Origin of the sequence: Sphingomonas sp. PAMC 26605 (assembly GCF_000241485.1) — a bacterium.
Taxonomy (GTDB): Bacteria; Pseudomonadota; Alphaproteobacteria; order Sphingomonadales; family Sphingomonadaceae; genus Sphingomonas.
Genome location: NZ_JH584241.1, coordinates 1,601,110 through 1,658,780 on the forward strand (window position 1 = coordinate 1,601,110; position 57,671 = coordinate 1,658,780).

A 57,671-nucleotide genomic window follows, 5' to 3' on the forward strand; every position below is an offset into this window, starting at 1 on the left:
AAGCAGCTCGTCGCGCAGCGAGCCGTTGAAGCTCTCGTTATAGCCGTTCTCCCATGGCGAGCCCGGCGCGATGTACAGCGTCTTCACGCCGACCTGACCGAGCCATTTTTGGACCGCGGTAGCGATGAACTCGCTGCCATTGTCCGACCTTATATGTGCGGGCGGGCCCCGGGCGATAAACAGCTCAGCAAGCGCCGCCAGCACGTCTTCGTGTTTCAACTGACGTGCGACGATTAGCGCGAGGCACTCGCGGCTGGCCTCGTCGATGATCGTGAGGATCCGGAACTTGCGCCCGTCGTGCGTTCGCGCTTCGACAAAGTCGTACGCCCAGACATGCCCCGGATACTCCGGCCGCAGCCGGATGCACGAGCCATCGTTCAACCACAGCCGGCCACGCTTGGGTTGCTTCTGTGGCACCTTCAGCCCCTCACGCCGCCAGATGCGCTCGACACGCTTGTGATTCACTGACCACCCAGCGGCATGTAACAGCGCAGTCACCCGACGATAGCCGTAGCGCCCATATTGCCCGGCCAGCACGATGATGTCCTCGGTCAGAGCCTGTTCGTCGTCTGCCCCGCACGGCACTTTACGCTGCGTCGATCGGTGCTGCCCGAGCACGCGGCACACCCGCCGCTCGGATACATCCAGCACATCCTTTACCTGGTCGATGCAGCGCCGGCGCCGCGCGGGGCTCAGAAGTTTCCCCGTGCCGCCTCCTGTAGGATCAGTTTGTCCAGTGTCAGGTCGGAGATCGCACGCCGAAGCCGCAGGTTCTCCTTCTCCAGATCCTTCATGCGCCGAGCCTGATCTGTCTTCAGCCCACCATATTCCTTGCGCCAGCGGTAATAGGTCTGCTCGCTGACCGCGATCCGCCGACATGCCTCGGCGGTCGTCCCGCCCTGGCCCAGCACGATTTCAACTTCACGCAGCTTCCCGATGATTTCCTCGGGCTTGTGCTTCTTGGCAGGCATTCGTCGTCCCTTCCTTGATCCAGACTCTCATAGTCGATGGACCACTCAGAAGGGGGCAGCTCAATCACGCGCGGCGAATATCTGAACTTCTTGAATCGGGAGGCGCTAGAGGATGGCAACATCAATCCGGTGCTTCTTGATCGGGTCACGAAACGCGAAGTCGCAGCGGGCCGAATGGACCCCGACGACGAACACGCCAGCTTCGCAGCGGCGGGCGCGGCGGTGCTAGGCGATAGCGCCGAACTGACTGCCCACGCTTGCAGGAACGGCAACTACTTCTTCTATGGCATGGGCGCGGCGGGCATCCTCGCGTTCGTGATGGCGCGGATGAACGTTTCGCCACTTTGGTTGATCGCGATCGGCCTTCTAATCGGTTGGTATTTTAACGAACGCGAGCGGAAGCGGATCAAAGCCGAAGTCGCCGCGCGACGGGCATAGGAACGAAGTATGTTCGGACGCACGAAGCCAAAGCTAGTTGAAGAAACGCCGTTCGCCGGCTGGCGCGAAAAGGACGTTCGCTATCTTGCCGACAGCTTTGCGAATGAACACGCGCGTCTATCTTTCGAGATAAGTGGAATTCGTCATTCGACACGGTTCAAGGGTGACGACTTCGCATCTCTCATTCGCATCTCGCGCTCCGAACACGACTTGTATAATAAGCACGCATTGGCGTTCGAAGATCGCCCCGCCAACGAAGACAGCCATTCGTTAGCAGTTCACGAATATGAACTTGTCGGCTTCACGCCGTATCCGCGCGCTAGAATGCGCTGCCAATTCGGCGTTGGAAAGCTTGACGAAATCAAAGACGGCAACTTAGGCTCGCTATCGGTAACGGGCGAAAAAATCGGGACAGAAACCGACGCATACCAACCGATCATCGAAGCGCATTTCAACGTTCAAACTGTAGAACAGGAAATCGACCTTCGTCGCACCATGCAAGCCGCGCTCGCGAGCCGTGGGAGCGCATTCATCAACTTCATGCTCTATCCGATCGACAACGCGGACGAATGGGCAATGCGCATGATGACGGATGCTTATTCGCCAAGCGTCAAAATCAAAGGTGCTTACGTGACGACAAACGTCGGGCGCGACCCGTTCGAATAAGCGAAGTTCGTGCCGGGCAGTTAGCGGCAAACATTCGGCGGATCGGGGGCACGTCGAACGCGAACATGTTGGGACGATCGGATATGAAGGGTTTGAGCAGCACGCTTTCGGACCGCCAGGCGCTGTGGGCCTTCTTGCTCGGCTGCCTGGCCGTCACCGCGGGTGTGTGTGCCCATTTGCCGATGTTCGCGATGGCGCGGGCGATGCACTACCGTCTGGCCGGTATGCCGATGGACACGCCGATGCTGCTCGGCATGGCGCTGATCGTCGCTGGAACGCTGCTTGCCGGCTATGGCCTGTTGCCCCGCAATCTGGCAGCGCAGCGCGCTTCCGCGGCCGATATCGTCGTCGCTGCGCCGGAGGACGCCCCGCTGGGGCTAGCGCATTGGGGCCTGATGGCGGTGCTGGTCGTGGCGCTGGTGATCGACGTGATGAAGCCGGCCTCGCTCGGCTTCACCGTGCCCGGCATGATCAGCGAATATGGCGTGCCCAAGCAAACCGTTTCGCTGGTGCCCTTCTTCGCGCTGGCGGGCACCGTGACGGGATCAGTGCTTTGGGGCTGGATCGCGGATGTGTACGGGCGCAAGGCGTCGATACTGCTGTCTGCCGTGATGTTCGTCGGGACCTCGATCTGTGGCGCCATGCCCTCGCTCGCCTGGAACATCGCGATGTGTTTCATGATGGGCGCTGCGGCGGGGGGCATGCTGCCGGTAACGTACGCGCTGCTCGCCGAGATGATGCCGAGCCGCCACCGCGGCTGGAGCTTGGTACTCGTCGGCGGACTGGGCGCGGTCGGCGGCTATTTCGCGGCCACCGGCCTGTCGGCGGTCCTGCAACCGATATTCGGTTGGCGGATCCTATGGTTAGCGAATTTGCCATCGGGGCTGCTGCTCGTCGCGCTCGGCGCACTAATCCCGGAGTCGGCCAAGTTCCTGCTCGCGCGCGGCCGGGTCGAGGAAGCGGAGCGGGTCATGCGCCGTTTCGGAGCAACGGCGCATCGTGCAAGCGGGGCGGGGATCGCGCAGCAGCGCGGCTCGCAAGCGCTGAGTGGGCTCCACTTGTACGGCAAACTGGCCGCCCTCAGTATCTGCGCGCTGTCCTGGGGCCTGATAAACTTCGGTCTGCTCCTGTGGTTGCCGGCCGATCTCGTGGCCAAGGGCTATTCGGTCGGCCTGTCCAGCCGGCTTCTTGCCGAAAGCGCATTGATCGCTTTCCCGACGGTGTTCGTCGCGGCGCTGCTGTACAGTCGATGGAGCACCAAATGGTCGCTGGCCGCGATGATTGCCGTTACGCTAGCTGGTCTGCTCTTGGTCCTGCGGCTCGAAGTCGCCGGCACGGGCAGTCCGGTCCTTCCGGTCGCGTTGCTGATCGTCGGCACGAACGGCATCATCGCGACTGTGCTGCCCTATACCGCCGAAAGCTTCCCGCTGGCGGTGCGCGGCCGGGCAACGGGCTGGGTTGCCGCCTGCACCAAGGGCGGCGGGCTGCTGGCCCAGGGCCTGACCATCTCTGGGATAACGCTCTCGATGGGCGTGTCGGCTCTGCTGGTGATGATCCCGACCGCAATCTCGTTCGGCCTGGTGGCCTGGTTCGGTCGCGAAACGCGAGGGCGCGACCTGCGCGATCTCGACGTCGATTCCGCCCAGCCCGAACAAGCGGCAGCATAGGCACTGTCCGCAAGCTGTGCAGCATGGGAGCGGCGTTCAATCGCGTAAATGCACCTCGTTGGTACAAATTGGCTGCGATGAACGAATGACCGGTTGTGGCAAACGGCACGACGCTTCTGAAGGTCCGCAATAGGGTCCTCGAAGACTTGGCCGCGGAATTGACGAGCGACCCGTCAGCGCGGACGTCCATTCGAGCGTTGCACCTCGTGGAGAGATAGCAGTGACTGCATCAATTCGTCGTCGGCGCTCGACATCACCCCCAGCACTTCCGCCTCGTCGCAGCCCTCGGCGGCAAGATACGCATGGCCCATGCTCGAATCGATATAGATCGACTGACCCACTTCGAGCGTGACCGGATCGTAGAATTCGGTCGTCACGATCACGCGCCCGCTCAGGACATAGATATATTCCTCGCCGGCGTGATGAACGAGCGCACCGAACTGCTGCTCGGTCTTGGCGCGGATCTTGGTGATGACAGGAATCATCCGCTTCCGCCGCAGCTCGGTGCAGAGATAGTAATAATCGTAGTTCGGCGTCTCGACGCGCACCGCATTTTCCAGACTCCCAAGGCTGCGGCGCGCGGTCACCGGCGCGGGGGCCTCCTCGCCCTGCTCGGCGAACAGTTCGGACATGCGCAGGCCGAGCCGCTGGCTCAGTTGGTAGAGCTTGTCATAGGTCAGCGTCAGCCGGTCATGCTCGACCTTGGACAGCGTCGACACGGGGATCCCGCTCTTCGCGCTCATCTCCTTTAGCGTCCAGCCTTCGCGGCTGCGCAGATTGCGCAGCAAGGCGCCGAGCGTCGGGGCGGCGGCGGATGACATAATGAGACCTCTCAGCTTGACGAATTTTCCGATTGGGATAGCATGATCCTAATCGGAGCGACTGATACAAGTGTATTGGTTCGGTTTGGCGGGAGCAATCCCGTGCGCTCGGTCCCGCAGAGGAGCACGTGATGAGGTTCTGGAACACTCGCCTGATCGGGGGCTTGCTGCTGCTCGCGGGCGCAACGGTTGCGCAAGGCGCGCCGAAACCTGCAACGCCGGCCACCAGCCTTGCGCCCGCGGTCGGTCCCGCGCGTGCGCCCGTCGCGCCCGCTCCGGTGCCGAATGGCGTGATCGGCGCGCACGACCTTACCAAGGCCGATCTCGACACATGGCTCGACGGCTATCTCCCCTACGCCCTGCGCGCGGCGGATATTCCGGGCGCGGTCGTCACCGTCGTCAAGGACGGCAAGATCCTGACGGCGCGCGGCTTCGGCTATGCCGACGTCGCCAAGCGCACGCCGGTCGATCCGCAACATACGCTGTTCCGCATCGGCTCGGTTTCCAAGCTCTTCACCTGGACCGCGACGATGCAGTTGGTCGAGCAGCACAAGCTCGATCTCGATGCCGACGTGAACAGCTATCTCGATTTCAAGATCCCGCCGCGCGACGGCAAGCCCGTCACGCTGCGCCAGTTGATGACGCATACCGGCGGGTTCGAGGAAGTGGCCAAGGGCGTCATCACCTACGATGCCAAGCGCTACATGCCGCTCGAGCAATATCTCAAGCGCTGGACGCCGCACCGCATCTTTGCGGCGGGCACGACGCCGGCCTATTCGAACTGGGGCACGACACTCGCCGCCTACATCGTGCAGCGCGTCTCGCATGAAGAGTTCAACGCCTATCTCGAGCGCCACATCTTCGCGCCGCTCGCGATGCACGATGCGAGCTTCCGCCAGCCGCTGCCGGCGCATTTCGCCGCGAACCTTGCGACGGGCTATTTCCCGGCGGGAACGCGCAAGGGGTTCGAATATGTCACGCCGGCGCCCGCCGGTGCCGGCTCGGTCAGCGGTGTAGACATGGCGCGCTTCATGCTCGCGCATCTCCAGCACGGCACGCTCGACGGACAGCGCATCCTGTCGCCACAGACGGCCGACCTGATGCACGACAGCCCGCTCGACAAGGTCGATCCGCGCTCGCTGATCCCGCCGCTCGACCGGATGGAGCTCGGCTTCTTCGAGACCAACATCAACGGGCGCGAAGTGATCGGCCATCTCGGCGATATCGAGGCGTTCCACACCTCGCTGCATCTGTTCATGAAAGAAGGCGTCGGCTTCTACGTCTCTTTCAACAGCCCGGGCAAGGACGGCGCGGTGCAGGATCTGCGCATGAGCATGTTCCAGGATTTCGCCGACCGCTATTTCCCCAATATCGCACCGGCCGACGGGCGCGTCGACGCCAAGACGGCGGCGGAGCACGCACGGATGATGACCGGCAGCTGGATCGCCAGCCGGCGCGCAAACTCGTCGTTCCTCGGGGCGCTGTACTGGATGTCCGGGCAGACGCAGATCTCGGTCGGCCCGCAGGGGGAACTGATCGTGCCGAACATCGTCAATGGCGGCGGGCGACCGCGCGAATGGGTCGAGATCGCGCCCTTCGTGTGGCGCGATGCATACGGCCATGACCGGCTCGGCGCGCAGGTCGTCGACGGCAAGGTCGTGCGCTGGAGCTACGAATTCGCGTCGCCGTTCGAGATGTTCGACCGCGTGCCGACCGCCTATCTCAGCAGCTGGCTGTTGCCGGCGCTGGGTGTGAGCCTTGCGATCCTGTTGCTGACGTTCCTGCAATGGCCGGCCGCGGCGCTGGTCCGTCGGACCTATCAGGCGCGCCATCCGCTCGAGGGCGCCGCGCTGCGCGCGAGCCGCGCGGTGCGGTTGATGGCAGGGCTTGCAGCGGCGCTGTTGATCGCCTGGGCGGTCACGATGATCAGCGCGCTGAGCTCGCCCGACTCGCTGGCCGGAGGGCTCGACGGCGTCTTCTGGTTCTTCCAGATCGCCGGGGTGGTCGTGCTGTTCGGCCTGCCTGTCATCGCTGGCTGGAACCTGTGGATGACGTGGCGCGATGGCCGGAGCTGGACGCGCAGGGTCTGGGCGCTGCTGATCCTGCTGGCGGCGCTGCTGATCCTGTACTTCGCGCTGACCTTCAATCTGCTCGCGCTGACGGTCAATTTCTGATGGCCAGGATGACGCTCGAGGTCTCGACGCAGACGCTGCAGCTGGCCGAGCCGTTCCGCATCTCGGGCTATGTGTTCGAGACATGGGACGTGGTGTCGGTCACGCTGCGCAACGGCGCTGATGTCGGGCGCGGCGAAGGCGGCGGCGCCTATTATCTCGGCGACGACGTGCCGCACATGCTCGCCGCGATCGAGGCGGCACGCCCCGCGATCGAGCGCGGCATATCACGCGAGGCGTTGCGCGCGCTGATGCCGGCGGGCGGCGGGCGCAACGCGGTCGATTGCGCGCTGTGGGAGCTGGAGGCGATGCGCGCCGGGGTGGCGGTCTGGCAATTGGCCGGGCTTGCCGAACCCAGGCCAGTGCGCACCACCTTCACGCTCGGCGCCGACACGCCCGAAGCGATGGCGGACAAGGCGCGCAGCTATCGCCAAGCGCGCTCGATCAAGATGAAGCTGACCGGCGATCTCGCGCTCGACCTTGCGCGGGTCGCGGCGGTGCGGGCGGCGCGGGGTGCCGTATGGCTCGGGGTCGATGGCAATCAGGGCTTCGCACTGGCCGATCTCGACCGGCTGATCGCCGGGCTGGTGGCGCATGACGTCTCGCTGCTGGAACAGCCGCTGCCGCGCGGACGCGAGGCCGATCTCGACCAGGTCAAATCTCCGATCCCGATTGCCGGCGACGAGAGCCTGTTGACGCTCGCCGACATTGCCGGCGCGGTCGGGCGTTTCGACGTGGTCAACATCAAGCTCGACAAGAGCGGCGGGCTGACCGAGGGGCTGGCGATGGCGGCAGAGGCGCGTCGGCTCGGGCTCGGCGTGATGGTTGGCTGCATGGTCGGCACCAGTCTCGCGATGGCGCCGGCGTTCCTGCTGGGCCAGGTCTGCGATCTGGTCGATCTCGACGGGGCGACCTTCCTCGCCGAGGATGTTGCGCCAGGCGTCACCTATGACAATGGCGACATCTGGGCCGGGCCCGAGCTGTGGGGGTCGCGCGCAGCCGTGCCCGCGTGACCGCATTGGCCGGCGAGCGGACCTGGTTCGGCCAGCCACGTGGGCTGACCGTGTTGTTCCTCACCAATATGTGGGAGCAATTCTCCTATTACGGCATGCGCGCGCTGTTGGTCTATTACATGACCAAGCAGCTGCTGCTCCCGCAGGGCAATGCGTCCTTCATCTACGGCGCCTATACGTCGTGCGCCTATTTCACCCCGATTATCGGCGGCGTGATCGCCGATCGCCTGCTCGGCAAGAAGCGCGCGATCATCATCGGCGCGAGCACGATGGCGGCGGGCCATTTCATGATGGCGTTCGACGGGCTGTTCTACGTCGCGCTGGCGACGATCGCGCTCGGCAACGGGCTGTTCCTGCCGAGCCTGCCGAGCCAGGTCGGCGATCTCTACCGCCCCGATGATCCGCGGCGCGGCTGGGCGTACAATGTCTATTATGTCGGCATCAATATCGGCGGTTTCCTGGCACCCCTGATCTGCGGAACGGTGGGGGAAGTGTACGGCTGGCATTACGGCTTCGGCCTTGCCGGATTCGGCATGCTCGCCGGGCTGCTCATCTATCTGTCGGGCCAGCGCCATCTGCCGCCGGAACGGCCGATCGAGCGCGCAGTTCAGCGTCCCGGCGCGCGCCGCTTCGACCGGCGGACGGTAGTGCTGCTGATCGCGATCGGCGTGGCGGTGACGCTGTTCCGCGCCGCCTATGAGCAGGTCGGCAACACCGTCGCGCTTTGGGCGGACAGCGGCGTGGATCGCGCGGCGCTGGGTCGGGTCATTCCGATGACCTGGTTCCAGTCGCTCAACCCGCTGTTCGTGATGCTGATGACGCCGCCGCTGCTCGCCTATTGGCGGCGGCGCGCGGCGGCGGGGCATGACCAGCCGGCGGCGCGGCGGATGGCGCTCGGCGCGACGATCGTCGCGCTCGCCTATCTCCTGCTCGCCGGCATCGCCTGGGCTGGGGCGGGGCAGCAGTCGAGCTGGGTGTGGCTGGCACTGTTCTTCGGGATCTTCACCTTCGGCGAACTGTTCATCCTGCCGACTGGCCTCGGCCTGTTCGCGCGGCTCGCACCGCCCAACCTCGGCGCGACGACGGTGGCGGCCTGGTTCCTCATCACCTTTACCGGCAGCCTCAGCGCCGGGCTGGTCGGGATCCTGTGGAGCCGAGTCGATCATCCCGTCTTCTTCGGCTTGCTGGCAGTCCTGGCGGGAGCGGCGGCGGGGCTGCTGCGGCTGTTGGACGCGCCGACCAGGCAGGTCGAAGCGGCGCAAGAACGTTCATCCGAATTGGGTTGACAATTCTCCGATCAGGACATTAGCTTCCTGTTACGAGAGCGTGACACCGCGTCAGCGTCACGACCATCGCGGGACCGAGCCCGTCCAAAGGGGGGCGGCGCCATCTGGAGATCACCGATGACCATCCGCACCGCTTTCCTGCTGTCCTCCGCGCTGGCGGGGCTGGTCGCCGCCGTGCCGGCCACCGCGCAAAGCGCCCCCGAAAACGCCCCTGCCTCGTCCCAGGCGGTTACCCCCGGCGCGAGCAACTCGGACAGCGACATCATCGTCACCGCGCAGAAGCGCACCCAGACGCTGATCGACGTGCCGCAGTCGATTACCGTCGTCTCGGGCGCGGCGCTCGAGCGGCAGCAGGCGACCAGCTTCCAGGACTATCTCAACCTCGTCCCCGGCCTGCAGCTCGACCAGAGCACGCCGGGGGCCGGCCGCCTGATCCTGCGCGGCCTCAACACCGGCGGCGTCGCCTCGACCGTCGCGGTCTATGTCGACGAGACGCCGTTCGGATCGTCGAGCGCGCTGGTCAACGGCGGCGTGCTCGCGGGCGATTTCGACACGTTCGACATCGCGCGGGTCGAGGTGCTGCGCGGCCCGCAGGGGACGCTGTACGGCGCGAGTTCGCTCGGCGGCCTGCTCAAGTTCGTCAGCAATACGCCCGACACGACCAAGGTCGAAGGACGCGTTCGTGCCGGGATCGAGACGACCGACGGCGGCGATCTGTCCTATCATGGCAATGCGCTGATCAACCTGCCGCTCGGCGATACGCTCGCGCTGCGCGCGTCGGGCTTCTACAACAAGGTCGGCGGCTGGATCGATTCGATCGGCACCTCGGCGGTCGACGGGGTCGGATCGACCCAGACGGCCGATGTCGCCAAGAACATCAACGGCTCGAAATCCTATGGCGGGCGCGCCTCGCTGCTGTTCAAGCCGAGCGACACCTTCGATCTGCGCCTCACCGCGCACATCCAGAACATTCGCGCGGACGCGCCGTCGATCGTCGAGAGCGATCCCGACACGCTGCAGACGCTGTACGGCCGCGAGACGCAGTCGCAATTCGCCAATCAGTTCACCAACATCGATTACCGGCTGTATAACGGGCTGCTCAATTACGATTTCGGCTTTGCCAAGCTAACTGCGTCGAGCAGCTATTCGACGCAGAACCAGACGTTCCGGCAGGACGCGACCTTCAACCTCAGCGGCCTCGTCACTGCAGCGCTCGGCGCGCCGGCCAACGATTTCGTGCTCGACCAGCAGACCAACGACCGCCGCTTTACCGAGGAGGTACGGCTCGCCTCGGGCAAGAGCGATCTGCTCGAATGGCTCGTCGGCGGCTACTACACCAACGAGAAAGGCCTGGTCTCGCAGAACTTCGCTGCGTTCACGCCGAACACCACGACGCCGATCGCCTTCCCGTTCGTCCTCGGCCAGGTGACGATCCGGTCGAAATATGAGGAATATGCGGGCTTTGCCAATGCGACGCTGCATCTCGGCCGGCGCTTCGATTTGGATTTCGGCGGTCGCTACAGCCACAACGATCAGACCGCCAGCCAGGGCGCCGACGGCGTTTTGGCGGGCAACGTGCCCGTCAACAGCAACCTCCGGTCCTCCGATAATGTCTTCACCTATTCGATCGCGCCGAAGTTCAAGATCAGCGACCGCGCCTCGATCTATGCGCGGGTCGCGCGCGGCTATCGCCCTGGCGGCCCCAACGTCATCTCGCCGACCGCGCCCGCCGATACGCCGACGTCGTTCGCTCCCGACACCGTCACCAGCTACGAAGTCGGCTTCAAGGGCGAGACCGCCGATCACAGCTTCGCGCTCGATATCGCCGGCTATCATATCGACTGGAACAACATCCAGCTGCTGACGGTCGTCAACGGCTTCGGCATCAACATCAACGGCAGCAGCGCGGTCAGCGACGGCGGGGAAGTCACCGCGACGTTCCGGCCCACGCGCGGCTTCGTCACCTCGATCAACGGTGCCTATACCCGCGCGCGGCTGACCGGGGACGCGCCACCGCTGACCGGCGGATTGAAGGGCGACCGGTTGCCGTTCACGCCGCCCTACAGCGTTTCGGTCAATTCAGACTATAATTGGGATGCCGGTAGCGCGAAGCCGTATGTCGGTGGGTCGCTGCGCTTCCTGTCGAAGCAGAACGGCAATTTCGATGCGGATTATCGCGCGGCCACCGGGCGCCAGCGCACGGTCCCCTCTTATGTCGTGGTCGATCTGCGCGCGGGCGTGGATTTCGGCCGCTTCGGGCTCGAGCTGTTCGCGCGCAACCTGACCAATGACGAGGGCAAGACTTCGACCGGACCGACCACCGCCAACGGCCTGCCGCTCAACCCCAACGGGGCGATCGCTACGGGCGTCATCCGGCCGCGCACCGTCGGCGCAGCGATCACGGCGTCGTTCTGAGCGATATGCCGCTGTCCACCGCTGATACGCTCGACCGCGCGGCACCCGCCGCGCCGTCCGCCGCCGCTTTACCTGGACCCTATCTGCTGTTTCTCGGCGATACGATCGAACCGGGCTATGCCAAGACTGCCTTCGGGCTGCGCGACTGGGCGCGCGAGCGGTGCATCGGTGAGCTGACGCTCCCCGGCGCCGCGGTGACGACCGGCCTGCCCGCCCTCGCGCCGGCCGCGGCGCATGCGCAGGGCGCCCGCGCACTGCTGATCGGCGTCGCCACGCCGGGGGGGAGCATCCCGGCGAACTGGATCCCGACGCTGCTCGCCGCGCTCGAGGCGGGGCTCGACCTCGTTTCGGGCATGCATGCCCGGCTTACCGACATCCCATCGCTGCGTAGCGCCGCCGAACGGCTGGGCCGGCGGCTGGTCGATGTCCGCACGCCGCCGGCAAACATCGGCGTTGCCACGGGAAAGCCGAGATCCGGCCGGCGCGTGCTGACGGTCGGCACCGACTGCGCGCTCGGCAAGAAATATACCGCGCTCGCGATCGCGCGCGGGCTCACCGCGCGCGGGCGCGACGCGACCTTCCGCGCGACGGGCCAGACCGGCATCATGATCGCCGGGAGCGGTATTCCGATCGATGCGGTGGTCGCCGATTTCGTCGCGGGCGCGGCCGAGATGCTGAGTCCGGCGGCAGCGGCGGGGCATATCGACGTGATCGAGGGCCAGGGCTCGCTATTCCATCCGGCCTATGCGCCGGTGTCGCTCGGCCTGCTCCACGGCAGCCAGCCCGATCTGTTCGTCGTGTGCCACGAGCCCGGGCGGACGCGCGTGCTCGGCAGTCCCGATTTCGCGCTGCCGTCGATCGACGCGGTGATCGCGCAGACGGTCGCGCTGGGGCGGCTTACCAATCCTGCTATTGCCTGTGCCGGGGTCAGCCTCAATACCGCGCGCATGACCCAGCACGACGCCGACCATCTGATCGCCGAGACCGCGCAGCAGCTCGGCCTGCCGGTCGCCGATCCGATGCGCGGCGGCGCGGCGTTCGAGCGGTTGCTGGACGCCTGCGCGGCATGACCGCCCCGGCGGCCGCGCAGCACACGCCGCCGAGCCGGTTCAAGCGCCTGATCCTGCCCGGCCTCGCCTTCAAGGCCGTGGTGATCGGCGGCGGCTATGCCACCGGCCGCGAGATCGCCGAGTTCTTCCTGCCCGCCGGGCCATGGGGCGGGCTGGCGGCGATGGCGCTGGCGACGCTCATCTGGAGCACGGTGTGCATCGCGACCTTCCTGTTCGCCCGGGCGACCGGCGCGCAGGAGTATCGCAGCTTCTTCAAGGCGCTGCTCGGGCGCGGCTGGATCGCGTTCGAGGTCGCCTATGCACTGTTCGTCGTGCTGATCCTCGCGGTGTTCGGCGCCGCCGCCGGGGCGATCGGGACGGCGACGCTCGGCACGCCGCCGATCCTCGGCACGCTCGCGCTGATGGTCGGAATCGCCGGGTTCGCGGCGTTCGGCAATGCCGCGGTGGAGCGGCTGTTCGCCTATGTCTCGATCCTGCTCTACGGCGTCTATGCGCTGTTCCTCGTCTTCGCGCTGACCAGCTTTGGCGATCGCATCGCCGCCGCCTTTGCCGTTTCGCCGGCACCCGCGGGCGGCTGGGCGCTCGGCGGCATCACCTATGCCGGCTACAATATCGTCGGTGCCGTCATCATCCTGCCCGTCACGCGGCATCTGACGAGCAACCGCGACGCGGTCGTCGCGGGCGCGATCGCCGGGCCGCTCGCGATGCTGCCTGCGGTGCTGTTCTTCACCTGCATGACCGCGTTCATGCCGGCGATCGCGGGCGCGATCCTCCCCTCTGATTACATGTTGGTGCGGCTCGGCCAGCCGGCCTTTCACCTGCTGTTCCAGGGGATGATCTTCGCCGCCTTGCTCGAAAGCGGCACCGGCGCGGTCCATGCGATCAACCAGCGCATCGCCAGCGTCTGGGAGCGCCGCCACGGGGTGGCGCCGGGCCGCCTGATGCGCGGTGCGACCGCGCTTGCGCTGCTGCTCGTCTGCATGCTGCTCGCCGAGCGCGTCGGGCTCGTCGCGCTGATCGCGAGCGGCTACCGCCTGCTGGCTTATGTGCTGATCGCGATCTACGTCGTGCCGCTGCTGAGCTATGGGCTATGGCGTCCGAGACACCTGGTCCTGGCGCACGGAGACTTTGCATGAAGCGCCTCTGGATGCTCGCCGCGCTCGTCACCACAGGCCCGGCGCTGGCCGCGCCGCCCGAGGGGCTCGATGCCCGGATCGAGGCGATCCGGCGCGAGTCGGGCTCGCCCGGCATGGCGGTCGCGATCGTCGAGAACGGCAAGGTCGTGCTCGCGCGAGGGTATGGCGTGCGCAAGCTCGGCGCGCCCGAGAAGGTCGATGCCGGCACCACCTTCATGATCGGCTCGACCACCAAGGCGATGACCGTCGCGGCGCTCGCCACGCTGGTCGATGCCGGCAAGCTCGATTGGGACGACAAGGTGATCGACCGGCTGCCGGGCTTCCAGATGTACGACCCCTGGGTCACACGCGAGATGACGGTCAAGGATCTGTTGGCCCATCGCAGCGGACTTGGGCTCGGCGCGGGCGACCTGCTCTACATCCCGCGCGGCAGCTATTCGCGCGCCGAGGTCGTCCGCCGGCTGCGCTACATCAAGCCGACGACGAGCTTCCGCTCGGGCTATGCCTATGACAATGTGCTCTACATCGTCGCGGGTCAGCTGATCGAGGCGGTGAGCGGGCAAAGCTGGGAGGAGTATATGCGTGAGCATGTCTTTTGCCCGGCCGGCATGACCGACGCCGCGACCGACGACGCGCACCGCTTCGCACGTATCAATCGCGCGTATCCGCATGCGCGGGTCGGCGGAGCGGTGCGTGGTGTCGGCGCGCAGCGTCTGCTCGACGAACACGACCAGCTCGGCCGCGCGTCCGCCCCCGCGGGGCTCGTCGCGCTCAGCGCCAACGACATGGCGCGCTGGCTGCAGATCCAGCTCGCCCACGGCGCGGTCCCCGGCGGGGCGCGGCTGTTCAGCGAAGCCTCGTCCAAGACGATGTGGACCCCGGTCACGCCCGAGCCGATCGAGCCCGTACCCGCGATCCTGGCCGGGACCGAGGAGACGTTCTCCAATTATGCGCTCGGCTGGGAGGTGCGCGACTATCATGGCGCCAAGATCATCTGGCATTCGGGCGCACTGTTCGGCTTCACCTCGATCGTCGCTTTGATCCCCGAAAAGAACGTCGGCTTCGCGATCGAGCTCAACAGCGAGGAGATCGCGCCACGCTTCGGGCTGATGTACGAGCTGCTCGATCATTATCTCGGCCTGCCCGCGGAGGATTGGCCGAAGCGGTTCGACACCTATCGGCGCGACCGCATCGCCGCGGCGCAATCCGTCGTGCAGCAAAAGGCCGCGACGCCCGCCAAGGTCGGCCCGTCGCTGCCGCTCGACGGCTTCGCCGGCACCTATCGCGACAGCTGGTATGGCGACGTGACGATCGCGCGCGGTGCGAGCGGTCTGACGGTCGACTTCCGCCCGACGCCGGGAATGACGGGGCATCTCGAACACTATCAATACGACACCTTTATCGCGCACTTCGACGACAAGGGAATCGAGCCGGCTTACATGACCTTCGGTCTCGATGCGCAGGGGCATGTCGAGCGGATCACGCTGAAGCCGGTGTCGCCGATCGCGGACTTCAGTTTCGACTATCAGGATCTGCTGTTCGCGCCGGTCGCGGCGGTCAAATGAGGAAGGGTGTCGGGACGATGCGTACGGGCAGAACGGCAGCAGCTGCGATCGGGGCAGCCATGCTGGCGCTGGCCGCCCCCGCTTCCGCGCAGGATTACACCGCGCGCGTCACCCGCGTGCTGAAGGCGACGCCGTTGATCGACGGGCATAACGACTGGGCCGAGGCGTTGCGCGAACGCGAGGGCGATGCGCGCTGGACACTCGATCTGACGCATGGGCTCGACGCCAAGCCGGTGCCGTACAACACCGACATCGCGCGGCTGCGCAAGGGGATGGTCGGCGGACAATTCTGGTCGGTCTGGGTCGATGCCGATTTGCCGGGCCCCGAGCAGGTCAAGCAGACGCTCGAACAGATCGACCTCGTCCACCAGATTGTCGCGCGCTATCCCACGACCTTCGCGCTCGCCCGCACCGCCGCCGACGTGCGCCGCATCCACAAGGCCGGGCGGATCGCCTCGCTGATCGGCGTCGAGGGCGGCGGGCAGATCGACGGCAGTCTGGCGGTGCTGCGGACCTATCACGATCTCGGCGCGGGATATCTCACGCTGACGCACGTCAAGACGATCGCCTGGGCGGACTCGGCGACCGACAACCCGCGGCACGATGGGCTGACGCCGTTCGGCGAAAGCGTCGTGCGCGAACTCAACCGGCTCGGCATGCTGGTCGATCTGTCGCACGTCAGCGAAGCGACGATGGTGGACGCGATCCGCGTGTCGAAAGCGCCGGTGATCTTCTCGCATTCGAGCGCGCGCGCGCTCGACGATCATCCGCGCGACGTGTCGGACGCCGTGCTCAAGCTGCTGCCCGCCAATGGCGGCGTGGTGATGGTCAATTTCGCGCCGATCTACATCTCCGACGCCTATCGCCGCTGGTCGGCCGAGCAGGATGCCGAACGGACGCGCCTCAACGCGCCGCCCTATGGCGGGCTGTATGTCGGCCAGCCAGACAAGGCTGCGGCAGCGCTGGCGCAGTGGCAGAAGGCGCACCCCAAGCCGCGCGTGACGCTGTCGGACGTCGCCGATCACATCGAGCACATCGCCATGACCGCGGGAATCGATCACGTCGGGATCGGTTCCGATTTCGACGGCGTCGACAACAGCCTGCCCGAAGGGCTCGGCAATGTCGGCGCCTATCCCAGCCTGCTTGCTGAGTTGATGCGGCGCGGCTGGAGCGATGCCGACATCGCCAAGCTGGCGGGTGGCAACATCCTGCGCGTCATGGCAGCGGCCGAGCAGGTAGCAGCCACACCCGCTCAGGCGCCGACCAAGACGCGCTAGCTGCGCTGGCAGGATGCCACAGTGCTGGTGGCCAAGCTCAACCGGGCACAGCGCGGATGGGCCAACTCCTTCTCGGTTGGAATCACGAGCAAGGCGTACCACGAGATCGACAGCTGCACAGCGGTGCGGCTGCGTCTGTGCTTCGACGCAAGCACGGAAAAGCCGGATGGAGGGCGGGAGCCTGTCTACCCCAGCACCTCTACGAGCAATCCGCGCGGCGCGGACTGCGTCGATCAGGTTACCCATCGTGAGGTTGACGTCGATGCGGTGCAGCCCCCAGCCGGGAAGGCGTCGTCCGTTGATCACTACGCAGGGTCGGTGACCGACGCGCCGGCGCCGATCGCCACGCCGCCCTCGGCAACGATCTCGGCGGCGACGGTGTCGGCTGCGTCGGCCGACACGTCGTTGACGACGACGTGTGCGCCATGCCGCGCGAGATAGCCCGCGGGTTTGCGTCCGAGCCCGCCGCCTGCACCCGTGACGATCGCGACCCGGTTCTGCAACGCGATCAATTCTCTCCTCGATTTTCCTCTGATTAAACGCAGATCAATTCCCTCTCAAGAGAGCTAATGAAATGGGCGGGTGCGCAGGGTGGTCTGCGGTGTCAGGTGCAGATTGCGAGGAAACCGCCGGCCATGAACTTGGCCATATGCTCCTTGATCGCGAGGAAATCGTCCGACCGGCTGATCCCGCCCGACAATTTGTCGATCCGGCCGGTCCGCGCCAGCGTCAGCATGAGCGAGCCGGTTACGAAGTGATAGCCCCAGAAAATCTTGCGGTCGTCGCAGTCGGGAAGCGCGCGCTTGAGCAAATCGATCAGCCGCAGCACGACCGGATCGAAATGCGTGTCCATCAACTCGGCACCCCATTCGGGCGTGTTGGCGACCTGTGCGCCGAGCTTGGCATAGTTTCGCCAGCCCTCGCCGCCGTCGATATACAGATCGAGGTCGGTATCGAGAAAGGCGTGGAGCGCGCCTTCGACCGTTGGTTTGCCCTCACAGGCGGTCTCGTAATCGGCCAGCGCCTTCATGCGACGCTCGCTCGTCACCACGGCGCGGCGCGAGAATACGGCGTCGAACAAAGCCTTCTTGTCGGCGAAATAATAATTGAGCAGCGTGTGATGCACGCCGACGCGCTTGGCGACTTCTTTGAGCGTCACGCCGTACAGGCCGTGCTGCGAAAAAAGCTCTTCCGCCGTGTCGAGGATCAGCTCCATCGTCTCGGCGCGCTGTTCGGCTCTGCGCGGTCGCCGTACCGGTTTCGTCTCTTCACTCACCACCTAGTCCTTTCAGCCCCGGCGGCTATCGTCAAGGCGCGATCGATCATTCACAAGCGTGTGAGTGAGAGTTGACACGGGGCGGTGTCCCCCACATCATGGCGCCAACGAAAAGACGCACGCCGACGGAGAGGGTGGCATGGATATTCCGGCAGCGGACGTGCGCGTCCGACCGAGCAGTACGACCACGGCCGCTGCGCGGCGGCGCGCCATCGTCCTCGTCACGCTGACCTTCGTCTACGTCCTGAACTTCCTCGACCGCCAGTTGCTCGGCATCCTCGCCAAGCCGATCCAGGATTCGCTGCACATCACCGATGGCCAGCTCGGGCTGATCGGCGGATTGTATTTCGCGTTCTTCTATTGCTTCATCGCCATCCCCGTCGGCTGGTTCGCCGACCGGACAAATCGCGTGACGGTGGTATCGCTGGCGTGCGCGATCTGGAGCGGCGCGACGATCGCGTGCGGCCTGGCGGCGACCTTCCCGCAACTCGTGATCGCGCGGATGACGGTCGGGTTCGGCGAGGCGGGCGGGGTGCCGCCCTCCTATGCGATCATCACCGACACCTTTCCGCCGGGCCAGCGCGGCACCGCGCTCAGCATCTACAATCTCGGTCCGCCGATCGGCGCGGCGATCGGCATCGCGTTTGGCGCGTCGATCGCAGCGGCGTTCGACTGGCGCTACGCCTTCATTGCGATCGGTGTGGTGGGGGTCGTCACCGCGGTCGCTGTGCGCCTGCTGATCCGCGAGCCGGCACGCGGCGGCCTCGACGATGCCGCGCGAACGCGCCCCGCCGACACCGTCGCCTTCTGGCCGACGCTCGGCATGTTCTTCACCAATCCGGTGCTCATGCTCGCGTCGGTCGGCAGTGGCGTGACGCAATTCGTCACCTATGGCCTCGGCAATTTCGCGGTGCTGTTCCTGATCCGCGAGAAGGGCATGACGCTCAACGAGATCGCTTTGTGGTACGCGATCGCGGTGGCGGTCGGCATGGGGGGCGGGATGCTCGCCTCGGGCCGGATCATCGACCGGCTGCTCAAGCGCTCGCGCCTCGTCTATGCGCTCGGGCCCGCGGTGTCGCTGGCGATCGCCTTGCCCTTTTATGTCGCCTTCGTCTGGGCGCCGACCTGGCCGCTGGCGCTGGTGCTGCTCACGGTCGTCATGCTGCTCAATTACTTCTACCTCTCGGCCTCGGTCGCGTTGGTGCAGGAGGAAGTGCGACCCGATCAGCGTGTGCTGTCGGGCGCGCTGCTGCTGCTGGTGATGAACTTCATCGGCCTCGGCCTCGGGCCGACCTATGTCGGTGCGGCGAGCGATTATTTCGCCCGGCACGGCTCGGCGCATTCGCTGCAGGTCGCGCTGTATACGCTGTCGCCGGCGTACCTCGTCGCCATCGCTCTGTTCCTCTGGCTCGCCCGAGTGCTGCGCGCGCAGGGCCGCATCGCTGGAAAGGCCGCCTGATGAAATCGCTCGCCGCTCTGCTCTGCGTCCTCGCCCTCGCTGGCGCGCTACCCGCGGCGGCGCAGAGCGATGCCCCGCCCGTTGTCGCCGCTCCGTCCGGCAGCGTCCAGGGCGAAACAAAGGGCGATCTTCACGTCTTCAAAGGCATCCCCTATGCGCGGCCACCGGTGGGCGCTTTACGATGGCGCCCGACCGTTCCGCTGCCGCGCTGGCCCGGGGTGCGGCCTGCGACCGCGTTCGGCGCGGCGTGCGTCCAGCCGCAAGGGGGCAAGACCGTCTCGGTCTATACCGGCGATCCGATGCCGGTGAGCGAGGATTGCCTCACGCTCAACATCTGGGCGCCCGCCAATGCGAAGACTGCGCCGGTGTTCCTGTGGATCCACGGCGGCGCGCTGGTCACCGGATCGAGCCGCGAGCCGGCCTATGACGGTGCGAAACTCGCCGAGCGCGGCGTGATCGTCGTGTCGATCAACTACCGGCTCGGCGTGCTCGGTTATCTCGCGCATCCGGGCCTCAGCGCCGAATCGCCGCAGCACGTCTCGGGCAATTACGGCCTGCTCGACCAGATCGCCGCGCTGCATTGGGTGAAGGCCAATATCGGCGCGTTCGGGGGCGATGCGTCCAAGGTCACGATCGCGGGTGAATCGGCCGGCGGACTCAGCGTGATGTATCTGATGACCTCGCCGCTCGCGCATGGGCTGTTTGCCCAGGCGATCGTCGAGAGCGGCTATATGATCTCGATGCCCGAACTGCGGAGGAGCGTGTACGGTGCCCCGTCGGGCGAGGCGGCGGGGCAGATGCTGGCCGGCGGATTGCAGGCGGCCGATATCGGCGCACTGCGCGGAATGGATGCACAGGCGCTAACCAACGCCGCCGCCGGGATGGGGTATGGCCCGTGGGGGACGGTCGATGGCGTCGTGCTGACCGAGCAGATGGTCGATTCGTTCGGCAAGGGGCATCAGGCGCCGGTGCCGTTGCTGGTCGGCTTCAACCAAGGCGAGATCCGCTCGCTACGCATCCTCGCCCCCAAGCCCCCGGCGAACGCCGCCGAGTATGAGAAGGGTATCCGCGATCGCTATGGCGACCTCGCCGACGCCTTTCTGCGGCTCTATCCGGCGGCCGACTTCAAGGAGAGTATCCTCGCCACGACGCGCGACGCCCTCTACGGTTGGACCGCCGAACGGATGGCGCTGAAGCAGACCGCGATCGGGCAGAACGCGTATCTCTATCTGTTCGACCATGGCTATCCGGCGATGGACGATGCCGGGCTGCACGCCTTTCATGCAAGCGAACTGCCGTTCGTGTTCGGCACGTATGACCGCACCACCGCGCATTGGCCGCGCATCCCCGACACCGCGGGCGAACATGCGCTGTCAGACGCGATGGCTGACTATTGGGCGAGCTTCACCCGCGATGGCGTGCCGACCGCGACGAAGGCGCCGGCGTGGCCGGCTTATGGAACCGCGGCCGCCTATCTGCACTTCACCGACGCGCCGCATCCGGAGACGAAGCTGTTTCCGGGGATGTATGCGTTCAACGAGACGGTGATGTGCCGCAAGCAGGCGACGGGCAAGATCGGCTGGAACTGGAATGTCGGCCTCGCCGCGCCGAAGCTGCCGGCGGCCGGAGCGGGGTGCGAATAGGACGGGGAGGCCCGTGCCGCATATCCGGCAAGCGAGCGGTTGGATGACGGTGGCCCCGGTATGGCGCCGGGCTGCCGGGAAGTGTCGGCCTCACCGCGCCACTTTTTGCACCGCGATCCGGCCCGCGGCGAAGTCCGCGCTCAACCGCACCTTGTCGATCTTGCCCGTTGCGGCCAGCGGCATCGCGGTCACTTCGGCGACCTGATCCGGAATCCAGAACTCGGCGACCTTCCCGCGGAGGAGGTCGAGCAGCACGCGCGCGCCGGTCTCGCCATCGCCATGCGTCTCGACCACCAGGACGGGGCGCTCGCCCCAGCGCGGGTCGGGCCGCGCAATCACCGCGACGTGGCGGACCGAGGGGTGCATGCCGACCACCGCCTCGATCTCATTGGGGTTGATCCACTCGCCGCCTGATTTGATCAGATCCTTCGCACGGCCGCCGATCGTCAGATTGCCGTCCGCGTCGATCGTCGCGAGATCGCCCGTGTCGAAATAGCCCTCCTCATCGAGCGCATCCGACTCCGCCTGGAAGTAGCGGTCGAGCACGCTGGGTCCGCGCACCTTCAGATAGCCGAGCGTGTCGCGCTGGTCGGGCAGGGTGACACCCAATGCGTCGGTCAGCTTGAGATCGACACCGAGCGGCGGCCGCCCCGATGACGCGCGGCTCTGCCCGGTTGGGTAGGGTGGCGACAGCGTGCCGGTCGGCGACAATTCGGTCATTCCCCAGCTCGTCTGGACGTGGACACCGAGCCGTTCTTCCATCCGCTCGAGCAGCGCTTCGGGACAGCTCGATCCGCCAATCAAAATGCGTTGCAGATCGGGCAGCGCATCGCCGGTGCGGTCGAGGTGATCGACCAGGCCGAGCCAAACCGTCTGCACGCCGACCGCGACGGTGACGCGCTCGTCGCGCATCACGCGCGCGAGGCTGGCCCCGTCGAGCAAACGGCCGGGCAGGACGAGCTTGGTGCCCGCGCCCGGTGCGGAAAAGGGCAGGCCCCAACCGTTGGCGTGGAACATCGGCACCCCGAGCAGCAGCACGTCGCGCGCGGTCAGCGCCATCGTATCCGCCTGCAACGCACGCAGCGTGTGGAGATAGTTTGAGCGGTGGGTATAGACCACGCCCTTGGGCGGCCCGGTCGTGCCCGACGTGTAGCATAGCCCGGCGGCGACGTGCTCGTCGAAGTCGCCCCACACGGTTTCGGCGCCATGCTCTGCGAGCAGCGCCTCATAATCCCACACGCGTACGTCAAGCGCCGCGCCGTCGGGTGCAGGCGCGTCGATGACCACGACGTGCCTGATCGTCGGACAGTCAGCGATCAACGCGCGCACTAGCGGCAACAGATCGACCGCGACGAACAGCACGCGGTCCTGCGCCTCGTTGATCATCGTCACGAGATGCGCCGACGTAAGCCGCGGATTGAGTGTATGGCAGACGAGCCCGACGCCCATCGCGGCGTAATAGGCTTCGAGGTGATGCTGCGTGTTCCACGCCAGCGTGGCGACGCGGTCGCCGAACTCGAGGCCGAGCGCCTGTAGCGCACCCGACATGCGGTTGCTGCGCGTCCGCAAGGCGGCATAGCCGATGCGCCGCGAGACCGCGCCGCCATCGGCTTCGACCACTTCACGCACTCCGAACCATTTCGCGGCATGATCCAGGAATTTGTCGACTGTCAGTCCGTAGCTTTGCATGGCGCTTTCGAATGTTGCGGTCAGGGGAAAGGCGCCGGTCGCGTCAAACACACCCGGCGCATTCCGATCAGAAGATTTTAAGCACCTTGAGGCCGTATTGGCGCGGCGGACCGGCGAAATTAAGTCCGCTCGACAGCGCCCCGACGTAGTGCTGATCGGTGAGGTTGGTGCCATAGGCGGTCACGGTCCAGCTCTTGTGCTGCCACGCGAGCTGCGCCGTCAGCACGTTGCGATCGCCCAGCCGGTCGCCCTGCGCCGCATTCTCGAACAGCGTCGCCCATTGCGACCCGACATGCCCGAAATTGGCGCGCGGGGTGATCTTGTCGCCGCTCGTCCCGATCTCGAGATCGTATTGCGCGCCGACATTGAAGGTGAAATTGGGCGCATAGGTCTGCCGCCGTCCACCCAGGCTGATGCAGGTCGTGCTGACCGGGCCCGACGAGGGCTGACACGGCAACGGCAAGCCGGTCAGCGGATTGACCGCCGCCGGCAAGCGCGGATCGACGGCATAGAATTGGCCAAGTTCGCTGTGCAGCGCGCTGATACCGCCATCGATCGACAAATGGCCGAAATGCGCATCGGCTTCCGCCTCGAACCCGTAAATCTTGGTCGTGTTCGGGACGTTCAGTTCGATCCCGAACGTCGGAAACGCCGGATACCCGATGATCACCTGGAAATTCTTATAGCTGTTGTAGAAGCCGGTGAGCGTCGTGTGGACCTTGCCGCGGGCGAAATTGCTCTTCAATCCCGCCTCGTAGGACGTGATCGTCTCCGGCTTGAACGGATCGAGCGTGTCGGTGTTGATCGGCACGTTCAGCCCGCCGGGACGGAAACCGGTCGCGACGAAGCCGTACAGATACTGAGTCTCGCTGACTTTCCAGCCGAGCGAAACCTTGTAGGAAAAGTTGTCGGTCTTCGCGCTTTGGTCGTCGCGAATATAGGTGCCGAATTGCAGGACGTCGGTCCGGTTGGTCGTCTTGCTCGACGTATAGCGACCGCCGGCTTCGATCTTCAGGTTCGGCGTGATGGCGTAGCCCAACTGCCCGAACACCGCGAGCGAGTGCGTCGGGTTGATGCCCTGCAGTTTGTACTGAAACGCCGGATTGTTGAGCGGCACCGCTAGATCGATCAAGAACTGATACGGCGCCGGGAAGTGATAGTCGTTCCACACGCCGAACGCGCCGGCCAGCCAGGTGAAGCGGCCGCTGTCGGGTGATATCAGATTGAATTCCTGCGTGATCTGACGCTCGTCGACGCTGTCGTAGAAGCTCGTACTGCCGCTCGCGCTGCCGTCCAAATCGGCGCGGTACATCGTATTGGCCTGCTGATAGCTCGAAATCGAGCGGAGCTTCACCCCGCTGTCAAAGGCATATTCGAGCTTCAGGATCGATCGGACGAACTTGTCGCGCGCCGCCGCAGGCGTGTTCTGCGTGATGTCGAACAGGTCGCGATAGGCGGGGTTGGGCGTGCTCGTACCCGGCAGAAACTTGACGTTGCTCGCAATCGGGCTTGCCGGATACGCGCCGAAATCGAGATAGCCGAGGTCGGTCTTCGACAGGATCGAGAAATTCTCGGTCGGTTTCCACAGGAAGCTGATCCGCCCGGCAATCTCGCGCAGATCGTTGTTGCCATCGTTGTAGCGTGCGCCGGTTGGCCCGGTGATAGTGTAATAGCCGTCGCGACGCTCGCCATAAAAGGCGACACGCGCCGCGAAGGTGTCGCTGATCGGGATGTTGATCGCACCCTGGCCGCCGGCATCGTTGTAATTGCCGTAATTGACGTTGAAATAGCCATGCGTCCCGCCACCGATGATCGGGTCGTTGGTGTTGACGAACACCGCGCCGCCCGTCGCATTCTGCCCGACGATGGTGCCCTGCGGCCCGCGCAGCACCTGGATATTGCCGATATCGTAATAGGGCTCGCCCTGGACATAGCCCGGAAAGGTCGGAACGCCGTCGCGGTAGACGATCACTCCGGTGGTCGTCTGCGTGTTGTGCTCGGCCTTGCCGATGCCGCGGACGTTGAAATTGTTGCCTTGGCCGAAATTGTTGACGGTGACGCTGGGCACCGCGAACTGCAGCGCATCGACGTTGACCACGCCCTTGTTCGCCAGATCGGTGCCCGAGAGCACCGAGGCGGCGACCGGCGTCTGGCTCAACTTGTCCTGCCGGCGCAAGGCGGTGACGACGATGTCGGGGCCGGCGTCGGTGGTCGCGGTGTCGCCGCTGGCAGGATCGGGCGTCGCGGGGTTGGGGGTCGTCTGCGCCTGCGCGGTGGCGCAAGTGGTGAAAGCCAGCACCGAGGCGCTCAGCAAAAGTCCGCGAATGTCCATAACCCCTCCATCCTCCTCCAAGCGTTCTGCGACGCGTGTGGGTGATGGAATGCGGCAAATTTGGCCCGAACGCAACACTCATTATCTACAGAGTGAGCGAAAGCGGAGGCTCGGAACCGTTGCGTTCGGACATTGCCGGCCGGGATCACGTAATGGCGTTCTCTCGCCGCACGAGCAGCGCTATCGGAAGGCCGAAGCCGAAAATGTGGGTCAGCGCTGCGGGAACGAAGGGCATCGGGCTCACCCCGGGCGGTGTCACGAAGGCGGTATGGGGCAGGAGTGGACCTACCTGACCTTCATTCTGTTGGCGCGAGGGGAGGGGGCTGGGTACGATCGTCCGACATCGAGGCGCAAATCCGGGGCATCTCACAACGCATGCTGACCGTGACCCTGCGCAATCTCGAACGCGACGGCATGGTTCGGCGACAAGTGCATGCTGAGGTGCCCCCACGTGTTGAATATGCCCTCACCCTGCTGGCACTGTCGATGCTGCCCGCGCTGTCTAAGCTCACGGGATGGATCGATACGCACTGGGACGAGATCGATGGCGCGCGCGTGCGCTACGATCTCAAACGATAATAAACAATAGAGCGGTACGCGGCGGCGGCATGGAAGAGGCGCGTATTTACAGAACTCTTTATTAGCCTCACGCGCCTTAGTTAGGTCGTGAACCCATAAACGGGCCGGATGCGATCTCGATCTGCCCCCCGCTTAGGTGAACGCCCTAGGAATGTCGCGAACCTCCAGACATCACGGGAGGTAGTTGCGCTGCGTCTCGCGACCGAACCGACGCATGCCTGTCTTCGGAAGCTAAGTGCTTACCCTCGAACATGCGAGCCTGTGGCGCCTGAACTCGAAAGCTACTGCACGTCGATGTTTCGTGTTCTTGGATCTTGATTGGCCCTCGAACCGGCCCGAGGACCCGCACTCGCACCGGCGTCTGATTATTTGCTTCAAGACGCTAAAGTAGATCGCCCCGCATGCTCGAATACTGCCGCGTCGAGGATGCGACGATGCCCATCATTCATACGCGGTTTTTACTCAAACCACCTGAATTCCCTCACGAATCTTTATGGCGGGATAGATACCGCGCCGTGCATCGACATCGAAAAAGGATTCTGCACGTGAGTTTTCGTCTTCTACCGATGCAGGCACGCGGCTCGCGCAAAGCGCTCGACCTCCGCGGTCTCGCGCTTGCTGGCAGCTGCGGCCTGCTCTTCGCGTCGTCGTCAGCCGTGGCCGACCCGGTTGCTTCGCCTGGTTTCTCGGGGCCACTAGCCCCCAACGCCCATCCAATCGTCGTGAATGCCGGACCGTTCGGTGACGTGACCGTGACCGGGCAAGTCAGCGGCATCGCACTGGCCCAAAGCCATGTGACCAGCACCCCCGGCACGGTCAACTCCGACACGGCGGCAGACGTGTCCAACGCGCAGGTCGAGATCCAGACCACGACGGGTCCGCTGCAGCTCTACGTGCAGGCTGGCGCCTATTCCCTGCCCGCGCTCGGCACGTCCTATCTGCGTTCGGGCAAGGCACAGGATTTGCTCTTCGGCCCGGTCCCGGTGGCTTATGCCAAGGCCGTGCTCAGCAAGGATCTTTCGATTACTGCAGGCTTCCTGCCGACGATGGTCGGTGCGGAATCGACCTTCACGTTTCAGAATATGAACGTCGAACGCGGCCTGCTGTGGAATCAGGAGCCGTCGATCAGTCGCGGCGCGCAGGTCAACTATGCACATGGCAAGCTGAGTGCTGCGGTGTCGCTCAACGACGGCTATTATTCGGGCAAGTTCAACTGGATCTCGGGCACCGCCTCGTATGCATTCGACAGCGCGAACACGCTCACGGTGATCGGTGCGGGGAGCTTCTCGCGGTCGCGGCGTAGCTCCTATGCGACGCCGCTTGCCCAGAATAACGGGAGCATTTTCAACATAATCTACACCTACGCCAAGGGGCCGCTGACGCTGACGCCGTATCTGCAATACAATCGCGTCGACCGTGATGACGCGCTTGGCCTCAACCGTTCGGCGGAAACCTTTGGCGGTGCTTTGCTGGCGAAATATACGCTCGCCAAGGGATTTTCGCTTGCCGCACGCGGCGAATATCTGAAATCTTCGGGTGATGATTGCGGTCTGGCGACGGATTGCGTGCCGACCAACCTGCTCTACGGCCCCCATAGCGATGCATGGTCTGCGACTTTCACGCCGACCTATCAGAAGGGCATTTTCTTCGCCCGTGGCGAAGTTTCCTATACCCGGATCGGCAAGCTCGCGCCCGGTTCTGGCTTCGGCGCAGATTCCAACAAGCGCGACCAGGTTCGCGGCTTGCTCGAGACCGGATTTCTGTTCTGACCGACAGCGCGGCGCGCCAGTCTGGGGCGCCGCGCAACCGGTCTGATGCACCGGATCGTTTGCACGCTGGCATTAACGCCCGCAAATCGAGGCCGCAATGAACCGCCGTGATGTGCTGCATCGTTTGGTCGGCGTCTTCGTATTGCTCGCGACTGGAGGGGCCACGATCTGCTGCCGCGAAGGTGCGCTTCTTCATGCTTGGCCCTCAGCGATAGGGCTGACCTTGGGGATCAATCTAACCGCGCTCGCTTTTGCAAGTCTTGGCTTACTGCTGCTCGTCGGGGGCTGCCGTTTGCGCGACGGCTGGAAGAGCGCTTGCCCACGCGCCGCGCTTCGGCGCCAAATTGCAAAGAGCGGAGATAAACCCGATCACGACGGTGTAGCCGTTACTCCTAGTCGAAGAGTTGCGCCCGCATCGTGCGCTGGTCGTGCGACGCTAGCCGCATTCCTTGTCGCCCGAGTTCATCGGGCTGCCGTCCGAACGGATCTCACATGATAAGCCGATGTCGGGCTGTCCCTGAGATGACTTTGCGGCGCGCGGGCCGAGCGTGTCCCGATGATCAATAACGCGACGCCACTGTGGTGGACCACGCCCGGATCGCCACATGGTGATCGGCTAACGCCAAGCGCCCGTCGGTATGGTCGGATCGATGAAGGTCGCGGAAACGTCAGGCCGCGCGCAGGCACGTAACGCACGCAATGTTGCCAACCGTTGGCCGGCTTTTGGCGGCGATACCGACGGCTTGGCGAGAGGCGAAATCGTCGCGCGTCCCGTGCCGTTCACCCTGGCTCGCGTCTCTCAAGCGGCGCGACTTTATGCTCTTTCTACGAAAATCGCGCTGAAACGCCATCGCGCTCTTACGCAGCGCAGGCCTAATTCGATAACCGCATGGCCATCCGATCCATGACCAATTTGGCGCTCGGCGTTTCGAGCGCCGCAGGCTGCACTGTTCGGCGCCGCCCGCGGTCCCTGATTTCTTGAATGGTCAGCTTGAGGAAGCATACGATGACAACGCCAGACGACCCGGAACCCGACCAAAGCGGCCCGATATTCCGCGTAGGACAGGATTGCGCCGGCCACTGGCTGGTGCAGGATAATGGCGGCAAACTCGAGGGCCGCTTCGTTTCCCGCGCTGCCGCCGTGGGATTCGCACGCAGCGAAGCACACGGGTTCCCCGGCGCAACGATCGTGATGGTGGCGACGCCGATAATACCCACGATCTCCTTCGCGCCGGTCCAGCCATGGGAAACAGCGCACCATTGTCGAAAGGCTGCCTGATGGTGCGCGCTTGCCTTTCACGCTGGATCGAGGACGCCGATCGATGACCTATGCTGCTGACCATACGATTGATGGACCGATGCTCAACAACCCTGTGCCGCGGAAGCACAGCAGTGCGGCCACATGCCGCCCCGGCTGTCGCGACCCGCGCTGGCCCGAGGTTGCAGCTGCGCTCGCTGCCTTGCTCGGTCGCGCCTGCGCGGCGGCGGACCAGATGCGCGATCCCGCGATCGGTATCACCTTCGAGCGGGGCGAGCCGATCGCCGCGCTGTGCGAGGAAAGCGGATTCCCGGCAGACATTGTGCTGTGGCACGGCTGCAAGGGCAAGAAGCAGGCAGATATAGAGCGCGCCGAACATGTGGCGGCTCGCGCCGGGCACGCTTTGATTGCGGATCACCCACACCGCATCGGGCATGCGGCATGACGCACCGTGATCTTGCGTGGCGCAGCCTTGGTGTCGCGCTTGTCGTCGTAGCGGTCGCCGCACGGATCGCCGACGGCGCCGGCACGCACGCCGGGTTGAGCGTGATCGCGTTCATCATGGCGCTCATTGGGCTCGCCCTGATCGTGCAAGGAAGGCGCGTTTCCGCGGCGCTGCGCGTCGAGCGGAGCCGACATCGTATGCTCGCCCAAGCGATCCATGACCGCCGCCGCCGGCGCTCCGGTGACGGCTACGCCTGACCCGCCCGTGAGAAACGATAGAGCACCCTTTTTAAACCGGAATCCTCATGTCTCTCCCCTTTGAATGTCGCGATGGCGTCCTCCACGCCGAAGATGTGCCGTTGCCCGCAATCGCAGCCGCGGTTGGCACTCCGGCCTATGTCTATTCGACGGCTGCGCTTCGCACCGCGGCGCGCGCGTTTCGCGCTGGCCTTGCGCCGGTGCCGCGCAAGCATCTCGCCTTTGCGGTGAAGGCCAATCCGAACCTTGCGGTGCTCAAACTGCTCGCCGAGGAAGGCTATGGCGCGGACATCGTTTCGGCAGGAGAGATGCTGCGCGCGCTTGCGGCGGGGATGCCGGCAAGCAGCATCATCTTTTCGGGTGTCGGCAAATCCCGGCGCGAACTGGCAGCGGCGCTCGATGCCGGGATCGGCCAGTTCAATCTCGAGCTCGAGGAAGAAGGTGTCGTGCTTGCCGCGATGGCGGCCGCGCGGGGTCAGCGGGCATCGGCGGTCTTGCGGGTGAACCCCGATATCGATGCGGGAACGCATGCCAAGATCTCGACCGGCCGCAAACAGAACAAGTTCGGCGTGGCGATCGATGATGCGGTCGATATCTATGCGCGCCTCGCCAAGCTCGACGGGCTCGCCCTGCGCGGGGTCGCCATCCATATCGGCAGCCAGCTGTCGGATCTAGATCCGCTCGAGCTGGCCTATGCGCGCGTTGGGAGGCTTGTGGCGGAGCTGCGTGCGGCCGGCCACGCCATTACCCATGTCGATCTCGGCGGTGGGCTCGGCCTGTCGTATCGGCCGGGCGATGTCGTGCCGAGCGCCGCGGCCTATGGAACGATGGTGGCGCAAGCGACTTGCGACTGGAACGTGACGCTGATGTTCGAGCCGGGCCGCTTCGTCGCTGGCGAGGCCGGCGTCCTGCTCACAGAGGTGCTTTGGGTGAAACCCGGCGCGGTCGCCCCCTATGTGATCGTGGATGCCGCGATGAACGATCTCGCGCGACCGGCACTCTACGATGCGTTCCATGATTTCGTCGCGGTCCGCCCCACGGGAGCGCGCATGGTCGCCAATATCGCCGGCCCCGTCTGCGAAAGTGGAGACACCTTCGCGATGGGGCGCGACATCGACGCCGTATCGGCCGGCGATCTGGCGGTGTTCCGCACCGCGGGGGCGTATGGCGCGACGATGGCCTCGACCTACAATTGTCGCGCGTTGGTGCCCGAAGTGTTGGTCGATGAAGGGCGTTTTGCGGTAGTGGCCGATCGGATCGAGCCCGAGGCGATGCTTGCCGCGCAGCATATCCCGCTTTGGATGACGCACGACGACGAATACGTATCAGTCCCTGTCTCGCAGCGCAGAGCCGCCTGATGGCAACGCGACACGATACGTCGTCCCTTGCGCGATCAGCTCGAGACCGCGCCATCGTTGCTCGGCCAAGGGGTCGATTATGTCCTCCATGCGATTCTCGATTTTGTCGTCGACGGCTATCTGCCGATCGTCAGCGCGATCGAGGACGAGGTCATGGCTATGGAAACGCGGATCCTCGATACCTTCCTCGATCGCCAGCAGATCGCCCGGATCTTCGCGCTGCGCCGCGAACTGATCCGCTTCCAGCGCATTCTCGTCCCGATGGAGGAAGCGGCGCGCAAGCTCGCGCGCACCGATCTTCCCTGCATCGGCCCGGAAGCAACGCCGTATTTCAGCGATGTGTTCGACCACGCACGGCGGGTTGAGACAATGGTCGACGGCTTGCGCGAAGTGCTGACCTCGGTGTTCGAGTTCGGCAACCTTATCGAGCAGCAGCGCACCGGTGCAATCACCCGCCAGCTCGCCGCCTGGGCGGCGATCCTCGCGGTGCCGACTGCGATCGCCGGCGTCTATGGGATGAATTTCGAGTTCATGCCCGAACTGCGCTGGCACTATGGCTATTTTACGATTCTTGGCGCGATTTTCGTCATATGTGGCTTGCTCTATGTCCGGTTTCGCAAGCTCAAATGGCTGTAAGGATGAATGCGGAAGATTACCGCCGCAGCAGCTCATTGCCGAGGCCTACTACCCCTGCCAGACCGTCGTTTCAGCGTCTGGGGCGACATTATGGGTGCGACTGGCGCGGCGCCGATCCATTGCCGCGATCCCTACCCGTTCCATCAGATCGATCGATTAGTTGAGCACATCAATCTTGGCTATCATCAGCTTGTGCGAGGCGGTCTGGCGCAGCAACGCTAGCCGCAAGATGATGCAAACGACGAGATAGGGAAAAGTGAAAGCGCTGACCATCCATCCATATGTTATCGCTATGTAATTTCGTTCGGGTGCCTGGAGGTTCTCGCTTGTGGTAGCGCGCGGCGATGCCTGGAGATGCGGGTGGGACGCGCGCGTCGGCTACTGGGCCTGAAACCCAGCAATAGGCTTGCAATGCAGGCCAATAGCCCAAACAGCAAAATCGCGGCCACGGGCACTACGCCGATCATACCCGACCTTGGTCGGGCCACAAGGTTGGCACCCGTTGCAGAACGGTCCGGTAGGCCATCACGGTTGCAATGCCCATGCGGGACATGCCCATTTCCGACGCTGCAGCAAGTAAAGGGTCGATTCCTTCGGAGGTGGTCAAATCTGAAGTCAATCCAGTGACCGGGCTGTTTTGATGGGCTTTCATCGGTTTTCGCGTGGTTCGTTGCCATGCACGTTGCGCCGGGTGCGGGGATCCGAAGCCGGCTCGAACACGCTACGGCCTTCAAAGACCAAGGCTGCACCGCCACAGCCGGAACAGACGGCGACGAGCGCCACACATAACTCGAAAGCACTCGGCTGGGCATCTGGATTGCCGCGGTTTGCACACAGGGAGAAAAGGCACAACGTCGCCAGCAGAAGCAAAGCTGCTCCACCCAACCGAACCTTTACGTCAAAATCATGTAACGAAGGCTGTTTCATTCTGTCCCCTGTCGAAGAACGACACTGACAGAAATCGGCGTAAAAACTCCCGACGGATTTGGCGCTGTTCGCGTAGGAAATTCGTAAATTCTGGCGCCGTCGCAGCGCCCGGCAGCGGCCATCGCTTTATGGCAGGATCGGTGGGGATCCGGCAGTATCCTACAGCGCGCTTCCGTGAGGCTCGGCAACCCGTGGAAGGCTGACGACCCCAGCGGCGCCTCCTGTGGGATAGCCCATAACGGTCGGACAAGATCAGGCCGACCTTAAGGGGCATGCCGCGTACCGCGGTTTCACCAATACTGAGTAGGTGCCGCAGCGATTAGCCGTCGATCCCGACATGATCGCTAAATTCGCGGCAAACGTCTTTATCTATCAGGCAATTGACGAGCCTTTCACTCGCAATTCTGACGTCGCTACCATGAAGAGCGTGGGTAAAAACCGAGCCGACGGATATTATCATGAACGCCTCTGCAAGGACTCGATGCTCATCGCGCACCGTCTCGCTCGATTGGAGTCCGGCAAAAGCACGGCTTATATTGTCGGACATCATCTCCCGTATATCATTGAATATGACGTTTATGCGGGGATTGCGGCATGCCTCGGATGCGATTTCCAGAAAAAGCCGATCGCTGTCCTCGTCTTTACGGCAATTCGCGGAGGTCAGCCAATTGACGATGCCGGCACGGTCGTTCTCGCTCAATGCCGTGTTCAGCGTCGTCAGGTCCGCAAACTGCTTGCAGTCGGCCTCGACGATCGCCGCGACGATATCTTCCTTCGCCTGGAAATCGCGGTACAGCTGTTGAACGCCTACGCCGGATTCCTTTGCGATCAATGCAATACCTGTAGCGTGGAACCCGTGTTCAACGAACAATCGCCGCGCCACCCCCTTGATATGATCACGGCGCGCTTCGGCGCGCGACACGGGCTGGCATTCGACAATCGACACGTGAAGAACCTCTCTCATGCTTGTTGACGCGCTCAACCGGCGGGCCTAACGGAGCCCTTCGTGAGTGATCGCTCTCACACTTTTTTTCAAGCGGGAAAATTTATGTCGTCCAATCGGCTGATCAGCTGGGTGTTGGCATCAAGCGGCTTGCTCGCGCTGGCAGCGTGCGGCGGCGGCAAGTCGCAGCAGCAAGCGGCACCGGGGCCTGCGCCGGTCGGCTATGTCGTGGTTCGCCAGGAGCCGATCATGCTGACGACGGAACTTCCCGGCCGCACCGCAGCGTTCGAAACCTCTGACGTGCGCCCGCAGGTGAATGGTTTGATCCTCGAGCGCCTGTTCATCGAAGGGGACGTCGTGCATAAGGGGCAGCGGCTCTATCGGATCGATCCGGCCCCGTATCAGGCGCAGGTGGCGAGCGCCCAGGCCGCCCTGACGCGGGCGAGATCCGGCATCGCTTCGAGCGCCGCGCTTGCCCGCCGCTACGGCGAGCTCGTCAAGATCAATGCGATCGCCCGCCAGGAATTCGAGAACGCGCAGACGACCGCCGCGCAGGCGCAGGCGGATGTCGCGGCGCAGCAGGCGGCCCTCAGGACCGCGCAGATCGACCTGGCCCGCACGACGATCCGCGCGCCGATCACCGGGCGGATCGGCCGCTCGGCGTTCACGACCGGCGCGCTGGTATCGGCGTCGCAGGCCAATGCGCTTGCCACCATCCAGCGGCTCGATCCGATCTATGTCGATATCCAGGAGTCGAGCGCCGATCTGTTGAAGCTCCGCCAGCAGATCCTCAGCGGTCAGCTGACCCGCGATGGCAACGCGCACGTAAAGCTAAAGCTCGAAGACGGCACCGAATATGGTCCGCAGGGAACGCTGCGTTTTGCCGACGTCACTGTCGATCCGACGACCGGCTCGCAGGTGATCCGCGCGCTGTTCCCCAATCCCAACGGCCTGTTGCTTCCGGGCATGTTCGTTCGCGCGTCGCTCGTCGAGGGGACTCAGTCGAATGGCATGTTGGTGCCACAGCGCGCGGTCAGCCGCGACGAGAAGGGTCAGCCGACCGTGATGGTGATCGGCGCGGGGAACAAGGTCGAGGTGCGCACGCTGCAGACCAGCCGCGCGATCGGAACCAACTGGCTCGTTACCGGCGGGACCAAGCCCGGCGACAAGATCATCGTCGAGGGCGGAATGATGCTTCGCCCGGGCATGCCGGTCCAGGGCAAGCCGTGGGATCCCAACGCGAAACCTGCAGCCGCTCCGGCGCAGGGTAACGCGCAGGCACAGGCCAAGTAAGCCGCCATGTCACGCTATTTCATCGATCGCCCGATCTTCGCCTATGTGCTCGGGGTGATGGTCCTCATCGCCGGCATCCTGTCGCTGCGGACCTTGCCGATTGCGCAGTTCCCGGCGATCGCGCCGCCGGCGGTCTCGATCACCGCCAACTATCCCGGCGCCGACGCTCAGACGCTGGAAAACACGACCACCCAGATCATCGAGCAGCAGATGAAGGGGATCGACCACCTTCGCTACTTCTCGTCTTCTTCCTCGTCAGCTGGCACGGTGACGATCACCCTAACGTTCGAACAGGGCACCGATCCGGACATCGCGCAGGTGCAGGTGCAGAACAAGTTGCAGGCGGCGACGCCGTTGCTGCCGCAGGAAGTGCAGCGCCAAGGCATCATCGTCGCCAAGGCCACGCAGAACTTCCTGCTGTTCGTCGGGCTCTATTCCGAAAACGGCAAACATGACGCCGACGATCTTGCCGATATCGTCGCTTCGAAGATCGCCGATCCGCTGTCGCGCGTGGCCGGTGTCGGCGACACGCAGATCTTCGGCTCGCAATACGCGATGCGTATCTGGGTCGATCCGATCAAGCTCAACAATTACGCTTTGACGATCGGCGATGTGACCGCTGCGGTCACGGCGCAGAACGCACAGGTCTCTGCCGGTCAGATCGGTGCGCAACCGGCGCCCAAGGAGCAGATGCTCAATGCTACCGTCTCGGTCGCATCGCGCCTGACGACGCCCGAGGAGTTTGCGAAGATCCGCCTGAAGAGCGGAACCGACGGGTCGGTCGTGCGGCTTGGCGATGTCGCTCGTGTTGCGATCGGTGCCGAAAATTACGCCTTCTCCGCGCAGTGGAATGGCAAGCCTGCGTCGGGCATCGGCATCAAATTGGCGCCCGGCGCCAACGCGTTGAATACCGTGGTCGCTGTCAAGGCGCGGGTGAACGAACTCGCCAAACAGTTCCCGCCGGACGTAAAGGTGATCTTCCCGTACGACACGTCTCCGTTCGTTCGCCTGTCGATCGAGCAGGTGGTCGAAACACTGGCCGAGGCGATCGTCCTCGTCTTCCTCGTCATGTTCCTGTTCCTGCAGAATTGGCGCGCGACGTTAATCCCGACGATCGCCGTGCCGGTGGTGCTGACCGGCACCTTCGCCGTGCTCGCCGCCTTCGGCTATTCGATCAATACGCTGACCCTGTTCGGCATGGTCTTGGCGATCGGCTTGCTCGTCGACGATGCCATCGTCGTGGTCGAAAACGTCGAACGACTTATCACGACGGAGCATCTCTCGCCGCGAGAGGCGGCGCGCAAGTCGATGGACGAGATCACCGGCGCGCTCATCGGCATCGCCGTGGTGCTGGCGGCGGTCTTCTTGCCGATGGCGTTCTTTGGCGGATCCACCGGGGTCATCTATCGCCAGTTCTCGATCACGATCGTTTCGGCGATGGCGCTGTCGGTCGCGGTCGCGCTGATCCTGACGCCGGCGCTGTGCGCGACGATCCTCAAGCCACACGATCCCGACAAGGGGCAGGGCAATGGTCCGCTGGCGCGCTTCTTCCGCTGGTTCAACGACAAGTTCGATCGCGGTCAGGTGCGCTATGAACGCGGCGTGCGATCAACCGCGCGACGCTGGGGTCGTTCGCTGATCATGTATGCGCTTATCCTCGCCGGCCTGGTGTTTCTCTTTACGCGCCTGCCGACGGGTTTCTTGCCCGACGAGGACCAGGGCGTGATGATCGCGCTGGTCCAGGGACCGCCAGGGGCGACGTCTGCACGGACCCAGAAGGGGCTCGATCTCGTGCGCGATCACTTCCTGAGCGATGCCGGTCCGGCGATCCGCGGCGTCTACACGATCAACGGCTTCAGCTTCGCCGGCCAGGGCCAGAATAGTGGTATTGCCTTCATTCCCATGAAAGAATGGAAGGATCGTCCGGGCGCCAAGAACAAGGCGCAGGCGATCATTGGCCGGGCGATGGGTGCGTTCTCGAAATATGGCGACGGGCTCATCTTCGCGGTCATCCCGCCGGCGGTTCAGGAACTGGGTAATGCCACCGGCTTCGACCTCCAGCTCGTCGACGAAGGCGGCCTAGGCCACGATCGACTGCTGGCCGCGCGAAACCAGCTGCTCGGCATGGCCTCCCAGAACAAGTCGCTCGTCGGCGTCCGTCCCAACGCGCTGGATGATGCGCCGCAGCTGAGCGTGAACGTCGATCAGGACAAGGCCGGCGCGCTCGGCCTCGATCTCGGAACGGTGAACAGCACGATCGCGACGGCCTGGGGTGGGTCCTACGTGAACGACTTTATCGATCGCGGCCGTGTCAAACGAGTCTACATCCAGGCCGATTCAAAATATCGCATGGCGCCCGAAGATATCGGCAGTCTGTATGTGCGCGGCGCGAGTGGCAACATGGCTCCGTTCACCGCTTTCTCGGACGTTTCCTGGAAGCAGGGACCGACCCAGCTGACGCGGTACAATGGTCAGCCCTCGATGGAGATCCTCGGGCAAGCGGCGCCCGGCGTGTCGTCAGGCGCTGCGCTCAAGACGGTCGAGGACATGCAGGCCAAGCTGCCGCCCGGGACGCGGCTGGACTGGACGGGGCTGAGTTACGAAGAGCAACTGTCCGGGGGGCAGGCGCCGGCGTTGTACGCGCTGTCGCTGCTGATCGTGTTCCTGTGTCTCGCGGCACTTTACGAGAGTTGGTCGGTGCCGATCTCGGTGATGCTGGTGGTTCCGCTCGGTGTCGTCGGCGCATTGCTCGCCGCCACGCTGACCGGTCTGAACAACGACATCTATCTGCAGGTGGGCCTCATCACGACGATCGGTGTCTCGGCAAAGAACGCGATCCTTATCGTCGAGTTTGCGGAGGAAAAGATGCGCGAAGGCCTGAGCGCTTTCGACGCAGCGGTCGCGGCGGCAAAGCTCCGTCTTCGACCGATCCTGATGACCAGCTTTGCCTTCATCTTCGGCGTGTTCCCGCTGGCGATCTCGAACGGCGCGGGCGCGGGCGGGCAGAACGCCATCGGCCGCGCCGTGGTCGGTGGCATGCTGTCGGCGACGGTGCTGGCAATTTTCTTCGTCCCGATGTTCTTCGTCGTGGTGATGCGCCTGTTCGATCGGAACAAGGCGCAAAAGCCCGTAACGGACGATCGGCATGGTGACGATGGCGAGCCCGGGTCGAACCCCGCGCCGCAGGGAGCCTGAATGATGCATAGCAAGATCGTCCTCGGCCTGTTGGGAGCCGCGGCACTGGCCGGGTGCAATCTCGCGCCGAAATACGTGAGGCCGATCGGCGCTGTCCCCGCGGCGTTGCCGCAGGGGGGCGTCTACCCGACGGCGGCAACCGATGCCCCGGACTTGACCAAGATCGGGTGGCGCGAATTCTTTACCGACGACCGGCTGCGCAACACGATCGCGCTGGGTTTGGCGAACAATCGCGACCTGCGGATCGCGGCTGCCAACGTGCTTCAGGCGCGCGCGCAATATCGGATCCAGCGGGCCGACTTGCTGCCCACGGTAGGCGTGTCCGGCTCGGCGACCTACACCAACAACATTCAAGGCGCGACCGGAGCGCTTGGCGGCGCGGCAGGGACCGGAACCGGGACGGGTACTGGTACCGGGACAGGAACGGGATCCGGGGTGGGAACCGGTGGTTCCGGGACGGGCAGCGGCGGCACCGGTGTCGGCACGGGAATAGGGGCGGGGGTCGGAGCGAGTTCGTCCAACCTCGAATATTATTCGGTCAATCTGGGCGTATCCGCTTATGAGATCGATCTGTTCGGCCGCATCCGCAACCTCAGCCGGGCGGCGCTCGAACAGTATTTCGCGACCGAAGAAGCCCAGCGCGCGACCCGGATCAGCCTGATCGCCGAAATCGCGACCGCATGGCTGACCTATGCGTCGGACCAGGATCAGCTCCGCATTTCGCAGCAGTCGCTGACCTCGTTCCAGCAATCGCTCGAGCTGACGCAGGCGCAGTTCCGCATCGGGGTCGCGTCGGAACTCGAAGCACGACAGGCTGAGACGACCTATCAGGGCGCGCGCAACGACATCGCGGTTCTCAGGACGCGGTTGGCGCAGGACAAGAACGCGCTCGACCTGCTGGTCGGGGCGCCGGTCACGGGAGACATGCTGCCACCGAATTTGGGGAATGGCGACGTGGCGTTGCACGCGCTGCCCGCCAATCTTTCGTCGGACGTCCTGCGACAGCGTCCGGACGTGCTGCAGGCCGAGCATCAGCTGATTGCGCAAAATGCCAATATCGGTGCAGCACGCGCCGCCTTGTTTCCGAGCATCTCGCTCACCGCGGCCGTTGGCACGATCAGCCCCGCCTTGAGTGGTCTCTTCTCGGGTGGAAGTTTCACCTACACCGCGGCCCCGGCGGTCTCGTTGCCGCTGTTCGACGGCGGGAGGCTGCGCGGCAATCTCGCCGCGGCGCGTGCGCAGCAGCAGGTTGCCCTGTCGACCTACGAGCGATCGGTGCAGACCGCGTTTCGCGAGGTGGCCGACGCTTTGGCGCAGCGCGGGACGATCGACGAACAGATCGCAGCCCAGACAGCACGCGTGAATGCGGCAACCGTAGCGCTGCGCATCTCGGATGCGCGCTACAGAGCCGGTGTGGAATCGTTCCTGACCACGCTCGACTCACAGCGTACGGCGTATGCCGCACAGCAGCAGCTCGTCACGACCCGCCTGAACAGGGGAAGCAACCTCGTCGAATTGTATCGGTCCCTTGGGGGAGGCTTGGACGGGATCTCTCGTGTTGGGACGACTGCGGGGGTTCAGCGCCCTTAACTACCAGCCGTCCAATGATCGATGCGAGGCGTCCAAAAGCCGCCATATGAGATGACCAATAACCGCTGTCAGGGGGCGTGAGCCGGCTGTGACGGTCTGGGATCGGGGCGACCGCCAACGTGCGACGATCAACTCGTGGAAGAGGTGAAAATGTCGTGGTGCTGCGGCTGGACGCCGAGAGGCCGGGTGCGATCGTCGAGCCGCCGCTGCGGTTTTTCCACGCGTTCGTGCGTTACCACTTCTCGAAGGAGATGAGCGATGAACCCGAACCACATTCCGGGTAACGAGCCTGACGCTGATGACATGTCGACGGAGCCGGGTATCGGCCTGCCAGATGAGTCGACCGATCATGGACTGCCAGGTGACGAGGCCGAGAAATTGGGCGGCTTCGCCTGAGTCGGAGGTTATCGTGACGCGCGAGAAGATCACTCACGGCGCCAACGAGCGCGCGATTGATGAGACGATCGCAGGCACCGCACCCGGCACCCTCGACGATGTTCTGCTGCGGCACAGGAGCTGCCAGAGCCGCCGACCGACGACGAGGTAGCGCGGATCGCGGAGAAACTGGGGGCGCCTGTGCCCCAATCACAGGAGACCCCGATCGCGAATAACGACGAGCACGGGACTGATACCAGCCTGCGCGGTCTCTGCTTATGTCGTCGGCTCCGGTGGCTCCTCGCCGCTCGGCTGCCTTGGCTACGCTGTGTGTGCAGAGGAGATAATGGCGCAAGAGCAGGACCTAGGGCTTCGCTTTGAACGGATCGTCGTCCCGAACGGTAGCTCTGGCACGCACGTCGGCTTGGCCGCAGGGCTGAGGGCGGCCGGAGACGAGCCCGACCGGATCGAATCGTTCATCGTCCTTGCCCCAGTCGAAAAGGCGCGGGCAGTCACCACCGAACTTGCCGTGCGGACCCTGGCGCTCATCGATCGGACTTGGGAGTTTGTCGAGGGCGACATCGTCGTCACGGACGGCCAACTTGGCGAGGGCTATGGCGTGCCGACCGACGCGATGTTCGAAGCGGTACGACTGGTGGAACGCGCTTCGGCCACCCACGAGCGACTCGGGGCGCGAAGGTCGCCTCCGCAATCGGCGCGGATCGCGCCGGCGGTCGCCCCCACCCCCCGCCGCGGCAGGCCCTGCCCGGTGGCTCCACTCCCCTTAAACGCGCAGTTTGAATGTCTTGCGCAACGCCGCCGCCCGTCTCCGGTTTTTACCTCAGGGATGCACCGGATGACCGATGCAAGCGCTTCGGATAGCTCCCACACAGCCGATCGGTAACGGCATTCTGGGGGGAGATTTAAGGTGAGTTTGCAACGGACCACCATGGTGTCGGAGTCGAGTCCGCCACCGCATGACGCCCTTTGGCTCGCGCTGGATCCCGAATGCAAGCTGCTCATCACGCGCGACCTCACGGTCCGATACGCCAATTCGGCGGCTCACAAACTCGTGGCGGACGGACGCCTCCGCATCGGCCATGACAATCGCCTGCGACTCGGTACCGCGGAGGCGACCGAGACGCTGGCGGAACTGGTGATGACCGCTGCCAAACAACAGCGCTGGCGGCGGCGGCTCGTCACGGCGCTGGGGGAGAATCGCTGGCTGACCGCTTCGGTCACGCCCGCCTCGCTCAGCCCGACGCACAGCCTGCTGCTGACGCTCCACGACATCCGACTCGATGGCGACATCGATCCGGGCCCCGCGGCGGACGCCTTTCACCTGTCGGCGAGCGAAGTTCCGATCCTGAAGGGACTGTTACGCGCCGATAGCCCGAAGCAAATCGCAATTGATCTCGGCATATCGGTCCATACCGTGCGATCGCACATCCGTTCGATCTTCGCGCGGATGAATGTCCACAGCACCGCCGAAGTCATCAAGGCGGCTTTGAACATCGCAATGTTTAATCAGGACCATCACTGATCAAACGGAATAACCCCGTTTGGCGTTTTTAATATGCTGCTAACCGATACTATTGTTGCGTCGTCACTCAGACGACGCTTCACCCAACAGGAGAGCATCATGAAACTTCGCTACGCCATCCCCGCCGCGCTCGCTGGTCTCGTCGTCGCCGGCTCGGCCAACGCCGCCGGCCTGACCACGACCGGCACGATCCCCTCGGTCTGCAAGGTCGATGTCACGCAGCGCGCGTTCGATCCGCAGAAGACCACGATCCAGAACATCGCGGGCGTCGTGCTGACCTGCAACAATGCGGGCAACCACTCGGTCACCGTCGATGCGCAGAACGGCTATTTCGCCGGCCCGTCCGCGACGCAGGTCGACTACACCATGACGATGGACCTGGATGGCAATCTGCTGCCGTTCAACAATCTCAACCTGACCAGCGCACCGGTGAGCTCGCCGGTCGGCGCCCCCGACGCGAACCTCGCGGCCGGCCTGCCGGGCAACTTTTCGGTGACGCTGCTTTCGAAGCCCTTCCTCGCTGGCGCCTATAGCGAGACTTGGGACATCACGATCGCGTGATCTCTGGCGGGCGTCGACCGCTGCGCTGCAGGCCGTTGGGGCGCAGCGGTCACGCCCGCTTTTTTCCACCCATCCGGAGATTTGTATGAACCGCTGGACCCGCTTCGCACTCGCCACTGCCGGTATCACGATGTGCCTGCCGACCGCCGATGCCTACAGCGTCCAGCCGATGACCTACCACCTGACGCCGACGGGATCGGGCAGCACGACGCGGTTGATGGTCAACAACACGCACGACACGCTGTTGAACGTCGAGGTCCAGCCCTTCGCGGTCACCGCCGATGTCGCGGGCAAGCGCATGTTCACGCCCGCGCCGCGCGATTTCCTGATCTTCCCGCCGCAGGCGAGCGTCGCCCCGGACAAATCGCAGCTCGTCCAGATCCGCTACGTCGGCTCGCCCGACCTGCAGCGCGGGAAAGTCTATGTCATGCGGGTGCACCAGACCAATACGGTGACGCTCACCAAGGAGGATCCCGCCACGTCCTCGCCCACGCGGCTCAACGTGGCGCTCCATTTCAACACAACGGCGATCGTCGAGCCCAAGGGTATCGAGTCCGATCTGGTCGTCAGCAAGGAGCTCGCGGCCGACGCCGCAGGCGTGCTGCACGGGCAACTTACCAACCGCGGCAGGGGAGTCGCGGATCTCAGCCGCTTCAGCTGGATGATCGATCGCGGGGGAAAGATCGAGCAGCTGCCCAACGAGAAGGTGCGGTACGGCGATGCCGTCTTCATCGAACCGGGGGCAAGCCGCGACTTCACGTTCGCCGATACGATCCGAGGGCCTGCCCGGCTGGTTTTGCCAAAGCCGGGGACCAACCATGGAAATGCGATGCAATGATCGCCGCCTGCGCTCCACCGCCGTGCTGCGCGCAGGCCTCGCCGCGGCGATGCTGACGGCCCCGCGCGCGCTGTCGGCGGCGCCCGCCGTCGCGCCGCGGATCGAGCTGCCCGCCATCGCCGCGCTGTTCGACGACGCCGTCACCGGTGGGCAGGACGTGCCGCGCGCGTCGCCCGGGCCGACCGTCGATCTCGAGGCGCCGCTGTTGCTCAACGGTCGCTTGATCGGGGAGATCGACGTCAGCGCCGATCTGATCGGCAACGGGACGGTCGACGCCAAGCGCTTCCTCGGGTTGCTGACGCCGCTGCTCGATCCGCAATTGATCGCGGCGCTGCGACTGCGGATCGCCGGACGCGCGCGGGTCAAGGCTTCCGACCTGAGCGTCTCGTCGCTCGCGGTCCGTTTCGACTCGGCCGCGCTCGAGCTTCACGTCACCGCGCCGACCAGTGCGCTGACGCTGCAGAATCTGAGCCTTAGCGGGATCGGCATTCCCCGCCCCGAGATGTTCCAGCCGCAGGCGCGCTTTGCGGGCGGGGTCGCGCTGGCGGCCGATCAGACCTTCATCGAATCGGGCCCCGATGCGGGACGCGCGCCGTTCCGGCTGAGCGCCGACGGCTTCGTCACGGTCGGCGCCTTTCCCGGGCTGACGCTGCGCGGGGGCGGCACGTTTACCGAGCGCGTGGGCGGCTACACGTTCGAGCGCGAACAGACCCGGCTGAGCTATGACTGGTTCGCAAAGGCGATCCATGCGGTCGCGGGCGAATTCACCTCGACCGCGACCGGCTTCCAGGGTGCGGGGCAGCTTCTCGGGATCGGGATCGCGCGCGATTATGCCGGGATCCGACCGTTCGAGAACATCCGCCCTTCGGGGCGGGGTTTCGTCACGATCGAGCGCGCCTCGACGATCATCGTCGAGACCAACGGCGTCGAGACGCGGCGGCTGCGCGTCGATCCCGGCCGGTATCAGCTGACCGACCTGTCGTCGCAATTCGGCGCGAACGACGTGCGCCTGCTGATCGAGGACCAATTCGGCCGGCGTGAACTGGCGAGCGCGAGCTTCTTTGCGGCCACCGCGATGCTCGCCGGCGGGCTGACCGACTTCGGCTTCCATATCGGCAAGCAGACGTCCAACCAGGGCGGGTATGACGGGCCGTTCACGCTGACCGGCTATGTCCGCCACGGGTTCGGCGACGTCGTCACGCTCGGCATGGGCGCACAGACGGCGGGGAGCGACTGGCAGCTGACCGGCGAAGCGGTGGTCGGCACGCCGATCGGGCTGTTCCGCGCGCAGGCCGCCGCGAGCCGGATCGACGGACGCGGCGGCCAGGCGTTCAGCCTCGACTATCTGCAGACGTTCGAATGGGCCGGGGGAACGTGGAACCTGACGATGCTGGCCAACAGCTATTCGTCGCGTTTCGGATCGCCGTTCGACCGCAACGGCCGCTTCAACGACACGGCGTGGCGGATCGACGGGCGGATCGACTATCGTCGCGCCGATTTCGGGCTCGGGCTGACCGCGAGCATTGGGCGATCGCGCGCGAACGATCAGCGCGACGGTGTCGAAGCCACGGGCTATGTGTCGCGCGGACGCCTCGTTTTCACCGGGACCGCGGGGATCGAGCGCGAAGGCGGCGGCGCGTGGGGGCCGCGCGTGTTGCTCGGTGTTTCGCTGCGGCTCAGCCGGCGCGTGACGGCATCGCTGCAAGGCGACAGCAACCGCAGCCAGATCGTCGCCGAGATTGATCGCAGCCCGGTCGACCAGGTCGGCGATCTTTCCGGTCGGCTGCAAGTGCGCCGCAGCGACGGCGCGATCGGGCTCGCCGGCGAAGCGCGCTATTTCGGCAACCGATTCATCGCCGGGGTCCAGCAAAGCGACGTGTTCGCGACCACGACCGCCATCACGCCGAGCCACGAGACACGCGTGCGGTTCACGACCTTTGCGGGCTTCGCCGACGGCGCGGTGGCGATCGGGCGTCCACCCTTCGGCGGCTTCGCGATCTACGACCGGCATGCGACGCTCGCGAACGCCCAGGTCACGGTGCGCGACGAGAGCGGTCTGCTGGTCGGGCGGCAGGACTGGCTGGGCTCGGCGCTGGTGCCCTTCAACCGGGTGTTCAGCCCGGTCGAGCACAGCTACGACGTCGATCCGCTCCCGGTCGGATACGATCTCGGCGAAGGACGGCTGCTCGCCTTCCCCGGCGCCGCGTCGGGGTATCGCGTCGCGGTGGGCTCCGACGCCTCGCGCGTCGCGCTCGGCTTCCTCGTCGCCCCGTCGGGTCCGCTCGCCAATTTCTCGGCAGAGGCGCGCAAGCTCGGCGGCGATCGGCTGACCCGCCCGTTCTTCACCAACGCCGAAGGCCGCTTCGCGATCGATCGCCTCAGCCCCGGCACCTATCTCCTGCTGATCGGCGGTACCGAAGTCGCGCGGATCACCATCCCTGCAAAATCGGAAGGACTGGTGGATGTGGGTCGCCTCGCCGCCACGGCTCCTTAGGATCGCGCTCTGCGCGCTCGCGCTCGTCGTCGCGGCGGGCGATGCGCGCGCGTGCGCGGTGCGGCTCGGCCCGATCGTCTCGTCGCCGATCGCCTATGATCCGTTCGCGCTCGGATCGGCGAACGGATCGCTCGGCATCAGCGTCGACCTGGCCGACGGCGACACCTGCGACACGATCATCGCGCTGACCAACGCGGGCGGATCGCCCCTGCGCGAGTTCCGGTTCGACAGCGGCGGGCGCAGCATCGCGCTGCGCGGCGAACTGCGCGAAACCGCCGCCGTGCATGGCACGGGCAGCCCCGACAGCGTCCGGGTCCATCTGTCGCCCGACACGCCGCATGCCGATCTGCTGTGGCGCCTCGTCTCCAGCGAGGACGGCGTAGTTCCCCCCGGCGATATTCCGCTCGACATCGTCGCGGCCCCGACCTTGTCGAGCGGATCGACCGTGCCGAGCCGTGGGACCTTGATCCTGCGCTCGGTCGCCCGCGCCCAGGCCAATCTCGCGGGCGTGGTGGGGACGTTCGATTCGGGCAGCCAGGCGCAGACGATCGATTTCGGCATCCTCACGACGGGCGCCCAGCGCAGGGTGTTCCTGCAGGTTCGCGCCAATGTGTTGGCGCATCTCAGCTTCTCGTCCGAACACCGGGGTTCGCTCGTCAACGAGGGGGATGCCCGATACCGCGTCGGCTATCAGCTCGCGTTCGACGGCGTGGCGCTCGACCTTTCCGCGCCGCAGCAGCGCGAGGTCACCGCGCCGCTGTCGATCGCCGGCACCGCCTTCCCGATCGACGTGACGATCGGCGACGTCCGCGGCGCGATGGCGGGCCGCTACAGCGACACTGTCTCGATCGAGGTGTCGCCTTGATTTGATAGGGCTGTTTCGGCCATAAGATTCAGGGGGCATGTGTGCAACGGGTTGAGGGTAGCGTAGCGAGTCCTGAAACGAGAAGCCCCGTGGGCGCCCACGCGGCCCGCCCGGCGCGTACGTCGGTGTTTATCCGATACGGGTACGCAATCCTCCTCGTCGCCCTGTTCGTCGCCGTTCGAGCGACGCTGTCGCCCTTGCTTGGCCATGCCGTCGGCTTCACCTTCTTCACCCCCGCCGTTCTGGCGGCCGCCGCGCTTGCCGGTACCGGCCCCGCGCTCGCCTGCGCGATCCTGTCGGGCGGCACGGTCTACGTGCTCTATCTCTCGGGCCGACCGGAGGCGGCTCCGCTGCTGATCATCTTCGAGGGGGTGAGCCTCGGGATCATCCTGATGACGCGTCAGATGGAGCGATGGCGCGATCGCGCGCAGCAGGTCGGCGACTTCGCGCGGCTCGAGGCGCAGGAGCTCGCATTGCTGATCGACGGGCTCGAGGACCATGCGATCTATCTGACCGATCCCCAGGGCAAGGTGCTGCGCTGGAACCGAGGCGCCGAGCGCCTGAAAGGGTGGAGCGAGGATCTCATCCTCGGGCGGTCGTGGGACCTTTTCTACACCGACGAACAGGTGGCACTGGGGCAGCCGCAGCGTGACCTCGAGCATGCGCGCACGCATGGCGGTTTCGCCGCGGTCCTGCCGCGCCGCCGTGCGGACGGATCGACCTTCCTCGCCGACGTCCGCGTCTCCGCGCTGCGCGCGCCGAGCGGCGATATCCTGGGATATGCCAAGATCGTTCGGGACGTGACGCACGAGATGGAGGCGATCGCCCGGATCGAGTCGAGCGAAGCGCAATTGCGCTCGATCCTCGATACCGTGCCCGAGGCGATGGTAGTGGCCGACGGCACGGGCGCGATCGTATCGTTCGGCACCGCGGCGGAGGCAATGTTCGGCTATTCTGCTGCGGAGATCATCGGGCAGGACGTGTCGCTGCTCCTTCCGTTCCCGAAGCGCCAATGGCACAGCAACGTTATCGCGGACTATGTCGCGCGCGGCTACGACGCGAAGATCGGCCAGCGCCGGCGCGTCATCGGGCAGCGCGCCGACGGCACCGAATTCCCGGTCGAACTGGCGATCGGCAGCACGAGCGGATCCGGGCGCCGGTTGATCACGGCCTTCATGCGCGACATCACCGAGCAGGAGGAACGCGAGGCGCGCGTGTGCGACCTGCAGGCGCAACTCGTCCACGCGTCGCGCATCAGCGCGATGGGAACGCTGGCGTCGACGCTGGGCCACGAGCTCGCGCAGCCGATGACCGCGGTCGCGACCTATCTCGAAGGGTGTCGATCGCTCCTGCGCCGCAGCCGAGCGTGTGACCTGAAGGTGCTGGGCGAGGCGCTGAACGTAGCCAGCAACGAGGCGATCCGCGCCGGAACGATCCTGACGCGGCTGCGCGAGTTCGTACAGCGCGGCGAACTCCTGCTCGAGGTCTATCCGATCCGCACGCTGATCCACGAAGCCACGACCTTGATGCGCGCACAACTGACCGAGCACGGGATCAAGCTCCACAATCGTCTTCCGGCCCAAACGGTGAACGTGATCGCCGATCGAATCCAAGTCCAGCAGGTCTTCGTCAATCTGCTCCGAAACGCGATCGAAGCGATGGAAGGCTGCGACGATCGCGAAATCTGGATCACGTGTCGCGTCGGATCGGCGAGCGCCGTCGAGATCGACGTGGTCGATTCGGGACCAGGCTTGCGCGAGGACGTGCAGGACGATCTCTTCCGCGCCTTCCGCACGACCAAGACCATGGGGATGGGGCTGGGCCTGTCCATTTGTCAGACGATGATCGAAGCACAAGGAGGGCGCATCGAAGTCCTCCGAGCCGAAACCGGTGGCGCATGCTTCCGGTTCACGTTGCAACGCGAGGAGCCTGATCATGAATCGGAGCAATTACAGTTCGCCGAGCCAAAGCCAGCTTCCCGTCATCCACGTCGTCGATGACGAGGAATGGGTTCGCTCCTCGATCGCCTTCCTGCTCGAGAATGAAGGATATCAGGTCTTCCATTGGGAGGACGGACACTCGTTCCTGGAACGCGGAACGCGCAACGGCACCAACGAGATCGCGCTGATCGACATCCGGATGCCCGAGCTCGACGGATTCGACGTTCAGGCCCGATTGAACGCGGCCGACGATCCCCTGCCCGTAATCCTGCTGACGGGGCATGCCGACGTCAATCTGGCGGTGCGGGCGATGAAGGGTGGCGCGATCGATTTCATCGAGAAGCCATTCGAGGCCATGGTGCTGCTCAACGCCATACGCGAGGCACTCGCCGAGCGCGCCGTCACCACATTGCGCCGGAAACGCTACAGCGAGGCGGCGCGCGCGGTGGAGCGGCTGACGGAGCGCGAACTTGAGGTGCTCCAGGGGCTCACCGCTGGCGGCTCGAACAAAGAAATCGCGCAACGGCTCAACCTCAGCCCGCGAACGGTCGAGACGCACCGGGGCAGCCTGATGGCTAAGCTCGGCGCGACACGATTGTCGACCGCGCTGCGGATCGCCTTCCTCGCCGAACTCGACGAAAAGGTGGAGGGGCTATAAAGCGGTGACGGTATTGCGGAAGCGCCGTCTTCGTTTGGCGCCCGCCTACAACGCGCGTGGCGCAACCGTCGTGTCACGGGCGCCTACCGTTGAGCTGCTGCCGGTTTCGTGGACACCGAGTTAAGGTGTCTTTGGAACCGGAGGATGAAGATGAACGCGTTGTCGGTCGGCGTGCCAGGCCACGAGAAGTCGAGCACCGCGCATCACATCCGCCGCCGCCATCAAAATGTGGTCCGGCCACCCGATGTATCGAAGGTGGCGGCAGTCGTGAAGCTGCACTCCTCACTGGCCATGAAGCACACCATTGCGGCGGTCTCGTCGATCTCGCCTAAGCGACCCATCGGGATTTTCGAGCGCATATACTCCACCTGGCTGGGCGGAAGCTGGGCGAGGATCGGGCTTTCGAACGTCGCCGGGGTAATCGCATTGGCGACGACGCCTTTGCCCGCCAGTTCCTTGCCGAGCGACTTGGTGAGCCCGATGACCGCTGCCTTCGACGCCGAATAGGCCGAAGCGTTGGGGTTGCCTTCCTTGCCGGCCACCGACGACACGTTGACGATCCGACCATAGCCGTTCGCCAGCATGGCCGGCACGATGGCGCGGTTGCAATAGAATAGGCCGTTGACGTTGATCGCCATCACGCGAAGCCAGCTATCGACGGGGTAATCCTGGACCGGCGCGGTCGAGCCCGTGATGCCGGCCGATGCGACGAGAATGTCCACCTTGCCGAGCGCGGCAACGCTGTCGCGCGCGGCTCGCTCTACTGCTGCATGGTCGGACACGTCCAGCGCGACGACGTGGGTCGCGCCGATTTCCGCCCGGGCATCGGCCAGCGAATCGGCGTTCATGTCCCACAGGGCGACGGTGCCGCCCTCGTCGACGATACGTTTAGCGACGGCCTTGCCCAGCCCCGACGCACCGCCGGTGACGATCGCACAACGCCCGGAAAAACGGCCCGCGAAACGGGTGGGGGACACGCTCATGCCACGGCCGCGAGGTCGAAGGCGATCACGTTCTGACACTGCTCGCCCAGCTTTTCGACGCCGAGCCGCACCGTATCGCCTGGCTTCAAGAAAATTGGAGTGGGTCTCTGCCCCTCACCCACGCCGGGGGGCGTCCCGGTCGTCAACACATCGCCGGGATGCAGCGTGATGAAGCGCGAGACATAGGCGATGCAGTGCGCGACCGGGAAGATCATCGTCCTTGTGTTGCCGGTCTGGCGGCGCGTGCCGTTGACATCGAGAAACATGTCTAGCGCCTGGCAATCGCCAACCTCGTCCGGCGTGACGAGCCACGGACCGACGGGGCCGAACGTGTCGCACCCCTTGCCTTTGTCCCACTGGCTACCGAGTTCCTTTTGAAAGGCGCGCTCGGACACGTCGTTGACGAGAACATAGCCCGCTACATAATCAAGCGCGTCCGCTTCCTCGACGTAACGGCAGGTTGTGCCGATGACGATGCCGAGTTCGACTTCCCAATCGGTCTTTTGCGAACCCCGCGGAATCATCACCGGGTCGTCGGGGCCGGTCAGGCACGAAATCGCCTTGGTGAAAAAGACAGGCTCGGGTGGTACCGGCAGGCCGGCTTCGGCCGCGTGATCGGCATAGTTGAGGCCGACCGCGATAAATTTACCGATACCGTTCACCGGGACACCGTAACGCGGCGCACCGCCGACCAACGGCAGCGTTTCGGGATCGATCGTTCGCAGGAGAGCGATGCTTTCCGGGGTCACCTCGATCGGAGTCAGATCGGGGATGAGGGCCGACAGATCACGGATGCAACCGTCTTTGTCGACCAGACCGGGCCTTTCCTCACCCTTCGTACCGTAGCGGCAAAGCTTCATCGCGCGTTTCCTCAGTGCGTATAGGGACGGCGCAGCGGCACGTCGGGATTTAACGAAACGCCGAAGCCCGGCGCATCGAGCGCGCTGGCCTTGATCCGGCCGTTCACCGGCACGGGTTCCCCCAGCAGTTGCGGAGCGAACATCGGCACGACTTCGGTCGGCCCCGGGTGCATCATCAGAAACTCGGCGAACGGCGAATTGTGGCGCGTGACGACGAAATGGTAACTATAGACCGACGATCCATGCGGGATCACGAGTTTACCATGGGCATCGGCAAGCGCGCTGATCTTGAGCAGTTCGGTAATGCCGCCGCACCAGCCGACGTCGGGCTGGAGGATGTCGCAGCACTCCATTTCGAGCAGCATCCGGAATCCCCAACGGGTCGCTTCATGCTCGCCGGTGGTGACGAGCATTCCGCGGGGCACGTTGCGTCGCAGTGCTGCATAGCCCCAATAATCGTCCGGGCTGATTGCCTCCTCGATCCATTTCAGACCGTATTCGTGGCAGGCGATGGCAAGGCGCGTCGCGTAATCGACGTCGAGCGCCATCCAGCAATCGTACATCAGCCAGAAATCGTCACCGCATTTTGCGCGCATGTCGGCGAGCATGGCCACGTTCTTGTGCAATCCTTCGAGCCCCTCGGCCGGGCCGTGGTGGAGTGGCATCTTGCCGCCGATGAATCCCAGGTCCCGGGCGATGTCGGGTCGCGCGCCGGTTGCGTAAAACTGCAGTTCGTCCCGCACCGCGCCGCCCAGCAAATGATAGACCGGTTCCTGCCGAAGCTTGCCGAGCAAATCCCACAGCGCAAGATCGACACCAGAAATGGCGTTTACGACCAGTCCCTTGCGCCCGTAATATTGGGTGGAGAAATACATCTGGCCCCAGATTTTTTCCGTCTCCGCGGGATCGCGGCCTTCCAGGAAACGGGCGAGATGCTTTTCGACGATATAACATGCCGGCTCGCCACCAGTGGTGACTGCAAAACCGATCGTGCCGTCCTCTGCTTCAATCTCGACGACCAAGGTACCCAGCACGTTGATGCCGAAGCTGCGGCGCGACTGGCGGTATTCCGGATAACGGCTCATCGGGGTGGCGATGTGGTCATCGATCCAGTGATCACCCGACTGATCGTGATAATCCGCGCCGCCACCGGTGGCTGTAAAGGCGCGGACGTGCTTGATCTTCGGCAACATCCTCTACTCTCCCGTTGCCCGATCCTTAACAAAATTGCCGCGATACGAGCAACAGGTATTTTCATATAATGAAACGCCGTTTAAGAGAATGGGATGGATGTGGAGCATAACGGCCTAACGACCAGCGGCGGTGCGGCCGGCATCCAGACCATGATGCGTGGTCTCGACGTGATCGAGGCGGTTTCCGACGGGACAGGTACGCTCAACGAGCTTGCCGAACGGCTCGGCCTGACGCGCAGCACGACGCATCGGTTGGCGGCATCGCTCGGCGAACGCGGTTACCTCGCGTTCGCGCCGCGCGAGGGATACCGACTGGGGTCGAAGTTGCTAGCGCTCGGCCATCTCGCCCACGCGCAGACCGATCTGATACAAACGGTTCGCCCGCACCTCGAAGCGCTGTCCGATCAGACCGGGGACGCGGTGCATTGCGGCGTGCTCGATAACGGCCAGGCTTTGTATCTCGACAAGATGCCGGGCCGCCGGCGGATCACCATCTCCAGCCGCGTCGGCGATCGTCAACCCCTGAGCTCGACGGGCCTGGGCAAGGCCCTGATGCGCGATCATCACCCCGATTACTGGCGCGAACGCTTTGCCGCCGATCGCAACGGCGCCGACCCTGTGATCTGGGAAGGTCGCATGCACGACTATGCCGCCGCCGGATGCGCATTCGACCTCGAGGAAAACGAGGATCAGATCCGGTGCGTGGCACCGCCCGTGCGCGATGCCGCCGGGCGCGTCGTAGGCGCGATCAGCGTGTCGAGCGCGGCGCAATATATGAGCGACGACCGGATGAACGCGTTATCGCCCATCGTCGCGCAGACAGCGTTCGCGATCGGGCACGATCTCGGCTGGAGCCAAGGAGAGTGAACCGGTGAAACTGCTCGCGGGAAAAACGGTGCTGGTCACGGGCGCGTCGGTCGGCATTGGTCGCGCCGTGGCGATCGGTGCGGCGCGGCACGGCGCGGATGTCGCGATCAATTTCCATGCCGACGATGCCGGCGCGGACAGTTGCGTCGCAGCGATCGAGGCGTGCGGGTGCAAGGGCATCGCGATCCGGGGCGATGTTGCCCATCTCGCGACCGCGACCGACTTCGTGGCGCGCGCGACCGAGGCGCTGGGGCGGGTCGACGTGTTCGTCAACAATGCCGGCATTTGCCCGTTCCACGCGTTTCTCGACATGCCGGCCGCGACGTTCGAGCGAACGATGCAAGTCAATCTTCACGGTGCGTATTTCATGGTGCAGGCCGCGGCGAACCAGATGGTCGCGCAAGGCGACGGCGGTGCGATCGTCGCGGTTTCGTCGATCTCGGCGCTTGTCGGCGGCGAGTTCCAGACGCATTACACGCCGACCAAAGCCGGCGTGCATTCGTTGATGCAGTCCGCCGCGATCGCGCTGGGAAAGCACGGCATCCGCTGCAATTCGGTGCTGCCCGGTACGATCCTCACCGACATCAACAAGGATGACCTTGCCGATTTGGCCAAGCGCGAGCGGATGGCCGCGCGGGTGCCGCTCGGCCGACTGGGCGATGCGGACGATCTTGTCGGGCCGATCGTGTTCCTGGCGTCCGACATGGCGCGGTACGTTACCGGTGCATCATTGCTGGTCGATGGTGGCGCGTTCGTGAATCTCCAATGAAGGCAGCGTCGGCGCTCGATTACCGAGAACTGGCGCGGCGTCGGCTGCCACGGTTCCTGTTCGACTATATCGACGGTGGCTCCTACGCCGAAGTGACGCTGAGGCGGAACGTCGCTGATCTCGAGAATATCGCGCTACGCCAGCGCGTGTTGAATGATGTGTCGGCGATCGACCCATCGGTGCGCCTGTTTGGCCATCGACAGGCGTTGCCCGTGATCCTCGCACCCGTGGGTTTGGCGGGCATGAACGCGCGGCGTGGCGAGGTGCAGGCTGCGCGCGCGGCGGCGGCGGCGGGCGTGCCGTTTTGCCTGTCCACCGTTTCTGCCTGCCCGATCGACGAAGTCGCGCGCGGCACCGAAACGCCGTTCTGGTTCCAGCTCTACATGATCCGCGACCGCGGCTTCATGAAGGATTTGCTTGCCCAGGCGAAGGCCGCGCAATGTTCGGCGCTGGTCTTTACGGTAGACATGCCGGTGCCCGGCGCGCGCTATCGCGACTATCATTCGGGGCTGGCCGGCGCTTCGGGCGCGATGGGCAATCTGCGCCGAATCTGGCAAGGCGCGATGCATCCCCGCTGGGCGTGGGACGTAGGCATTCACGGGCGCCCGCACCAGCTTGGCAATGTCGCGCCCGTGCTCGGCAAGGATAGCGGGCTGGAAGATTTCTTCGCGTGGATGCGCGGCAATTTCGATCCCACCGTCACTTGGCGCGACCTCGATTTCATCCGTGCCGAATGGGACGGGCCGCTGATCATCAAGGGTATTCTCGATCGCGACGATGCCATTACCGCCGCCGATATCGGTGCGGACGGCATCGTCGTATCCAATCATGGCGGACGACAGCTGGACGGCGTGCCATCCACCGCACGCGCATTGCCGGCGATTGCCGCTGCAGTCGGCACTCGCCTGACAGTGCTGGCCGATGGTGGGGTGCGATCCGGGCTCGACGTCGTTCGCCTGCTCGCGCTCGGCGCGGAAGGCATTTTGCTTGGGCGAGCGTGGGTCTACGCGCTCGCTGGGGGAGGGCAGGCAGGGGTCGCGCATTTGCTGCAACTGATTGAAGCGGAAATGCGCGTGGCAATGGCGCTGACCGGGTGCACGTCGGTAGCTGACATGGACCACAGTCGATTGGTCGATTAGATCGGTCGATGGCATACATCCCACAATACGGTACATTAGCACAGCATATAGAATTTTATTGTCGTTAGGCTGCGGTGTCGGTATGCACGATCCACAGCCTGCAACAGGGGTCGGGAGCGCTCTGGTGAAAATGTTGATGCGAACGACCGCGATGTCGATGCTCGCGCTTTTCCATATCCCTGCCGCCATGGGCCAAACCACCGCGCCCGATCACGTCTATGCGAGCGATTTGATAACGCGCTGGGGAAAGACCGTCACGGCCGACAATGCCTGGCGTAGCTATCCACGCCCCCAGCTCCGCCGCGATCGCTGGGCGAATCTCAACGGCAATTGGCAATACGCCATCCGGCCAGAAACGGACCCGGCGCCGACGATGATGGACGGCACGATCCTCGTTCCCTTCGCGGTCGAGTCGAAACTTTCGGGCGTTGGGCGCCGCGTCACGCCAAGCGACCGGCTTTGGTACAAGCGCCACTTCGACGTTCCCGCAGACTGGCGCGGGCAGCGCATTATTCTGCATTTCGGCGCGGTCGATTATCAGTCGGTCGTGTTCGTCAACGGCGCGATCGTCGGGACGCATCGCGGCGGTTCCGATCCCTTCAGCCTCGACGTCACCGATTATCTAAAGGCGGGCGGCAACGAGCTGACCGTCCAGGTCGCCGACCCGACCTCTGCCGACAATCAGCCGCGCGGCAAGCAACTGCTCAAACCGAATACAATCTGGTACACGGCGGTGACCGGTATCTGGCAGACCGTCTGGCTGGAGCCCGTGCCCGCGCTCCATATCGAGGACGTCAGGATGACGCCCGACATCGATCAGGGCGAACTCCATGTCGACGTCGTGCTCAATCATTCGGCCAGCGACAGCGACGCGGTGCGGATCACCGCGCTGTCGCATGGCAAGGTGGTCGCGTCGACGCTGCTGCGGGCCAATCGCCGTGCGACGCTTCCCATCGCGGGCGCGCATTTATGGAGCCCCGATGATCCGTTCCTGTACGATCTCAAGGTACAGCTCGTGAAAGTCGCCGATCCGGTGCCCGCCACGAAAGACGCAATCGTCAGCCCACACGGCGCCCGTGGGCGCTGGATGTTGAATTCGACCGAACGCGATTTCTATCGCGATGCCGTCGCGCTCGGCACGCCGTCCGACACCGTAACGGGGTATTTCGCAATGCGGAAAAGCTCGATCGGGCCGGGTCCCGTAGCCGGCCAACCGGCGTTGCTGCTCAACAACAAGCCGCTGTTCCAGAACGGCGTGCTCGATCAGGGTTGGTGGCCAGACGGGTTGCTCACTCCGCCATCGGAAGATGCGATGCGCTTTGAACTGGGCTTCTTGAAGAAGGCCGGGTTCAACATGCTGCGCAAACACATCAAGGTCGAGCCGGAACAATATTACTACGAAGCCGACCGCTTGGGGATCCTGATCTGGCAGGACATGCCCGCCGGCTTCGACGACGAAAGCCTCGACCAGCTTGCTCGCGAGCAATCGCAGGAAGAAGCGTTGATGCCGATATCGGCGATGAACGAATATGAAGCCGAGCTGACGCGGATCATCAACGCCTTGCGGAATCATCCTTCCATCGTCACCTGGGTCGTGAACAACGAAGGCTGGGGGCAATACGCATCGACTCGACTGGGCAAGATGGTGCGGAACCTTGACCCGAGCCGGATCGTCGACAAGGCGAGCGGGTGGCTCGATACGGGCGACGAGGGGTCCAACATTTTCGACATCCATACCTATGACGATGTCCTGCGCGTTCCCGCCAATCATGCCGCGCGCGCGATCGCGATCGGAGAATATGGCGGCGTCGGGTTGCCGGTCGCGGGGCATTTGTGGTTCCCGGAACGGCAAAGCTGGGGATATCAGGGCGCCGCGGACACCGCCGATTTTGCCAAGCGCTACACGACCAAGCTTGACGAAATCATCCGCCAAGCGCGGGAAAATGGCCTTGGCGCGGCGGTCTATACCCAGACGACCGACGTCGAGGGTGAAGTCAACGGCTTGCTGACCTATGACAGGGAAGTCGCGAAAATCCCGGCCGATCAGCTCGCGCGAATCCACGCGCCCCTGTTCCAGCGTCGTGAGTGACATGATGCGCCTGTCGACCCTTGCGCCTTTCGGCAGAGCGCGGCGCCGGTGACGCGCGAATCGATCACGACGAGCCGTTTCTTCAGCGCGTCGCCGCGCGACCATATCGACGCGGTCGAGGTTTTTGAGCGCAATAGTTCCCGCGTAGGCGCCCACCGTCATGTCATCGACGGGGATTTGGGGTCGCATGATCACGGTTTCCTGGAAATTGCGCTGGTGCTGGGCGGGACGGCGCTGCATCGGACCGTGCACGGCGACAAGCCGATCCACCGGGGAATGGGCATCGTCCTGCCGGCGGGCGGGTGGCACGCCTATCTCAATTGCGATCGGCTCGAGCTCTATGACTGTTACGTCGCGACCGACATGCTGTGGAACGAATTGTCATGGACCCGCGACGACCCCGTCTTCAGCCAGTTGATCTGGTCGCCGCGCTCCCTGAACCGCGACGGTGGCACGATGTTCGAGCTCCAGTCCGACGCCCTGTCGCGTGCGGTCGAGCAGTGCGATGCGATCCTGCGGCTGTCGAACGACACTAGCGCTATCAACACGACGGCGGCGCATGTCGGGCGGCTTCTGCTTCTGTTTCAGGAAATGCGCGGATCGGCGGCGCACGATTTTCAGGATGAGACCGCCGCGATGCCGGCCGCGGTGCGGACCTGCATCGAGTTGTTCGAAAAGGATGTCGCGCATAACTGGACTTTGGGCGAACTGGCCGACGCCGTCAGTCTCAACGGATCGTATCTGACGCGACTGTTTCATCGCTGGACGGGCCTGCCGCCGAAATCTTACCTTGCGCGCTGGCGCCTGGAGCGGGCGGCCGAATTGCTGTTGCATACCGACAAGCCAATTTCCACGATCGCGTGCGACGTCGGCTGGTTCGATTCCGGATTGTTCGCGCGCCATTTTCGCGCGCGCTTCGGCGTGAGCGCGTCGCAATATCGTGAGCATGCACGCAAACCGGCCACCGAACTCGTGCCCGATCCGGTGGTGCCGTAAACCGTCACGGCAAATGGAAGACGGTGTCCAGCGGCACGCTGACCGGCATCCCATCGGCATCGGTTTCCATCAACGGCGCCATCATGTCCCACCACTGCAACATGACCGGTGATTTAGGCAGATCATCCATCGCGTGATCGTCGGCGCGCCACAGCGTCGCGAACAGCGCATTGTAGTGCGCATCGTGGTGGATCGAATAATCCTGTATCCCCGCGCCGCGCAACAGCGCGACCAACTCGGGCGCGATCGCATCGTGGTGGCGGCGATAGGCGTCGAGCATGCCGGGCTTCAGCTGCATCCGGAACGCGATCTTTTCCATGCGTCGATCTCTCTTCCCATCGGGCATGGCCATCACT

The 57,671-nt window shown here is 64.6% G+C and carries 47 protein-coding genes and 2 pseudogenes (1 of these 49 running past the window's edge); 36 read left to right on the plus strand and 13 right to left on the minus strand.

Annotated features, from left to right (window positions below; translation table 11 throughout):
- Positions 1 to 971 (minus strand): annotated as a pseudogene (locus RH90_RS22545) (IS3 family transposase); the annotation flags it as partial.
- Between the two features lie 36 nt (positions 972 to 1,007).
- Between RH90_RS22545 and RH90_RS07490 the strand changes: the two are divergent.
- Genes RH90_RS07490 through RH90_RS07500 form a run of 3 tightly spaced genes read left to right on the plus strand, consistent with a single transcriptional unit; the run spans position 1,008 to position 3,742 of the window.
- Entirely contained in the window at positions 1,008 to 1,409 is a 402-nt protein-coding gene (locus RH90_RS07490) for a hypothetical protein (protein ID WP_010184855.1), read from the plus strand.
- 9 nt (positions 1,410 to 1,418) lie between these two features.
- On the plus strand, positions 1,419 to 2,075 hold the full coding sequence (locus tag RH90_RS07495; protein WP_010184856.1) for a hypothetical protein: 657 nt from the start codon (positions 1,419 to 1,421) through the stop codon (positions 2,073 to 2,075).
- The gene (locus tag RH90_RS07500; RefSeq protein WP_232280326.1) at positions 1,979 to 3,742 is read left to right on the plus strand and encodes an MFS transporter; all 1,764 of its coding nucleotides are present in this window, start codon (positions 1,979 to 1,981) and stop codon (positions 3,740 to 3,742) included. Before RH90_RS07495 ends, RH90_RS07500 begins: the two co-directional genes overlap by 97 nt.
- Positions 3,743 to 3,915: 173 nt before the next feature.
- On the opposite strand, the gene RH90_RS07505 is transcribed toward RH90_RS07500, so the two are convergent.
- Positions 3,916 to 4,563 carry a helix-turn-helix domain-containing protein gene (locus RH90_RS07505; protein ID WP_010184859.1) on the minus strand — a complete coding sequence of 216 codons (648 nt, stop codon included), beginning with the start codon at positions 4,561 to 4,563 and terminating at the stop codon, positions 3,916 to 3,918.
- 131 nt (positions 4,564 to 4,694) lie between these two features.
- Between RH90_RS07505 and RH90_RS07510 the strand changes: the two genes are divergently transcribed.
- The 8 genes from RH90_RS07510 to RH90_RS07545 all read left to right on the plus strand — a co-directional run bounded on the left by RH90_RS07510 (position 4,695) and on the right by RH90_RS07545 (position 16,496).
- Positions 4,695 to 6,737, plus strand: coding sequence for a serine hydrolase domain-containing protein (locus RH90_RS07510; RefSeq protein ID WP_010184861.1), 2,043 nt, complete (start codon positions 4,695 to 4,697; stop codon positions 6,735 to 6,737).
- Complete coding sequence (locus RH90_RS07515; protein WP_010184862.1) at positions 6,737 to 7,747, plus strand: dipeptide epimerase; 1,011 nt, start codon at positions 6,737 to 6,739, stop codon at positions 7,745 to 7,747. Before RH90_RS07510 ends, RH90_RS07515 begins: the two co-directional genes overlap by 1 nt.
- Entirely contained in the window at positions 7,744 to 9,033 is a 1,290-nt protein-coding gene (locus tag RH90_RS07520) for a peptide MFS transporter (RefSeq protein WP_037493202.1), read from the plus strand. Before RH90_RS07515 ends, RH90_RS07520 begins: the two co-directional genes overlap by 4 nt.
- Before the next feature lie 117 nt (positions 9,034 to 9,150).
- Positions 9,151 to 11,448, plus strand: a complete 2,298-nt coding sequence (locus RH90_RS07525; RefSeq protein ID WP_010184864.1) for a TonB-dependent receptor — start codon at positions 9,151 to 9,153, stop codon at positions 11,446 to 11,448.
- Between the two features lie 5 nt (positions 11,449 to 11,453).
- The gene (locus RH90_RS07530; RefSeq protein ID WP_010184865.1) at positions 11,454 to 12,518 is read left to right on the plus strand and encodes a DUF1611 domain-containing protein; all 1,065 of its coding nucleotides are present in this window, start codon (positions 11,454 to 11,456) and stop codon (positions 12,516 to 12,518) included.
- Positions 12,515 to 13,654 (plus strand): YkvI family membrane protein, encoded by a 1,140-nt coding sequence (locus RH90_RS07535; RefSeq protein ID WP_010184866.1) that lies wholly within the window; start codon positions 12,515 to 12,517, stop codon positions 13,652 to 13,654. The genes RH90_RS07530 and RH90_RS07535 overlap by 4 nt, the downstream gene beginning before the upstream one ends.
- On the plus strand, positions 13,651 to 15,219 hold the full coding sequence (locus tag RH90_RS07540; RefSeq protein ID WP_010184867.1) for a serine hydrolase: 1,569 nt from the start codon (positions 13,651 to 13,653) through the stop codon (positions 15,217 to 15,219). Before RH90_RS07535 ends, RH90_RS07540 begins: the two co-directional genes overlap by 4 nt.
- 17 nt (positions 15,220 to 15,236) lie before the next feature.
- Positions 15,237 to 16,496: a dipeptidase gene (locus RH90_RS07545; protein ID WP_029625123.1), complete on the plus strand. Its 1,260-nt coding sequence runs from the start codon at positions 15,237 to 15,239 to the stop codon at positions 16,494 to 16,496.
- Positions 16,497 to 16,801: 305 nt separating this feature from the next.
- On the opposite strand, the gene RH90_RS07550 is transcribed toward RH90_RS07545, so the two are convergent.
- On the minus strand, positions 16,802 to 17,008 hold the full coding sequence (locus tag RH90_RS07550; RefSeq protein WP_010184870.1) for an SDR family NAD(P)-dependent oxidoreductase: 207 nt from the start codon (positions 17,006 to 17,008) through the stop codon (positions 16,802 to 16,804).
- A gap of 92 nt (positions 17,009 to 17,100) precedes the next feature.
- Positions 17,101 to 17,772 carry a TetR/AcrR family transcriptional regulator gene (locus tag RH90_RS07555; RefSeq protein ID WP_029625124.1) on the minus strand — a complete coding sequence of 224 codons (672 nt, stop codon included), beginning with the start codon at positions 17,770 to 17,772 and terminating at the stop codon, positions 17,101 to 17,103.
- Positions 17,773 to 17,911: 139 nt separating this feature from the next.
- Here RH90_RS07555 and RH90_RS07560 point away from each other — a divergent pair, with 139 nt between their 5' ends.
- The gene (locus tag RH90_RS07560) at positions 17,912 to 19,231 is read left to right on the plus strand and encodes a spinster family MFS transporter (RefSeq protein ID WP_010184873.1); all 1,320 of its coding nucleotides are present in this window, start codon (positions 17,912 to 17,914) and stop codon (positions 19,229 to 19,231) included.
- Positions 19,231 to 20,874, plus strand: coding sequence for a carboxylesterase/lipase family protein (locus tag RH90_RS07565; RefSeq protein WP_010184874.1), 1,644 nt, complete (start codon positions 19,231 to 19,233; stop codon positions 20,872 to 20,874). Before RH90_RS07560 ends, RH90_RS07565 begins: the two co-directional genes overlap by 1 nt.
- A gap of 90 nt (positions 20,875 to 20,964) precedes the next feature.
- Here the strand turns inward: RH90_RS07565 and RH90_RS07570 are convergent, their stop codons facing one another.
- On the minus strand, positions 20,965 to 22,563 hold the full coding sequence (locus RH90_RS07570; protein WP_037493203.1) for an AMP-binding protein: 1,599 nt from the start codon (positions 22,561 to 22,563) through the stop codon (positions 20,965 to 20,967).
- A 67-nt stretch (positions 22,564 to 22,630) separates the two neighbouring features.
- The gene (locus RH90_RS07575; protein WP_010184876.1) at positions 22,631 to 24,895 is read right to left on the minus strand and encodes a TonB-dependent receptor; all 2,265 of its coding nucleotides are present in this window, start codon (positions 24,893 to 24,895) and stop codon (positions 22,631 to 22,633) included.
- Between the two features lie 375 nt (positions 24,896 to 25,270).
- On the opposite strand from RH90_RS07575, the gene RH90_RS24215 reads away from it, so the two are divergent.
- The 6 genes and pseudogenes from RH90_RS24215 to RH90_RS07610 form a co-directional block, all read left to right on the plus strand.
- Positions 25,271 to 25,474, plus strand: coding sequence for a winged helix-turn-helix transcriptional regulator (locus RH90_RS24215; protein ID WP_010184878.1), 204 nt, complete (start codon positions 25,271 to 25,273; stop codon positions 25,472 to 25,474).
- A 434-nt stretch (positions 25,475 to 25,908) separates the two neighbouring features.
- Complete coding sequence (locus RH90_RS07585; RefSeq protein WP_232280327.1) at positions 25,909 to 27,243, plus strand: outer membrane beta-barrel protein; 1,335 nt, start codon at positions 25,909 to 25,911, stop codon at positions 27,241 to 27,243.
- 1,493 nt (positions 27,244 to 28,736) lie between these two features.
- The gene (locus RH90_RS23905) at positions 28,737 to 28,946 is read left to right on the plus strand and encodes a hypothetical protein (RefSeq protein WP_198283393.1); all 210 of its coding nucleotides are present in this window, start codon (positions 28,737 to 28,739) and stop codon (positions 28,944 to 28,946) included.
- Entirely contained in the window at positions 28,943 to 29,203 is a 261-nt protein-coding gene (locus RH90_RS07600; RefSeq protein WP_010184881.1) for a hypothetical protein, read from the plus strand. Before RH90_RS23905 ends, RH90_RS07600 begins: the two co-directional genes overlap by 4 nt.
- Positions 29,204 to 29,250: 47 nt before the next feature.
- Positions 29,251 to 30,561 carry a diaminopimelate decarboxylase gene (gene lysA, locus RH90_RS07605; RefSeq protein ID WP_010184883.1) on the plus strand — a complete coding sequence of 437 codons (1,311 nt, stop codon included), beginning with the start codon at positions 29,251 to 29,253 and terminating at the stop codon, positions 30,559 to 30,561.
- Positions 30,562 to 30,588: 27 nt separating this feature from the next.
- Positions 30,589 to 31,197, plus strand: a pseudogene (locus RH90_RS07610) (magnesium and cobalt transport protein CorA); the annotation flags it as partial.
- Between the two features lie 648 nt (positions 31,198 to 31,845).
- Here the strand turns inward: RH90_RS07610 and RH90_RS23375 are convergent.
- Together RH90_RS23375 and RH90_RS07615 are read right to left on the minus strand one after the other, a co-directional pair.
- Positions 31,846 to 32,124, minus strand: a complete 279-nt coding sequence (locus RH90_RS23375) for a hypothetical protein (protein ID WP_157134548.1) — start codon at positions 32,122 to 32,124, stop codon at positions 31,846 to 31,848.
- A gap of 319 nt (positions 32,125 to 32,443) precedes the next feature.
- On the minus strand, positions 32,444 to 33,070 hold the full coding sequence (locus RH90_RS07615) for a TetR/AcrR family transcriptional regulator (RefSeq protein WP_232280328.1): 627 nt from the start codon (positions 33,068 to 33,070) through the stop codon (positions 32,444 to 32,446).
- A gap of 102 nt (positions 33,071 to 33,172) precedes the next feature.
- On the opposite strand from RH90_RS07615, the gene RH90_RS07620 reads away from it, so the two are divergent.
- The 12 genes from RH90_RS07620 (at position 33,173) to RH90_RS07675 (ending at position 48,419) form a co-directional block, all read left to right on the plus strand.
- On the plus strand, positions 33,173 to 34,360 hold the full coding sequence (locus tag RH90_RS07620) for an efflux RND transporter periplasmic adaptor subunit (RefSeq protein WP_010184886.1): 1,188 nt from the start codon (positions 33,173 to 33,175) through the stop codon (positions 34,358 to 34,360).
- 6 nt (positions 34,361 to 34,366) lie between these two features.
- Positions 34,367 to 37,555, plus strand: coding sequence for an efflux RND transporter permease subunit (locus tag RH90_RS07625; protein WP_010184887.1), 3,189 nt, complete (start codon positions 34,367 to 34,369; stop codon positions 37,553 to 37,555).
- The gene (locus RH90_RS07630; protein ID WP_010184888.1) at positions 37,556 to 39,145 is read left to right on the plus strand and encodes an efflux transporter outer membrane subunit; all 1,590 of its coding nucleotides are present in this window, start codon (positions 37,556 to 37,558) and stop codon (positions 39,143 to 39,145) included.
- Positions 39,146 to 39,403: 258 nt separating this feature from the next.
- On the plus strand, positions 39,404 to 39,541 hold the full coding sequence (locus tag RH90_RS23380; RefSeq protein ID WP_157134549.1) for a hypothetical protein: 138 nt from the start codon (positions 39,404 to 39,406) through the stop codon (positions 39,539 to 39,541).
- Between the two features lie 232 nt (positions 39,542 to 39,773).
- Positions 39,774 to 40,424, plus strand: coding sequence for a pyridoxal-phosphate dependent enzyme (locus RH90_RS22055; protein WP_269724305.1), 651 nt, complete (start codon positions 39,774 to 39,776; stop codon positions 40,422 to 40,424).
- A 24-nt stretch (positions 40,425 to 40,448) separates the two neighbouring features.
- Positions 40,449 to 41,063, plus strand: a complete 615-nt coding sequence (locus RH90_RS07645; RefSeq protein ID WP_157134550.1) for a helix-turn-helix transcriptional regulator — start codon at positions 40,449 to 40,451, stop codon at positions 41,061 to 41,063.
- 99 nt (positions 41,064 to 41,162) lie between these two features.
- Complete coding sequence (locus tag RH90_RS07650; RefSeq protein ID WP_010184892.1) at positions 41,163 to 41,624, plus strand: hypothetical protein; 462 nt, start codon at positions 41,163 to 41,165, stop codon at positions 41,622 to 41,624.
- An 85-nt stretch (positions 41,625 to 41,709) separates the two neighbouring features.
- Positions 41,710 to 42,462, plus strand: coding sequence for a fimbria/pilus periplasmic chaperone (locus RH90_RS07655; RefSeq protein ID WP_010184894.1), 753 nt, complete (start codon positions 41,710 to 41,712; stop codon positions 42,460 to 42,462).
- A complete protein-coding gene (locus RH90_RS07660; RefSeq protein WP_157134551.1) occupies positions 42,443 to 44,956 on the plus strand; it encodes a fimbria/pilus outer membrane usher protein in 2,514 nt (837 codons plus the stop codon). The genes RH90_RS07655 and RH90_RS07660 overlap by 20 nt, the downstream gene beginning before the upstream one ends.
- Positions 44,925 to 45,821 carry a hypothetical protein gene (locus RH90_RS07665; RefSeq protein ID WP_010184897.1) on the plus strand — a complete coding sequence of 299 codons (897 nt, stop codon included), beginning with the start codon at positions 44,925 to 44,927 and terminating at the stop codon, positions 45,819 to 45,821. The genes RH90_RS07660 and RH90_RS07665 overlap by 32 nt, the downstream gene beginning before the upstream one ends.
- Before the next feature lie 89 nt (positions 45,822 to 45,910).
- On the plus strand, positions 45,911 to 47,821 hold the full coding sequence (locus RH90_RS07670) for a PAS domain-containing sensor histidine kinase (RefSeq protein WP_010184898.1): 1,911 nt from the start codon (positions 45,911 to 45,913) through the stop codon (positions 47,819 to 47,821).
- Positions 47,757 to 48,419, plus strand: a complete 663-nt coding sequence (locus RH90_RS07675; protein ID WP_010184899.1) for a response regulator transcription factor — start codon at positions 47,757 to 47,759, stop codon at positions 48,417 to 48,419. Before RH90_RS07670 ends, RH90_RS07675 begins: the two co-directional genes overlap by 65 nt.
- Before the next feature lie 221 nt (positions 48,420 to 48,640).
- Here RH90_RS07675 and RH90_RS07680 read toward each other — a convergent pair whose 3' ends face one another.
- Genes RH90_RS07680 through rhmD form a run of 3 tightly spaced genes read right to left on the minus strand, consistent with a single transcriptional unit; the run spans position 48,641 to position 51,455 of the window.
- Complete coding sequence (locus RH90_RS07680) at positions 48,641 to 49,402, minus strand: SDR family NAD(P)-dependent oxidoreductase (protein WP_010184901.1); 762 nt, start codon at positions 49,400 to 49,402, stop codon at positions 48,641 to 48,643.
- Positions 49,399 to 50,262 carry a fumarylacetoacetate hydrolase family protein gene (locus tag RH90_RS07685; protein WP_010184902.1) on the minus strand — a complete coding sequence of 288 codons (864 nt, stop codon included), beginning with the start codon at positions 50,260 to 50,262 and terminating at the stop codon, positions 49,399 to 49,401. Before RH90_RS07685 ends, RH90_RS07680 begins: the two co-directional genes overlap by 4 nt.
- A gap of 11 nt (positions 50,263 to 50,273) precedes the next feature.
- Positions 50,274 to 51,455 carry an L-rhamnonate dehydratase gene (rhmD, locus tag RH90_RS07690; protein ID WP_010184903.1) on the minus strand — a complete coding sequence of 394 codons (1,182 nt, stop codon included), beginning with the start codon at positions 51,453 to 51,455 and terminating at the stop codon, positions 50,274 to 50,276.
- Between the two features lie 93 nt (positions 51,456 to 51,548).
- On the opposite strand from rhmD, the gene RH90_RS07695 reads away from it, so the two are divergent.
- The 5 genes from RH90_RS07695 (at position 51,549) to RH90_RS07715 (ending at position 57,315) form a co-directional block, all read left to right on the plus strand.
- On the plus strand, positions 51,549 to 52,322 hold the full coding sequence (locus tag RH90_RS07695; protein ID WP_010184904.1) for an IclR family transcriptional regulator: 774 nt from the start codon (positions 51,549 to 51,551) through the stop codon (positions 52,320 to 52,322).
- Between the two features lie 4 nt (positions 52,323 to 52,326).
- Positions 52,327 to 53,091, plus strand: a complete 765-nt coding sequence (locus RH90_RS07700; protein ID WP_010184905.1) for an SDR family NAD(P)-dependent oxidoreductase — start codon at positions 52,327 to 52,329, stop codon at positions 53,089 to 53,091.
- Positions 53,088 to 54,230, plus strand: a complete 1,143-nt coding sequence (gene lldD, locus RH90_RS07705; protein WP_010184906.1) for an FMN-dependent L-lactate dehydrogenase LldD — start codon at positions 53,088 to 53,090, stop codon at positions 54,228 to 54,230. Before RH90_RS07700 ends, lldD begins: the two co-directional genes overlap by 4 nt.
- 130 nt (positions 54,231 to 54,360) lie before the next feature.
- Complete coding sequence (locus tag RH90_RS07710; RefSeq protein ID WP_010184907.1) at positions 54,361 to 56,319, plus strand: glycoside hydrolase family 2 protein; 1,959 nt, start codon at positions 54,361 to 54,363, stop codon at positions 56,317 to 56,319.
- Between the two features lie 48 nt (positions 56,320 to 56,367).
- The gene (locus RH90_RS07715) at positions 56,368 to 57,315 is read left to right on the plus strand and encodes an AraC family transcriptional regulator (RefSeq protein WP_010184908.1); all 948 of its coding nucleotides are present in this window, start codon (positions 56,368 to 56,370) and stop codon (positions 57,313 to 57,315) included.
- A gap of 4 nt (positions 57,316 to 57,319) precedes the next feature.
- Here the strand turns inward: RH90_RS07715 and RH90_RS07720 are convergent, their stop codons facing one another.
- Both RH90_RS07720 and RH90_RS07725 read right to left on the minus strand, forming a co-directional pair.
- Positions 57,320 to 57,634 carry an L-rhamnose mutarotase gene (locus RH90_RS07720; RefSeq protein ID WP_010184909.1) on the minus strand — a complete coding sequence of 105 codons (315 nt, stop codon included), beginning with the start codon at positions 57,632 to 57,634 and terminating at the stop codon, positions 57,320 to 57,322.
- A gap of 32 nt (positions 57,635 to 57,666) precedes the next feature.
- On the minus strand, positions 57,667 to 57,671 hold the end of the coding sequence (locus RH90_RS07725) for a glycosyltransferase WbsX family protein (RefSeq protein WP_010184910.1). It continues 1,180 nt past the right edge of the window; the window shows 5 of its 1,185 coding nt (coding positions 1,181-1,185); its start codon lies beyond the right edge, outside the window; it ends in the stop codon at positions 57,667 to 57,669.

Excerpts from the sequence above, each read along its gene's own strand:
- RH90_RS07490 (WP_010184855.1), top strand. The coding sequence starts at position 1,008 with ATGGACCACTCAGAAGGGGGCAGCTCAATCACGCGCGGCGAATATCTG.
- RH90_RS07495 (WP_010184856.1), top strand. The coding sequence starts at position 1,419 with ATGTTCGGACGCACGAAGCCAAAGCTAGTTGAAGAAACGCCGTTCGCC.
- RH90_RS07500 (WP_232280326.1), top strand. The coding sequence starts at position 1,979 with ATGGGCAATGCGCATGATGACGGATGCTTATTCGCCAAGCGTCAAAAT.
- RH90_RS07505 (WP_010184859.1), bottom strand. The coding sequence starts at position 4,563 with ATGTCATCCGCCGCCGCCCCGACGCTCGGCGCCTTGCTGCGCAATCTG.
- RH90_RS07510 (WP_010184861.1), top strand. The coding sequence starts at position 4,695 with ATGAGGTTCTGGAACACTCGCCTGATCGGGGGCTTGCTGCTGCTCGCG.
- RH90_RS07515 (WP_010184862.1), top strand. The coding sequence starts at position 6,737 with ATGGCCAGGATGACGCTCGAGGTCTCGACGCAGACGCTGCAGCTGGCC.
- RH90_RS07525 (WP_010184864.1), top strand. The coding sequence starts at position 9,151 with ATGACCATCCGCACCGCTTTCCTGCTGTCCTCCGCGCTGGCGGGGCTG.
- RH90_RS07530 (WP_010184865.1), top strand. The coding sequence starts at position 11,454 with ATGCCGCTGTCCACCGCTGATACGCTCGACCGCGCGGCACCCGCCGCG.
- RH90_RS07535 (WP_010184866.1), top strand. The coding sequence starts at position 12,515 with ATGACCGCCCCGGCGGCCGCGCAGCACACGCCGCCGAGCCGGTTCAAG.
- RH90_RS07540 (WP_010184867.1), top strand. The coding sequence starts at position 13,651 with ATGAAGCGCCTCTGGATGCTCGCCGCGCTCGTCACCACAGGCCCGGCG.
- RH90_RS07545 (WP_029625123.1), top strand. The coding sequence starts at position 15,237 with ATGCGTACGGGCAGAACGGCAGCAGCTGCGATCGGGGCAGCCATGCTG.
- RH90_RS07560 (WP_010184873.1), top strand. The coding sequence starts at position 17,912 with ATGGATATTCCGGCAGCGGACGTGCGCGTCCGACCGAGCAGTACGACC.
- RH90_RS07565 (WP_010184874.1), top strand. The coding sequence starts at position 19,231 with ATGAAATCGCTCGCCGCTCTGCTCTGCGTCCTCGCCCTCGCTGGCGCG.
- RH90_RS07570 (WP_037493203.1), bottom strand. The coding sequence starts at position 22,563 with ATGCAAAGCTACGGACTGACAGTCGACAAATTCCTGGATCATGCCGCG.
- RH90_RS07575 (WP_010184876.1), bottom strand. The coding sequence starts at position 24,895 with ATGGACATTCGCGGACTTTTGCTGAGCGCCTCGGTGCTGGCTTTCACC.
- RH90_RS24215 (WP_010184878.1), top strand. The coding sequence starts at position 25,271 with ATGCTGACCGTGACCCTGCGCAATCTCGAACGCGACGGCATGGTTCGG.
- RH90_RS07585 (WP_232280327.1), top strand. The coding sequence starts at position 25,909 with ATGCCCATCATTCATACGCGGTTTTTACTCAAACCACCTGAATTCCCT.
- RH90_RS23905 (WP_198283393.1), top strand. The coding sequence starts at position 28,737 with ATGCGCGATCCCGCGATCGGTATCACCTTCGAGCGGGGCGAGCCGATC.
- RH90_RS07600 (WP_010184881.1), top strand. The coding sequence starts at position 28,943 with ATGACGCACCGTGATCTTGCGTGGCGCAGCCTTGGTGTCGCGCTTGTC.
- lysA (WP_010184883.1), top strand. The coding sequence starts at position 29,251 with ATGTCTCTCCCCTTTGAATGTCGCGATGGCGTCCTCCACGCCGAAGAT.
- RH90_RS23375 (WP_157134548.1), bottom strand. The coding sequence starts at position 32,124 with ATGAAACAGCCTTCGTTACATGATTTTGACGTAAAGGTTCGGTTGGGT.
- RH90_RS07620 (WP_010184886.1), top strand. The coding sequence starts at position 33,173 with ATGTCGTCCAATCGGCTGATCAGCTGGGTGTTGGCATCAAGCGGCTTG.
- RH90_RS07625 (WP_010184887.1), top strand. The coding sequence starts at position 34,367 with ATGTCACGCTATTTCATCGATCGCCCGATCTTCGCCTATGTGCTCGGG.
- RH90_RS07630 (WP_010184888.1), top strand. The coding sequence starts at position 37,556 with ATGATGCATAGCAAGATCGTCCTCGGCCTGTTGGGAGCCGCGGCACTG.
- RH90_RS23380 (WP_157134549.1), top strand. The coding sequence starts at position 39,404 with ATGAACCCGAACCACATTCCGGGTAACGAGCCTGACGCTGATGACATG.
- RH90_RS07650 (WP_010184892.1), top strand. The coding sequence starts at position 41,163 with ATGAAACTTCGCTACGCCATCCCCGCCGCGCTCGCTGGTCTCGTCGTC.
- RH90_RS07655 (WP_010184894.1), top strand. The coding sequence starts at position 41,710 with ATGAACCGCTGGACCCGCTTCGCACTCGCCACTGCCGGTATCACGATG.
- RH90_RS07660 (WP_157134551.1), top strand. The coding sequence starts at position 42,443 with ATGGAAATGCGATGCAATGATCGCCGCCTGCGCTCCACCGCCGTGCTG.
- RH90_RS07665 (WP_010184897.1), top strand. The coding sequence starts at position 44,925 with ATGTGGGTCGCCTCGCCGCCACGGCTCCTTAGGATCGCGCTCTGCGCG.
- RH90_RS07675 (WP_010184899.1), top strand. The coding sequence starts at position 47,757 with ATGAATCGGAGCAATTACAGTTCGCCGAGCCAAAGCCAGCTTCCCGTC.
- RH90_RS07680 (WP_010184901.1), bottom strand. The coding sequence starts at position 49,402 with ATGAGCGTGTCCCCCACCCGTTTCGCGGGCCGTTTTTCCGGGCGTTGT.
- RH90_RS07685 (WP_010184902.1), bottom strand. The coding sequence starts at position 50,262 with ATGAAGCTTTGCCGCTACGGTACGAAGGGTGAGGAAAGGCCCGGTCTG.
- rhmD (WP_010184903.1), bottom strand. The coding sequence starts at position 51,455 with ATGTTGCCGAAGATCAAGCACGTCCGCGCCTTTACAGCCACCGGTGGC.
- RH90_RS07695 (WP_010184904.1), top strand. The coding sequence starts at position 51,549 with ATGGATGTGGAGCATAACGGCCTAACGACCAGCGGCGGTGCGGCCGGC.
- lldD (WP_010184906.1), top strand. The coding sequence starts at position 53,088 with ATGAAGGCAGCGTCGGCGCTCGATTACCGAGAACTGGCGCGGCGTCGG.
- RH90_RS07710 (WP_010184907.1), top strand. The coding sequence starts at position 54,361 with ATGTTGATGCGAACGACCGCGATGTCGATGCTCGCGCTTTTCCATATC.
- RH90_RS07720 (WP_010184909.1), bottom strand. The coding sequence starts at position 57,634 with ATGGAAAAGATCGCGTTCCGGATGCAGCTGAAGCCCGGCATGCTCGAC.